Here is a 57,671-nt window from a genome sequence, read left to right as displayed (position 1 = left end):
GCACATCCGCGTCGTCATGCTTACGGTCTCCGACCATGTAGCTGATCTGTTCACTGCGATCCAGTTTGGAGCCCAGGGCTATTTGCTCAAAAATATGGACCCGGACGACTGGATGCAATATTTGCACGCGCTGCTGGACGATAACTCGGAAGTGTCCCGCCAGATGGCGGACAAGCTGTTCCAGCATTTCCGGGGAGGGGCGAATCCGGTCTCGTCCGAGCCGGATGCGGCGGTGCTGACCCCGCGCGAGCGGGAGCTGGTCGCTTGTGTGGCGGCCGGCGAGACGAACCGGCAAATCGCGGAGCGGCTGGTCATCGCTGAGAATACGGTCAAAAACCACATTAAAAATATACTGGATAAACTGAGTCTGGAAAACCGGGTGCAGCTGACTGCTTACGCCGTCAGACAAGGGCTGACACATATCGGTCATAAACGAGCCGAAAAATAGCCCGGTCGAGTCATTCTCACCCGTCCGCTTTTTGGGTACAGTAAGAAGTGCTGACAAACATGCGGAAGGGGTTGAAGCAAGATGAAGAAGACAGGGTCGCTGATCGCGGCGTGCCTGCTGGTGATGATGCTCTTTGCAGGCGTGGCCAGCGCGCACGTAACCGTGCTGCCGAACGAGACGGCGCAAAATAAATATGAAGTATTTACGGTGCGGGTACCAAACGAGAAAGAGATTGCGACGGTTAAGGTGGAAGTGAGATTTCCGGCAGGGGTGACCGTTTCGCGCTTCGAGCCGAAGGCGGGCTGGAAATACGACTTGACCAAGGACGCCTCCGGTAAGATTACGAGCGTCATCTGGTCGGCTACGGGCGAAGGGCTCGGGCCTACCGAGTTCGGCGATTTCAAAATGTCCGGCAAAGTGGAGAAGGACGCCAAAGATTTGTCCTGGAAAGCGTACCAAACTTACAAGGATAACAGCGTTGTCGAATGGGTGGGAGCCGAAGGCTCCGACAAGCCGGCTTCGGTGACGAAGGTGAAGGCCGCAGCGGCCGGGGCCGACTCGCACGGTCACGATACGGGAGCCGCTGCGGCGGAAGAGGCTGGAAGTGCTGGTTCCGAATCGAAGCTGCCGCTTTACTTGTCGATCGCGGCGGTCGTGCTGGGCGCCTTGTCGCTGCTCGTGTCGCTTACCAGGAAGGCGAAGTAAGAGGAGTTTGGTTTGAGGTGTAGAGTATAAAGTTGAGGCATAGAGCCCGTCTCAATAGCCCGTCCATCAAGCAGCGTCTGCTTGGGGACGGGTTTTTGGTCTGGTGCGGCGCCTATGGTGAGGTTGACGTGGAGGATGTGCCGGAAGTGTCGGAAGTGCAGAAGTGCCGGAAGTGCAGAAGTGCCGGAAGTGCCGGAAGTGCCGGAAGTGCCGGAAGTGCAGAAGTGCCGGAAGTGCTGGAAGTGCCGGAAGTGCCGGAAGTGCCGGAAGTGCTGGAAGTGCTGGAAGTGCTGGAAGTGCTGGATGAGTCGCCAACTGCAGTGTATATTCTTTTGGCGAAACAGCAGTTGTGACGCTTGAACAGATGGTAGCAATGAGTCATGTTCGGGATGCCTGGTCTTGGCATACGGTATTGTCGATGCCCATGAGGCGAATAACGCTGCTCATGTTCGTCGTCTGCATAAGAATCGCCCTTGCGAGGATACTAAAAAGGATCTTTTTGGAAAGATCATTTTTAGGTGACTTGCAGGAGGGATGATCTATGATCGATCGCAAACGGTTCGGGTCGGCTGTACGGCTGCTGATCGCGGCTGTTATGATGATCGTCGTGTCATTGCCGGGAACGATTCCGGCTTCGGCGGGCGAGGCGGCTGCGTTAACGGCGGGATACGCGGAGCTGCCCCGGGACGGGGAAGTTCCGCTGAAGGCGGCGTTTGTGCGGCAAGGCGATATATGGCTACAGTCTGGCGAGCAGGAACGTCGGCTGACGGAAGGCGAGCAGGCGCATCGGCCGCTTTGGTCGCCGGACGGGCAGTGGCTGGCGTATACGTCCGGGGAGCGGACGATCCGGCTGCTTCACGTGGCGTCCGGCCAGCGAATCGAAGTTGGAGGCGGTGTGAACTATCAGTGGTCGCCGGTCGCCAACCTGCTTGCTTTTCAGGATGGGGAAGTGCTGCAGGTGACGGATGTGAACAAAGCGGAGCAAGAGAAATTTCAAAATGCGGCGCTGGGCGTAGGCAATTACTCGTGGCTGCCGGAAGGCGGCGGATTTCTCGTCTCCACCGATGCTCAGCTGCTGCCGGACGGCTGGTCGGATATTGCCATCTATGAAGTGCCGTTCGTGTACGGCGGAGAGATGCAGAAGGCGATGCCGTTAGTCCGCATTCCGAGCCAATCGAAATCGTTTTTCGCAGTAGGAACAGGGGAGTTTCAATGGTCGGCCGACCGGAAATGGATCTCGTTTATTGCCCAACCAACCGCTTCGTTGTCGGCTGACAGCAACACGTTGTGTGTCATGTTCCGGAACGGCAAGAAGATCATTCCGGCGGGTGACATGTTAAGGTACAACGATTGGATCGCTTGGTCGCCAAGCGGGGATACGCTTGCTTTCATCGCCGGCAGCGGACGCGATGCGACGACAGGCAAGAAGCTCACTATCAAACGCCCGCCATTTCGCAAACAGTCGGTTTATACGCCGCAAGGGTTTGCGGACCGCGACCCGGTATGGGAGGACAACAAGTCCATCGTCGTCTCCCGGATTCAGGAGGGTGCGGGTGGAGGCTCGTCGCTTCAACCGGGTGCGCCGCAGCCGTTTCTGGCCCGAGTCGACGCGGAGAACGGTACGTCGGCTGTTCTTACATCCCCGCAAGGAACGAACGGCGATTACAATCCGGTCTATATCCCGTCTTCCCGGCATTTGTCGTGGATTCGGACGAACCGCGAGACGGCTTCGGTCTGGATCGGCGGGCCGGGCGGCTCCAGCGAGCGGGAATGGATCGGGCAGATGGACGTCGCGCCTGACTATTACGGCCATTTCGACTGGGCGGAGACGATCGATTGGTACGGGGATCGGTAGAGTGGTAAGTAGCGGCAAGTACGGCAAGTAACCAAAAAACGGTCGGTCCTTTTCTTGAAGGGACGGCCGTTTTTCTTGAGTAAGAGCGGTTTGCACTGCCGGAGACTCCTATTTTGTTAATAGCCCGCACGCATCTCGTTTTAGCGAAGCCCAACCGATCCGACTGTATGTAAACCCGCATGAACGCTGTTTACGGGCCGCGATTAAGTCGAGTTATTCCCCTAAAACCTCATCAACGAGCGGCTGGTACAAAAGAGGGCACCCCATTTCTCAACGCAAATAACTAATGATTTTTCTCGTCAAGGATCGCCAGACGATTTTCTTTGACCCAGGTGTTTTTCCCGGACGCCCTCCCTCACTTCCGATATCGTTCAGGCGTCGTGCCAACCGCGTTCATAAAGGCGCGGTACAGTTGGCTTGCACTCGAGAATCCGAGATACATCGCGATTTCGGTTACCGACATGGAGGTCGACCGCAGCTTGCGCTTCGCCTCTTCGATCCGGGTATGCATCACATATTGATAAGGAGACATGCCGGTCGCGGACTTGAACGAGCGGATAAAGTGGTAGCGACTCTGAAGCGCGAGAGCAGCCAGATCGTCGACACTGATCGATGTCCGGAAGTGATCGTGAATATAGTCGAGCACACGGGTCATATACGGGTCGGAGACAACGAGACGGCGGTCCGGTCTTTCGCTGAGCGAATCGGATCGATCCCCGAATACGCGGCTCAGGTAAGAAACGACGCTGCACTCGGTTTCCTGTACGGACAGCCGGTCTGAAGGATCTCGGGCCAGCAGCCGGCTCGTCCAATCGCGGAATTGGCCCAGTACGTCCCGTGGATCTACATAATGGCGCGGCATCAGTTCGACCGGCCGGTTATTGTATTCGAGACGGTTCGCCTGAAGCTGGATGATAATGACGCTGGAATCGCCGCCAATCTGAAAATGGTGGTTTTCCCGCGGATATTGGATCAGCGAGTTGCCCGAATCGAGCGAGTAGCTCCGCTGCTCGTGAGTAAAGTGGCAAGTGCCCTGAATCGGAATCGTAATCTGAACCTGCTCGTCGTGCGAGTGGGGGTGGTTCGTAAATTCGTTTTCTATTCTCCACAATTCGAGTTCGTCCGTAGAGATTCGCATATACATATCGATCACCTATGGACAGTATAGCAAAAGTTGCGGAATTACGGAGCACGAATCGCGGCGACAGCGGTGCCGTCCAGCCTCTACTCTATTAGTCATAGGAGAGGAGAGAACCAGATGAACCCGCAAACGCAAGTCCAGACACAAGTTCAAACGCAAGTCCAAGCGGCGGCAAAGCGGACCCGCACGTATTCGATGTACGCTTTAGTCGGGGTCAGTACGGCGCACTTGCTAAATGATGCGATGCAGACCGTCATTCCGGCCGGATTTCCGCTGTTCCAGCAGCAGATGAATTTGAGCTTCAGCCAGATCGGATGGGTAGCGTTCGCCCTTAATGTGACTGCCTCGATTTTGCAGCCGCTGATCGGGTATTACACGGATAAGAAACCGATGCCGATCTTGCTCCCGGCGGGGATGGCCTTTTCCCTGCTGGGGATGATCGTCCTCGCTTATTCTACCGGGATGACCGCATTGCTGCTGGCTGTGACCGCGATCGGAATCGGCTCGTCCGTCCTTCATCCGGAGTCGTCCCGTGTCGCGCACCTTGCGGCAGGTAAAGGCAGAGGGCTGGCGCAATCGGTGTTTCAGGTGGGGGGAAATACCGGGCAGGCGCTGGCGCCGCTGCTGGTTGCGCTCATTCTCGTCCCGGGCGGTCAACGTGGTTTCTTATGGCTCGCGTTGTTCGCCGTAGCCGGTATGGCGATTCAGGTGGGGGTCAGCCGCTGGTACAGGCCGAGGATAAGGGCGGAGCATCAAAACCGGGCGGATTCCGCTAAGTCCGGACAGAAGGAGCTTGCGGAGACCGGAAACGTGCCGGGCAAAGTAAAAAGTGCAGTCACGCATGCAGGCGCAGTTACGTACGCGGCGCCAAGCCGTAAGACGGTGGCATTTGTGATCGGAGTGCTGCTTGTGCTGCTATTCTCCAAATTTGTTTATTTGGCCGGAATGAACGGTTACTACTCGTTTTATTATATGGAGCGGTACCGATTGCCGCTCGAGCAGGCGCAAGTCTGTCTATTCATCCTGCAATTCGCCGGTATGCTCGGAACGCTGCTGGGCGGTCCTCTGGCCGATAAAATCGGCCGAAAAACCGTCATCTGGTTTTCGATCTTCGGAACGGCGCCGTTCGCGCTGCTGCTCCCTTACGCTAGTCCCGCAGTCGCCATGCTGCTGTGCGTGCCGATCGGGATGATCCTGATGTCCGGTTTCTCGGTTATTATCGTGTATGCGCAAGAGCTGCTGCCGGGTAAAGTCGGTACGGTAGCCGGGTTGTTCTTCGGTCTGTCCTTCGGCATGGCGGGAATTGGTTCCGTCGCTCTCGGGTGGATGGCCGACCTGACAAGCGTGACGCTCGTTACGAAGTTTTGCGCCTTCCTGCCGCTGCTGGGGGCCGTCGCCTACTTCCTGCCCAAGGACCGCAAGTTCCAGCCGGAGTAGGAAGCAGCGAGCCGGGGGCAGGAACCTGGAGCCGGAGTAAAGAGCCAAAGCAAGAGCCAAACCAAGAACCAAGAACCAAGAACCAAGAACCAAGAACCAGAACCAGAGCTAAGCCAAAAGCCAAAAGCCAAAAGCCAAAAGCCAAAAGCCAAAAGCCAAAAGCCAAAAGCCAAAAGCCAAAAGCCAAAAGCCCGGACTCAGAGCCCGGACTCAACTATCTCGCTGCCAGCCCTACGGAGTCCCCGTCCTCCTCCGTCCGCTTTCCTTTGAGGGGAAACAGCGGGCGAGACAGGAAAAAGCCCAGGCGCAGCGCGGCTATGAGCATAAAGCAGGCCCACAAAGGCATAGCAGCCAGCATCGCGCCTGCAATCAGAGGCCCGGCCGCCATGCCGAGCTGCATGACCAGCTGGAAGTCGGAGAAGTAGGCCATCTCGGCTTTATGCTTCCCGGCTTCTTCCATCATCATCGTCTGCGTCGACACTTCGCTTACCGCCAGCATAAAGCCCGTCCAAGCCTGCGCCGCGACAAGCAGCCAGTAACGGTCAATGAACCCGTACGGCAGCGCGCACACAATCATGCCGAGCAAGGCGGCGCGATAGATGCGCACGGTGCCGAACCGTTCCATCAGACGGCGGACGAAGGGAAGCGAAACCGCCGACAGGATGCCGGACGTGACGACGAAAAAAGCGATCTGCGAGTTGTTTAAATGCAAGATTTTAACGTGATAGATCGTGAACAGCGGAGGGGTCATAAAGATTCCCGCATTGTTAAGCGCCATCCACCAAATGTTGCGATCGCACTCCCGGAACAGTCGGATTGGCTGAAACTTGATTTTCGTTTTTTCTCTCGGCGCCAGACTGGCGATCAGCGACATCCCGGCAAAGGTGGACAAACAGCCGATCAGCATCGAGACGACGTAATTATATGGAAAGTAGGAATCGAAAGCATCCAGTGCAAAACCGATCAGCAAGCCTCCGGTCGTCGTAACGAACAGCGCGATCACCTTGATCCGGCTGAACAAGGCGGGAAACCGGTCCGGCTCGATGACGCGGCGCAGGATGGCCGGCTGCTGGGCGGAAGTGACGATGACGGATACGGCATTGATGCTCCAGAATACGAGCAGCACCGGGATCGGATTCGGCAGCAGGATGGAAAGCGCCATACAGATAAAGGCGAACTGACGGATGTAACCGCTCGATAAAAACACCCCGCGCGTAACCGGTAATTGGCGGGTCAGAAAAGCCAACGACAACGCGCAAAACAAAGCCGGCAGCGAATTGGACAGCGCGATTTCGAAGTCAGAGGCTCCCAGACGCGCGATCAGCACGCCGAGAAAGGTGAAAAACGCGACGCTTTTAATATTTTGCAGCATCGCATCCAAGTAAATGCGGGTGGTCGCCTTCATAGGAGTGTGTCCTTTCCGATTATGCTGGTTCTTTAAGGTGAGTGAGGACAAGGATAAGGATAAGGTAGCTTATACCCGTAAGTGTACTCCCGACGGAAGCGAAAACATATGGACATCCCCCGCAAAAAACATGGACGATCTGATCACCTGCTATATCGAAAATCGAGCCAGCCTAGAGGACGGTAGTAGCGAAATTCATAGGCCATGCGGTACAACGGGTAACGGGCAAGCAGCCTGCCTTTCATCGGAGAGAGACGGAGCTGCTTGCCCGTTCCTTGGTAAGCGTGGATGAACGAATCGGTCAATCGAGATTGGCCAGCAAACCCATCGGCGAGACGGGGAGCCCTGCCTTGTGCAGATGCGCAACGCAGCCGAGACCGGTGCAGCGGGGGACCGCCCACTGCCTGCTCCGCTCCTCGAATAAAATCGTCGTCACCGAGCTGGGAGGGAGCCAGAACGAGCTCCACACGAGCGGAAAAGGAAGCTCCAGCAGATGGGACAGCCACGTCAGTCCGAAACCGAGATGACAAAACACGGCGATCGCTTCCCGGTTCGGCTTCATGATCCGGTAACGGCCCTGTTCCCGTTCGTAGCCGTGGCGTTGCAGAAAAGTATCCGAATCGCGCCTCATCGCCTCATAGTATCCGGCATATTCCCGATAAGGAGCCAGCCCCGGCCACTTGTCGCCGTCGGGATAAGGGGGAGCGGCGCGCACCGTCTCGCCCGGAATGTTCCAAGCCGCCAACGGCCGGCCTTGCGAATCCGGAGCCTGCCAGCCCAGCTCGCTCGTCCACGTCTCGATAACCGGCTCCAATCCGAGCAGATCGGCGGTGTACCGCATCGTGTGAACAGCCCGGTTGACAGGCGAGCAATAGATGCGGTCGACGCCGGTCTCCTTCAGATGGTGCGCGAGCGCCTGCGCTTCGAGATGTCCTGCCGGGGTGATCGTCTTGTTGGGATAATCGGGTTCGGCGTGCCGGATCAAATGAATTTTCATGCTTCTCTCTCCCGTAGTATGAATTCTCTTTCTCTATACCTACCGGACGTGTTATAAGGAAAGGATATAACTCCCCAAGTCGTGCGTATCTCCGGAGCCCGCCGGACGAGCAGCTGGTCAGCCCAAGCACGACGAGAGAAAGCGCTATCGCAACCGTATGGAACGTTTTCACAAATGAACCCCTCCGATATAAGGATCGTACGTTTTCCCGCTTGGTTTCCATCTGTACACCGTGAATAAAAACAGATACGATAAAGCATGACATACGTGCTACGGCCGTTATCTGAAGCATAGCCCGCTGCGCCGATTTAGGGAATATCACGAGGTAGTTTCTTTTTGGCATTTCGTAGGGGGAGCGTTTTCATAAGGGGGCAGACCGATGCAGGAGACCGGTGGAGTTCGTCGATTTATGGTTTTACAAGCCGGACGGCTTCGAAGAGCTTGGCGGCGTCTGGCCGGTCCGGATCGGACATAACATTGCGAAGGACCATTACAGGAACGGCCCGCGGCAGACGCCGTACGGCAATATGCATTTTATCCGCGACGGCCGGGTGGAGCTTTTTTATGGAGGGAAGCAGGTCGTTCTCGGCAAGGGCGATATTTTCTGCAAATTCCCGGATACGATCTATTCGTATCAAATGGTGCCCGGCGACCGTCCGCTGCGGATGACCTGGGTGACCTTCGACGGCCATCAGGCCCGCGACATGCTGGTCATGACCGGGTTTTCGGAGGAGCAGCCGTACCGGAGAGGCGCTCTCGACCCCGATATGGAAATCGTCCTGCGCCAAATGTTCGAGTGGTGCAAAGGCAACAGCCGCAAACACCGGATGACGATGTACAGCCTCATGTATAGCATCTTCAGCAAGCTGCTGCCGGAGCGGGATTACGAGCCCCAGCCGACGCACAACGACTGGGTGCGCAAAAGCCTCGACTTTATACACGCCTATTATGCGGAACGAATTACGGTAGAGGATGTGGCGAAGTACGTCCGTCTTCACCGCACGCATCTGTCCAAAATTTTCACGAAAGAAGTGGGCAAGCCGCCCTCCGACTATATTATTCAAATCCGGCTGGACAAGGGCAGGCAGCTGCTGCTTGAGAGCCCGCTCTCCGTTACCGAGGTCGCCTTGTCGGTCGGGTATCCCGACATCTATTCCTTCACCCGGGCGTTCACCCGCAAATACGGCAGGTCGCCCAACGGCGTGCGCAAGCAGATAGCGGCGGGAATCGGCAAGGAACCGGACAACCGGCTGGAGGCGGAGCAGGAGAACTAACGGATCGAATGGCGCACTTCCAAGGTGTGTCAGCAGGTCCAGCCCCCGCCGGTTTGCTTTGCTTTCAGCGTTCCCGGGAGATCCTGCCTTGCAACTTTGCACGATATTGCATATAATACGAGTTAAATCTGTCTTTCCTTGTACAAGAGGCAAAGGCGGGCTATATGCAAATGCGACGACGGAGAAAAGTAAGCAGACGCCTTCTTACAGGGAGGGAGCGCCGGAGATTGAGAGTGCTCCTATGGAATCAGGCTGCCGAAGTTCGCTCCCGAGCAGTCCTTTGAAACCTTCCGCCAGACGGCGCGATTCGCGCACCGGATGCAGACGGACGGCAAGTAGAGGGAACCGGTCCCGGGCCGTTAACCCGGCAAAGCGAAGACGACTTCGCCTTACGGAATCCGGCTGCTTCACGCGGCGGATGCTGAAACCGAACGGCTCGTCTTAACAAGGGTGGTACCGCGGCACTTTCGCCCCTTACAGGGATGAAGGTGCTTTTTGTGTTTTTGCGAAAGTTTCCGATCGGCATCGTCCTCGTCCGGCTGACTATTGGCCAGTCCGAACCGAATTGCCGTACACGACCCTGAATCATGGATGACCGTGCGGGGGCTATAAGAAGGAGGAGCTACTATGAAAGAACGATTGCTCGCGCTGAAGACGGAGGCGCTGCAGGAGCTGGAGCGGGTGGAGAACGCCCAACAGCTGAACGACCTCAGAGTCAAATATTTGGGGAAAAAGGGCCCGCTTACGGAAATTTTGCGGGGCATGGGCGCGCTAAGCGCCGAGGAGCGTCCGGTTATCGGTCAAGTGGCCAACGAGGTGCGCGGCGCTATCGAGGAAGTAATCGAAGCGAAGCAAGCCGAATATTCGCAGGCCGAAACGGCCAACCGCCTGAAGGCGGAGATGGTTGACGTGACGCTGCCGGGCCGTCGTCCTGCCCACGGTGCGGTTCACCCGCTTAACAAGGTGATCCAGGAGATCGAGGACATTTTTATCGGCATGGGCTATTCGGTAGCCGAAGGTCCGCAGGTGGAGAAGGACTACTATAACTTCGAGGCTCTGAATCTGCCGAAGGATCATCCAGCGCGCGATATGCAGGATTCGTTTTATATTACCGACGAGATTTTGATGCGAACGCAGACGTCCCCGGTACAGATTCGTACAATGGAGAAACGCCAGGGCGCGGTGCCAATCAAGATCATCAGCCCGGGCCAGGTATACCGCCGCGACGACGACGATGCGACGCACTCGCATATGTTTACGCAGATCGAAGGACTTGTGATCGACCGCCATATCCGGATGAGCGACCTGAAGGGTACGCTGCTCCAGTTCGTTCAGGAAATGTTCGGTCCGCAGACGCGCATCCGGATGCGTCCGAGCTTCTTCCCGTTCACCGAGCCTAGCGCCGAGGTCGACGTTTCCTGTATGATGTGCGGCGGCCACGGCTGCCGGACGTGCAAGAAGACCGGCTGGCTGGAAATTCTCGGTTCCGGCATGGTGCACCCGCGGGTGCTCGAGATGTCCGGTTACGATCCGAACGAATACAGCGGATTTGCTTTCGGCATGGGCGTTGAACGCATTGCGATGCTGAAGTATGGCGTGGACGATATCCGCCATTTCTATACGAACGATATCCGGTTCCTGAAGCAGTTTGTGCACATTTAACGAGAAGCCGAGAAAGGGAGTGAACGGGACGTGAAAGTCTCTTATCAATGGTTGTCCGAATACGTCGATCTGAAAGGGTATACCGCCTCGGAGCTGGCGGAGAAACTGACCCGCAGCGGAATCGAAGTCGATATCGTGGAAAATCGGAACAAAGGCGTCACGAATGTGGTCGTCGGTTACGTCAAAGCGCGGGAGAAGCATCCCGACGCCGACAAGCTGAGCGTATGTACGGTCGACGCCGGACAGGGCGAAGATTTGCAAATCGTCTGCGGAGCGAAAAACGTGGCGGCCGGGCAAAAAGTTCCGGTAGCGCTCGTAGGCGCCGAGCTGCCTGGTGATCTGAAAATCAAAAGAGCCAAGCTGCGCGGCGTCGAATCGATGGGAATGATCTGTTCGGCCAAGGAGCTCGGCCTGAATGACAAGCTGCTGCCCAAGGAGCAGCAGGAAGGGATTCTCGTGCTGCCGGAAGATACGGCGGTCGGCAAGTCGATCCTGGAAGTGCTCGGACTCGATGACGAGGTGATGGAGCTGGATCTGACCCCGAACCGGTCCGACTGCCTGAGCATGATCGGCGCCGCTTACGAGATTGCGGCGATCCTCGGCCGCAACGTCGAGCTGCCGAAGGATGAGATCGGTCTCCACCCGTCCCAGACGAAGGCGGCGGACCATCTGAGCATCGGCATTACGGCGGCTGAGCTGTGCAGCCGGTATGCGGCTAGACGGATTACCCGGGTAAAGGTCGGGCCGTCCCCGCTATGGCTGCAAAACCGGCTGATGGCTACAGGCATTCGTCCGATCAACAATATCGTGGACGTCACCAACTACGTGATGCTGGAGTACGGTCAGCCGCTTCACGCGTTCGACGCGGATCTGCTGGAGGGCGGGCGCATCGATGTTCGTCTGGCCGGCGAAGGCGAGAAGCTCGTCACGCTGGATGACAACGAGCGGTCGCTGGAGCCGCACATGCTGCTGATTACGGACGGTGTGAAACCGATCGCGCTTGCCGGCGTTATGGGCGGCGCCAATTCGGAAGTGTCGCGGGATACGACGACGATCGTGCTGGAATCGGCCAAGTTCGCTGGCGCGACCGTCCGCAAGACGTCCCGCCAGCTCGGACTCCGTTCGGAAGCGTCGCTGCGCTTCGAGAAGGAATCGAATCCGGAGGCCGTCATTCCGGCGCTGAACCGTGCCGCGTCGCTGATCGCCGAGCTGACCGGAGGCGAAGTGAACGAAGGGATCGTCGAAGCTGTAACGAAGGAAGCTGAGCCCCTATCGGTGCGCATCACACTGGAGAAAATCAACCGTTACCTCGGCACGGAACTGGCGATGCTGGAAGTCAAAGTGATTTTGAACCGGCTTCATTTCAATTTCGAGGAGCCGGGAGCCGGAGAACTGAACGTCCGCATTCCGATGCGCCGCGGAGACATTACGAGAGATGTCGATCTGATCGAGGAAATCGCCCGTTTGTACGGGTATGACAACATTCCTTCGACTCCGATTATGGGCGCGACGACCCCGGGATCGCTAACCCGCGAGCAGTCGATCCGCCGCATCATTCGCCGCTTGCTGACCGAAAGCGGGCTGCACGAGGTTATTACGTATACGTTCACGCATCCGGAGCAGATCGCAAAGTATAGCGGCATGTATCCGGAAGCGAAGCCGATCGCGCTGTCGATGCCGATGAGCGAGGAGCGCAGCGTGCTCCGGACGAGTCTCGTGCCTCACCTGCTGGATACGGCGGTGTATAACCGGAACCGCAACGTGGACGATGTATCGATCTACGAGCTGGGCAACGTGTTCGTCACGTCCGAAGGACAACTGACGACGCTGCCGCAGGAGAAGCTGATGCTGGCGGCGATCTGGACCGGCCGGCGCGCTCCGGCGCACTGGGGGCATAAAGGCGACAAGGTTGATTTCTATGATATGAAGGGCGTATTCGAGAAGCTGACCGATTACCTCGGGTTGGAGTCGGTCGGTTACAAGAGTGCCGCTCCGGAAGGATTCCACCCTGGGCGGACGGCCGAGATCACGATTGGTGAAGGGGCGGGAGCCCGCGTCATCGGACGGATCGGACAGCTCCACCCGGAGCTGCAGCAGGCCAAAGATTTGGACGATACGTATGTGCTCGAGGTGGAAGTGGAGCCGCTGATGGAGCGTGCTGATTTCCGCATCGAATACAAGCCGTTGCCTAGAAATCCGGCGATCGGACGCGATATGGCGATCGTCGTAGATTCGGGCGTTGCAGTAGGCGATATCCGGCAAACCGTCGAAGCGGCGGCAGGCGCCTTGCTCGAATCGATCGACGTCTTCGATATTTATACGGGAGAGCGTCTCGGACAAGGGAAGAAAAGCGTGGCGTTCGCGCTTCTGTACCGTCATCCGGAGCGTACGCTGACCGATGAAGAGGTCGGAGAGCAGCACGGCAAAGTTGTAGCCGCTCTTGAACAAACATTCGGCGCAGAACTGCGCAAATAGAAGGAAATAAGACCGTTCACATCGAATGATATAAGCGATGGGGACGGTTTTTTCTTTTTCCGCCGCAACCCGTCAATTTTCGACATGATCCGTGAACCTGTATAGGTTGGAAAGGGTGTGCCTATTATGAGTACGGGCGATAAAATTAGAGTCACGGTCGATATATACGGAACAGAATATAAATTGATGGGCAGCTCCAGCAGCGGTTATGTCAAGAAGGTTGCGTCTTATGTAGACGAGCAGATGCACAATACGGCCAAAGTGTTTCCGCGATTGGATACACCCCGGCTTGCCGTGCTTGCGGCTGTTAATATGGCGGACGATTTTTTTAAGCTCGAGTCGTCGCTGGAGCAGGTTCAGCAGCAGATGGAAGGACTTCGGGGAGCCGATCAGCGGTGCGCGGAGTTGGAAGAAGAGCTTCGCCTGCTGGAGCAGTCGTTTGAGCAGGAGGCGAACAAGCTGCGGGAGCGCGAACGGGAGCTGGCGGCTGAAATCGGTCAGCTACGCGGGCGTGCCGAACGAAGCGAGCGCGAGCTCGAGTCGGAGCGGCAGAGCAAACAGGCGGCTGAGCAGAAAGCGGCCGGGCGGATTGCGCAGCTTCAGGAAGAGAAGCAGCAGCTGGAGGAAACGTTCCAGCTGAAGCAGACGTTGATGAAGGAGCAGGAAGAGCAGCTGCTGACCCAGATCGTAGCCGAACAGGAAGCGCACAAGCAGTCGGTTCAGGAGTTGAATGCGAAGGCGAAGCAGGCGCTCGATGCAGAGCGTCAGCAAAGCCGGGGCCAGCTCGAGGAGGAGCAGCGCAAAGCACGGAAGGCGCTGGAGGAAGAGCGCGCCAAGGCAGCGCAGAAGCTGGAGCAGACGCTTGCGGAAGAGCGGGGCAAGCGGGAGCAGGCGCTGGAGCAGCTGCGCCGTCAAGGCCAGCAGGCGATCGAACAGGAACGTCTTCAAGGTCAGCAGGCGCTTGAACAGGAGCGGCAAAAAGCAGCGCAGGCGCTCGAGGAGGAGCGCAAGAATTCGCAGCAAACGCTGGAGGAGCAGCGCGGCAAGTGGCAGCAGACGCTGAAGCAGGAGGGCGAGAAGGCGCAGCAGTTGCTCGAAGCGGAGCGCCGGAAGCTGGAGCAGGAGCGCAAGCAAGTGCTGGAGGCTATGGAGGCCGCACGCAAGCAGTTCGAGCAGGAGCGTCAACAGGTGCTGGAGGAACTGGAAGCGGAGCGGCTTAGCGCGGCGCAGTCGCTGGAGGAAGAACGGAGCAAGTGGCAGCAGCAGCTTGCGCAGGCGGACGAATTGTCGCTGCAAACGTTGGAAGCCGAACGTCAGAAGGCGGAGCAGGAGCGTCAAAAGGTGCTGGACGAGCTGGCGGCGGAAAGGGAGAAAGCCGAACGCGAGCGTCAGAAGGCGGAGCAGACGCTGCAGGAGGAACGCGCGAAGCGTGAGCAGCAGGTAGCGGAGGAAGTGCGCAAAGGCGAGCAGGCGCTCGTCGAGGAGATGCTGCGCGCCGAGGAAGCGCTGGAGCAGGAGCGTTACCAGGCGGCACAGTCGCTGGAGGAAGAGCGGAGCAAGTGGCAGCAGCAGCTTGCGCAGGCGGACGAATTGTCGTTGCAGGCGCTGGAAGCGGAACGTCAGAAGGCGGAGCAGGAGCGTCAGCAGTTGCTTGAAGCGCTGGAGAACGAGAAGCTTAAATCGAAAGACGAACGTCAGCAAGCGTTGCAGACGCTGGAAGCGGAGCGTCGGAAATTCGCGAAGGAGCGCCAACAGGCCGAGCAATTGCTGGAAGCCGAGCGCCAGAAGCGGGAGCAGCTGGTGTCGGAGGAAGTGCGCAAGGGCGAGCAAGCGTTAGTCGAAGAGATGGTTCGTGCCGAGGAGGCGCTGGAGCAGGAACGGGTGAAGGCGAAGCAGGCGCTGGAGGAAGAGCGGAGCAAGCGCCAGCAGGCTTTGCAGGCGCTGGAAATGGAGAGCTTGAAGGCGGAGCAGGAGCGTCAGAAGTTCGCACAGGAGCGCCAACAGGCCGAGCAATTGCTGGAAGCCGAGCGCCAGAAGCTGGAGCAGCAGCGTTTGCAGGCGGAGAAGGCGCTGAAGGAAGAGCTGGCGAAGCGGGAGCAACTGCTGGCGGAAGAAGCGCGCAAAGGCGAGCAGGCGTTAGTGGACGAAATGGTTCGCGCCGAAGAAGCACTGGAGCAGGAACGGCTGAAAGCGCAGCAGGCCCTTGTGGAAGAGCAGGGCAAGTGGCAGCAACTGCTGGAGCAGGAACGCCGCCAGGCCGAGCAAACGCTGGAAGCCGAGCGGCAGAAGTGGGAGCAGCAGCGTTTGCAGGCGGAGAAGGCGCTGCAGGAGGAGCTGGCGAAGCGGGAGCGTCAGAAGGCGGAGGAAGTGCGCAAGGTCGAAGAGGCGCTGGAGGACGAAATGGTTCGCGCCGAAGAAGCACTGGAGCAGGAACGGCTGAAAGCGCAGCAGGCCCTTGCGGAAGAGCAGGGCAAGTGGCAGCAGCTGCTAGCGAAGGAACGCCAGCAGGCCGAGCAAGCTCTACAGGAAGAACGGAGCAAGGGACAGCGGCTTCTAGAGGAAGAGCGTCGTAAAAGCGAGCAAATTCTTGTTGAAGAGATTATGAAAGCCGAACAGACGCTGGAAGAGGCGCTTCATAAAGGAAAACAGTCGCTGGAGCAGCAGTGGAGCGACAAGGAGCGGACGCTGCTGGAGCGCATTGGCCAACTCGAACAGTTATACGAGGAAGAGCGGCGCAAAGCAAGCCAGGAACTGGAGCAAGCGCGTCTTCAAGCACAACGGGCGGTTGAGCAGGAGCGCCTGAAGATCCACGAAGCGCTGGAGGAAGAGCGTCTTCAAGGCATGCTCGCTCTGGAGGAGGAGCAGTTGAAAGCCGCGAAGGCATTGGAGGAAGAACGTGCTAAAGCGGTTCAGGCTCTCGAAGCGGAGCGTCGTAAGGCGATGCAGGCCGAAGAAGAGCGCAAGAAGGCGGTACAGGCGCTGGAGGTAGAGCTGCGTAAAGCGAAGCAGGCACTTGCGGAAGAACGTTCGATTCTTGAAGAAATGCTGGCGGAGGAACGTTCCAGAGCGAAGCAGGCTTTGGATGACGAACAGGACAGAGTCGGGCGGATTGCCGAGCAAGCGCGCGCTGAATTCAAACAAACGCTGAAGGAACAGCAAAGGAAGTTCGAACAGGCGCTTGCGGAAGAGCGGGCGAGAAGCGAATCGCTGCTGGCGGATGAACTTGCGAAAGCCAAACAAGCTCTCGAGGAAGAGCGCAGCAAGGCTAGAATGGCTCTCGAAGAAGAGCGCAGCAAGGCCAAGCAAGCGCTGGAAGAGGAGCAACTGGTCGGGGAAATCGCCCTGGAGGAAGAGCGGGATGCCGCGCAGTGCAAGATCGCATCGTTGGAGGCAGAGCTGTCCGGACTGCGTTCCCAGCTTGAGGTTGCGGCGACTAGCGTGCGGGATGAGCTGACGGCGGAGCGTGAACGGGCTGCCAAGCTGGAACAGACGCTCCAGAATGAACGAGCGGAGTTCGAGGCGGAGCGGGACGATATGCGGCTTTCATTCGGCCGGGAGTGCGGCAGGCTGAAGCACGAGCTCGAGCAGCTGCAAGATGAACGACTGAAGGATAGCGAGCTGGTGGTGCAGCATCGCAAACTCCAGGAGGAATACGCGAAGCTGCAAAACGAATTCAACGAATGGATTCAACTCGTTGAGAAGGATTAGACGAGGGGCGCCGGGCGTATGAGCATGAATGAACTCAATACGCTAGACATTATCGCCGCCGTGCTGGTAGTCGGGGCTCTTGCTCTTGGCTACCACCGCGGCTTGATCGCCCAGCTCGTTTCCATCGTCGGCCTGTTCATCGCCTATTTGGCGGCTTACTGGCTGTACGATGACTTGGCCCCGATCGTAGGACGGTTTATTCCGCTTGACAAGCTTAAGGGTTATCAAGAGTACGCGTTTCTGCTCGACAGTATCAATTGGAACGTCTACTTCAACAATGCCGTTGCCTTTGCGGTCATTTTTATAGTTGTCAAAATCGGATTTACGGTCGTCGGGCGAGTGCTGCACTGGATCGCTTCGATCCCGGGCCTCAAGAAGGTGAACAAATGGAGCGGCGCCCTGCTGGCCTTGTTCGAGGTAGTGGTGCTGTTTACAATCGCGGTGCTCATCATGAGCATCATCCCTTCGGACTCGCTGCAAAAGACTTTGTCGGAGTCCAGCGCGGCCACTTTCGTTATGGACCGGCTGCCCGAGCTTGCAGACCGGCTGCGGGAGTTGTGGAATCAAATTCCGGTGGAAAGCGTCTAGTCGCGGCAGCGATGGTGGTGTTTATGGAGGATCGTGGTGACCGCATAAGAGCTTCCAGCATCCCTTATTTAGCCCCGAGGTGCGTATTTTGGGGAAATAGAGGCGGCTGGAAGCTCTTATTTGGCTTGAAAGGCCCGGAAATGGCCGGGTAACCACACAATAAGAGCTTCACAGCATCCCTTATTTAGCCCCGAGGTGCGGATTTCGGGGAAATAGAGGTGGCTGGAAGCTCTTATTTGCCTCCGTTGCTTGGCCTAAGCTGGCTTGGTTTCAGCCTCCAGCCGCGAGTGGTAAGCCACCGGCTTCGAACAGCTTGCCGTTCGGCCCATGTTTGGGCAACGAGGCCAGCGCTAGTATATCCGGCACCACGGCCGCCGGTTCTTGGCCGGTCGCGTGCATTTCCGTGCGGATTGTACCGGGGTTGTACGTATTGGTCAAGATGCCGTGCGTGATTTCTTCTTCCGCGATCGTGCGGGTCAGCGTTTCGAGTCCGGCCTTGCTAACGCTGTACGCGACGTAGCCGCCCGCTCCGTTCTCGGCCAGGCTGGAGGTGATATTTACGATCCGCCCGTATTTGCGTTCGCGCATAAGGGGGAGGCATGCTTTGGTCATCAGGAATGCACCGGTTAAGTTAACGGATATTTGGTAGTTCCACGAATCCAACGAAGTATCAGCTACCGAGCCGAGTTCGACTACAGCAGCGTTATTGATTAATAAGTCGATGCGGCTGTAAGCGGTCCGGACAAATTCCTGCATCCGAAGAACGTCGCTCTCCGAAGCGATGTCCAGGCGAAGCGCCTGAGACCGGCCTCCGGCGGATGCGATCAGACGGGCAGTCTCTTCAAGTCTGCCGAGCCTCCGCCCGCACAAGATGACGATAGCCCCTTCCTCCGCAAATCGTAAAGCGGTTGCCCTTCCCAATCCGGAACCTGCGCCAGTCACAACTGCAACTTTCTCAGACAGTATTCCCATAATACCCACCTCTTTACTTTGTCTTTATCAAAATCATCTTAACAGAAATTTCCGGGTCCAGATAGACGTTTACGGTATAAAAATTTTTGATGAAAATGGAAACAATTGTTTAATAAATGATCGTGGGATGAAGGCCGTCCACAAGGGATAAAACCAACTAAAAGTATGAGCAGCAACAGAGCGGGTGGTAGATGGGTTGCCCAAAAGCAAGCGGAGAGGAAGTAAAGAGAAAGGGGAGGAGTTTGAGGGACGAAGAAAAAGTCGAAGGAACACAATGAAGAGCCGCAGGAACACGATATAAGGTCGAGGGGCGAAATAAAGGTCGAAGGAACGACGAGCAATAAAGTCGAAAAAGAGAGATAAAAAATCGAGGGAACTAGATACAAGTCGAATGAAGTTAGTTAAATGTCGAAGGAATGGATAAGAACAACCGGAGTAAGTCAAAAGAACGAGACAGAAAAGACGACTGAATCAAAAGAACAAGACAAGAAATCGTATGAGTTAAAAGTTGTAAGAATCGAAATAAAAAGTCGAAGGAATGCGGTGAAAAGTCGAAGAAGGTGAGATAACAAGTCGGAGAGTGCGAGCTAGGAAAAGCCGAAGGGAAGAGATAAGAGTCGAAGAATCGCGATAAGAAAAGTCGAAGAAACGAGACAAGAAGTCGAAAAAGTGAGAGAGGAATTCGAAGAAAGGGAAATGAGAAAGTCAGATGAAAGAACTTACTTAATAAGAAACCCAGGGCAAGCAAAACTAAATTCCGAGAAGAAGGAAGATACCCATTAGACAAGTACAAGTTTACCTTACGCTTTGCTTTACTCACTTTCTCACTCTCTCGCTTTAACATTTTAATACTTTAACACGTAATACACATAACCGCCACAGCGTACGACAACAAAAACACCTCCAAAACCTGACGGAATTGGAGGTGTTGGTACCACAAGCACCACAAGCGGCAATGCATCGCTTGCAGCGGTTATAAATTACTCTACAATCAGCTTAGCTTTCATAGTGCTGTGGCCGGAGCCGCAAGGCAAGCTGCAGATGATGTCGTAAGTGCCTGCTTTGTCGAACGTAACGTCTTTCGATTTGTTGGTGCCAACGTCGATATTCAAGCCGTTGATTTTGATGGCATGTGCGCCTTCTTTGCTTTCCAGCGTCACTTTCAGTGTGTCGCCTTTTTTCACTTTGTATTCTTTTTGGTCGAAGTCCCAGTTGGTTGCTACTATTTTCAAGTCGCCGGTAGCTGGTCCGGAAGCGGTGTTTACAGGCGCTTCTTCTTTTTTGCCGCAGGCGGCTACCACTGCCAGCACAGCGATTAGCGCGAGCAGGTACAAGATCGTTTTCTTCATACGGAATCCCTCCATAAGTGTAGTCCATCGGACTGTTGATCTTACGGCTTCATTATATCGAAATGGCGGGATAAAGTCAGTGACAGTCTCGTGAACCCTTAATGAAAAAGTTATGAACCTTTTTGTAAGTTTGGCTAAACCGCTTGCAAAAAAGCGGGGATTCGTTCCCGCCTGCTTCCGGCATGAGCTGTTTGGAGTCCAATTAAGGGGGTCAACCGTCTGCGTAACGTCCATCGCCTGAAAACAAAAAGCAGCGGGCATGCCAAAAGCCTGCCCGGCGGGCAGGCCGTTAGCACAGCGAAGCAGGTTAACGGGCTTCTTCCCGGTTGCCCCGTCCTGCATCGAACGGTGTTGCGATGGGGATGAACAGGTCGATGATCCCGATAACCAGCGCCGCCAAAATAGCACCGACAATCGTGACAGATACGCCGCCTACGACGAACTGGGCTAGCCAGATGACGGCTGCGCTCGCCAGAAAACCGACGATACCCCGGCCGAACGGTGTAATCCGCTTGCCGAAAATTCCTTCCACGATCCAACCCAATACCGCGATGACTAAGGCGAGGAACAAAGCGCTCCAGAAGCCCCCTACGGCAAAATTCGGTACGATCCAGCCAACGAACATAAGCACGAAGGCCGCAACGATAAATCGGACAACATGGCCAAGAAATCGCATGTACGCTTCCTCCTTTGGAATGGTTCGCATAAACGGCTCGAAGGCAGCTTGTTTTGGCAGCTGCATCCGTCCGAATGGCGGCGATATCGGTGCACCCTTTATTTTTGCCTCATCTTGTCACGCTATGTAGTCCAATTATTGGCGGCGACCGATTGCGTCCGGTGGATAAAATAGGTCTAACCGTTCGTTCAATAGCTAATCCGGAACGCTTCGGATATAATAACTAACATACAGGTTTCGCGGATGGGAAGGAGTTTGAACGGTTTTGAACCCGAAAGTACTGCATATGCTTGAATATTATAAAATTCGTACGAAATTGGCGGATCACGCCGCTACCTCGCTTGGCAAATCGCGCGCCGAGTCGGTCGAACCGAGCTCGGACTTCGAAGAAGTCAAGAGGCTGCTGAAGGCGACGGACGAAGCCGTCAAAGTAGACCGGCTAAAAGGGGGCGCTCCGTTCGGCGGAATCCGGGACGTACGGGCGGCTCTGCACCGGGCCCGGATCGGCGGGACGTTAAATCCGGCCGAGCTGCTGGACATCGCGAACACGATCGCCGGAGGCCGGAAGCTGAAACGCTTTTTGCAAACGATGGACGAGCATGAGCCGATCCCTTCTCTCGTAGAGGCGGCGGAACCGGTTAGTGAGAACCGGGCCGTCGAGGAGAAAATCAAATCGTGCATCGACGATCAGGCGGATGTTCTGGACAGCGCCAGCCCGGAGCTGTCCCGAATCCGCAGCGAGCTGCGCACGAGCGAATCGCGCGCCAGAGAAAAGCTCGAGCAGATGATCCGGACGCCGTCCATTCAGAAGATGCTCCAGGACGCATTGATCACGATGCGCGGGGACCGTTACGTCATTCCGGTCAAGCAGGAATACCGCGGCAGCTTCAGCGGCGGGATGATCCACGATCAGTCCGCGTCGGGCGCTACGCTGTTTATCGAGCCTGAGGCAGTAGTGACTTTGAATAACAAGCTGCGCGAGCTAAAGCTGAAGGAAGAGCGCGAGATCGAGAAAATATTGATCATGCTGACCGGCTTCGTCGCCGAAGCGGCGGATGAGCTGACAGTATCGGTCGAGGCGCTGGGCGAGCTCGATTTCGTATTTGCCAAGGCGGGACTGGCCCGGGAATTAAAGGCGACGCTGCCGGTGATGAACGACCGGGGCTTTCTCAAGCTCAAAAAAGGGCGTCACCCGCTGTTATCCCCCGATCACGTCGTGCCGCTGGACGTGGAGCTCGGCAACCAGTTCGCCTCGATCATCGTCACCGGCCCCAACACAGGGGGCAAGACGGTTTCCTTGAAGACGATCGGTCTGCTCAGCCTGATGGCGATGACCGGCATGTTCATTCCGGCCCAGGACGGCAGCCAGATGTGCGTCTTCGACGCGATCTACGCCGATATCGGCGACGAGCAGAGCATCGAACAAAGCCTGAGTACGTTTTCCAGTCATATGACCAATATTATATCCATTCTGAAAGGAATGACGCCGAAAAGTCTCGTTCTGCTCGATGAGCTCGGAGCGGGAACCGACCCGTCGGAAGGTTCGGCGCTGGCGATCGCCCTTCTTGAATATATTCACCGGATCGGCTGCCGGGTCGTGGCGACGACACACTACAGCGAGCTGAAGGCGTACGCCTTCGAGCGCAAAGGCGTCATTAACGCGAGCATGGAGTTCGACGTGCAGACGCTCAGTCCGACGTACCGGCTGCTCGTGGGCGTTCCTGGCCGAAGCAACGCCTTCGCGATTGCGGAACGGCTCGGACTGCCCCGCCCGATTCTCGAGATGGCACGCGGACATGTCGACGAGGACGATCGACGGGTGGAGACGATGATCGCTTCGCTCGAAGCGAACCGGGCTACGACCGAAGCCGAACGAAGCAAGGCCGAGCAGATGCGCGCCGAGGTCGAGCGTCTGCGCAACCAGCTGGAGGACGAGCGGGAGAAGTTCCGCGAACAGCGCGACAAGCTGATGGCCAGAGCCGAGGAAGAAGCGCGAGGCGCGGTAGCCAAGGCGCGCAGCGAGGCCGAGGAAGTAATCCGCGAGCTGCGGCGGCTTGCGCTGGAGGAACGCGGCGCGATCAAGGAGCACAAGCTGATCGACGCCAAGCGGCGTCTCGATCAGGCGGTACCGGAGCTGAGGGACAAACGCGCTGCGCCGAAGAACGCCCAGAAACGTGCGGAAACGATCGGCGTCGGCGACGAAGTGCGGGTCGTATCGCTTGGCCAGAAAGGTCACGTCGTCGACATGCACGGCGAGACGGAAGCGACCGTACAGCTCGGCATTTTGAAGATGAAGGTGAACAAGTCGGATCTGGAGCTGATCAAGCCGGCGCAGGATGCAAAGCCGGTGCAGCAGGTAACGGCAAGCGTCAAGCGAAGCCGGGACGAGAATATCCGGACCGAGCTCGATTTGCGCGGCAGCAATCTGGAGGAAGCGATGATCGAGACCGACCGGTTTCTGGACGAAAGCTTCCTGAACGGATTCGGCCAAGTGTATATCATTCACGGCAAAGGCACCGGTGTTCTGCGCACCGGACTTCAGGAATATTTCCGCAGGCACAAACACGTCAAAAGCTACCGGCTGGGCAATTACGGCGAAGGCGGAGCAGGCGTTACAGTAGTCGAGTTGAAATAACCGACAATGAGCGCACAAAGACGCCTCCTGCTCCCTTCTTAGGTGAGTATGGAGGCGTCTTCTGCATAAGAACATAAGACAAGCTGGCGGACCATTCTGAGACTCTAGATCGACCGGAAGTTTTCGATCCGGTGGAACGTTATATAGTTGGCGTTATGGAAGTTGTGCGCTCCGTTAATCGCCGTTCTCGAAGCGACCAGTATATCGTCCCCGTTGAACAGCCAGTCCACGTACTGGAATCCGACCTTTTTGCAGTCTTCCGGCCACCCGTTATGCTCATAATCCAAAATATCGGCCGTGATGTGCCAATGCTCCAGATCTTCGGAATGAACCAGAGTCAGGATGTTGCGTTGCGAGATGCTCGGGTTTGTTACCCGGTTAACCAAGGACCAATATTTCGACGATTGTGCATCCCAATATACGGTGAATTTCGACAAATTGCCGTGAAAGTCGATCACTTTGCCGAAAGAAAGCGAACGCTCCGGATGATCCGTATCGGCGTACAACATAATGGCGCGGCCGTAATTAGGCGTGCCCCCGTTGGTCTGGTAGCGAAGCAGGTTGACGAGCGTCCCGTCCGGTTTCACGACCGCATTGCCTTCCAGCAGTCCGGCCAGGTTGCCTCCGCCCACGGAGCCGGGCCAGTTCACATCGTATTTGAGGAACGGCATCGTCGTCCAGCTCGCGGGATCGAGCAGATCCGCGTCCGCAGGCGCCGAGATGAGACCGGAAGCGTGCGAGCCTGTCGTCCACGAGCCGTAGTCGATTGCCGTCCACAGTCTTCCCTTGTACTCGATGACCGGCATCGGCGCCTTGTGCGGCCCGCCTGCTTCCCGGCTTCCGGCCGGAATGATCACGGTCGGCTCGCTCCAGGTCGCTCCCCTGTCGTCCGAACGGCCGATCAGCAATGCTCCGTACTCCGTGCTTGTCGCCAGCATATAGAGCCGGTTCCGGTGCAGGAACAATTTCCCCCAGAAGCACGGATACAGGAAGTTAACGAACGCCCACGTCTCCCCATCGTCCTCGCTGCGGCAAATAACCGACGTATTCTGCCCTTCATTCCCCCAATAAATGTCGTGCGAAGCAAGCAGCACTCCGTCCTCCAGCCGGACGATCGAAGGGCTGGCAGGCGACCGGCCGGAAAACCCGTACGTGTAGTCCTCGGGATGAATGTAATTAACAACAATCCCCGGCACAACACCCGGACGGAACAGGCGAACCGGGCTGGACAATGCCGCAGACTTGCTGTCGCCGGCGCTGTCCGTACGGGTAACCCATACTTCGTAATCCTGGTCATTCGCCAGATCTGTAATCGTGATGCGCTTGTCCGAGGCGGACAACGGAACATGCACCGCCTCATCCTGTCCCCGCAACCGGTATGTAAGCGAATACGCGCGTCCGGAAGTGGAGCCCGAGGACGGCTCGAAGTCTTTCCAATCCACCGTCAGACGGCGGTCCCCGGGAGCGAGTCGCATAATATGGACGCTGCCATACGCCTTAGCCGACGGGTCGGCCGTTCTGTATAAATCTCTGGGGTCGGAATAATTCCAGCCTGAGTTGGCCGCATTGGTTCGATCCATGAGTACACACTCCTAATTGTTGTTTTGTTCCTTAATACAGAACAATGTTCAAAAAACATTCTTCGGATCTAGCATAATGGAAGATGCTGCCGTTAGCAATACTTTTTTATCGACAGTTAAATGTGTGAGGTCATTTACAATTAACCCCGCAAAATTCCGCAAAACCACTTTGATAAACGGGACATCTTCCTATAAGATAGAAGTAGGAATGAAACCGGTCCCGTGCTGGATAAGGCACGAACAGCTTCCCTTCCCTACTATTAGCGGATAAGAGGTAACGACGATGGCAGAAGAAATCAAAGTGAAATCTTTATATAAAGCTCTTAGAATCCTCGAGTGCTTTAACGTCCATAATCCGGAGCTCGGCATAACGGAAATCAGCGAGCAGCTCGGCCTGTACAAAAGCAATGTGCACAATATCGTCGATACGTTCGTCAAAGCGGGTTATTTGGAGCAAAATCCGGAAAACGAGAAGTATCGGCTCGGGATGAAAATTTTGGAGCTCGGCAACGTGATTTCAAGCAATATGAATATTCGCAAGCTGATGCTGCCCTACATGCAGGAATTGGCGGATTACACGAACGAGACCGTTTATTTGGGAATGCCGAGCGAAGCGGAAGTCATTTACCTGGATTCGTCTTCTCCCAAAAATCAGCTGTCCACACGGTCGATGCTTGGCGTAAAGGCTCCGCTGTACTGCACGGGGATCGGCAAAGCGATGCTGGCTTTTTTGCCGGAGATCACGGATTCGCTATGCGCCAGAGGCCTTCGTAAATATACGGATCATACGATTACAGATCAGGCGGAGCTTCAGGCCGAATTGACGGCGATCCGAAGCCGCGGCTACTCGATCGACAACATGGAGCACGAGTACGGAATCAAATGCGTAGGGATGCCGATTCTGAACAAGAAGAGACAGCTCGTTGCAGGAATTAGCGTATCCGGTCCTTCGTTGCGATTTGACGATGACAAGATTCGGGACTACGCCTTGAAGCTGGGCGAAATTGTACGGGCGATCGAAGAGAAGGTCTGAGCGGACAGGGTATACAGTAACATAAATAGGGGCGATACGGTGCCGGAAGCGGACTTTTCCTGCCGTCGGCTGTTCCGTAGCGCTCCTCCTTCAAGCCAAAAACTAAATGTTGTATTAGCGAAATCGATGTGATAAAGTGAAGCTGACTACTACTTATACGGAACTTCGTTCTTCCACTGAGAACGAAATGGTGAAATAGCAATATTTTTTTAATTAATAAAATGAACGATGTTCTGTATTGGAGAACTATTAGGAGGTGAGAAAACGGTTAACCGGGTCTGGTATGGAAGCTGACGTGTATAGAAACTGATGCGTCTGGAAATTGTTCATTTGCAGCTTAAGTGTTGCCTATAGCGAAGTAGCTTTACCTGTCCTCCGATATGTAAGCGCTACCGTCACTGTGATTTCCGAAAACAGGCAGGATACAACCTGCCATCAGGATGATAAGGATTGAATCGCGTAAGAGATACGATATCGTTTGATTCTCCCTTCCGTTTTTTCTTATACCAAAATTAGGAGATAAAGGGGACGTGACGATGCGGAATTGTACAGCGAAACTTCTGCTTGCGGGGATGGTTGCGGCAACCGGCGTATTGAGCGGGTGCGGCGGAGGACAGAAGGAAGCGGCCGGGGATATTCCGGACCCGGTAAAGGCTCCCGATCCGGTTACGTTAAAGTTTTATACGAGGACGGTACTCGACGATTATGAGAAATACATCAACCAGTATGTGAAAAAGAAGTTTCCCCATGTGACTTTGCAGGTGGTGGAGAACAAAAAGGGCAGCACGATCGAAGAGCTGATCGCCATGAACGATATTCCCGATATTATATGGGAAGGGGTTACGAATCTGCAGTCGATCCTGCCGCTTGAGATTGTGCAGGACCTCCGGCCGCTGGCGCAGAAGCACGGGCTCGACTTCGGCGTATACGATTCGAAGCTGGTGGACAGCATCAAGTCCTATTCCAAAAACGGCGAAGTGTACTATTTGCCTTATAACGTGCTGGCGTTTGCGCTCCACTATAACAAAGACATTTTCGATAAATTCGGAGTTCCCTATCCGACGAACAATATGACCTGGGACGAAGTGATCGCGCTAGGCAACAAATTGACGCGCACCGACGGCACGGTTCAATACGTCGGACTTAAGTCGCCGATCAATCTGAACCGTCTGCAGATGCAGGCTTCCCTTCCCTATGTCGACCCGAAAACGGAGCAGGCCCTTGTGACGAGCGAAGGCTGGAAAGAGCTGTTCGAGACGGCGAAACGGATGTTCCCGAACCCGCTGCCGGCGCCGATCAAATCGCTGGGCGATTCAAGGAACGAGTTTACGACGGCCAAAACGCTGGCCATGCTGCCCGATATATTGCTACTGCACAATACGGACATGGCGAAGCTGGAGAGGGAAGGGTTCAAGTGGGATTTCGTCACGTACCCGACTTTCAAGGATAAGCCGAACGTAGGCCAGGGGCTGTTCTCGGACGGATTTATTTTGACCAAGAGCAGCAAGCATCAGGATGTGGCGTTTCAAGTCATTTCCTATCTCAGCACGGACCCCGAGGTTCAGCTGGGAGCGACGAAGGATGGCAGAATCACCGGTCTGAAAAAGGAAGAGATCCGCAAGCAGGCGTTCGCCAACAATGAGCTGGCCAAAGGCAGAAACACGGCGGCGCTGCTCGGCCAATCGTATCCGGTTCCGGCCCCGTCCAGCGTATACGACCGTGATGCCGCAACCCTCGTCAACGGAAAACTGCTTGCCTTTATCAACGGAACGCTGGATGTGAATACGGCTTTGAGAGAAGCACAGGATCTGGTGACCAAAAAAATCGCGGAGAAAAAGTCGCAATAAAAAATGCCGATCGAGTAAATGGAGGCTGCGGCATCATCCCATACGGTTCAAAGAAGCCTTTCGGGCTTCTTTTTTCTGTCTGTCTGCAACGGTTCCCGCCTGGCGGCCAGCCCTCGGATAGAGACAGTTTTACAAACGCGTAAAACGATTTGCGCCGGCTCGCAGGCCGGGTCTGTATTCGGCTTCTCCGTCTTATGTTAGAATGGGAGAAGATGGAGGTGGATCATGAGTAAATTTTTCTTGTTCGCGTTGTTGTGGTGGCTTGTAGGCAATCCGTTTTTAGCGCTGATCGTCCTGCTTGTCGTCTTGTACTTCATAGACCGGAGATTCATCGGACTCTCGCCCAGCCTGACCGCGCCCTTGCGCCGCAACCGGCGGTTGTCCCGTCTGAAGCGCGAGCTGCTGCTGTCGCCGCACAATGCGACCGGCAAGCTGGAAGCGGCCCGATTGTATATAGAGAAAGGGAAATATGCGGAAGCGCTGGAGCTCCTGGAGCAGGTCAGCTCTATCTACGATTCGGCCGACGTCGTGTATGAGATCGGACTGTGCAGGCTGAAGCTGGGACAGTTGGAAGAGGGCGAGAAGCTGATTTTGCAAAGTCTGGAGTCTAATCCAAAAGTGAAGTACGGAGAACCGTACCTAAGGCTCGGCGAGGCGTTCGCTCCGGTACAACCGGATAAAGCGATCGGCTACCTCGAGCAATTCCGCGGGATGAACTCCTCTTCCAGCGAAGGGAGCTACAAGCTCGGGCGGATCTACGAGCGGCTCGGACACCGGGAGGAAGCGAAGCGGGCTTACACGGAAGCGCTTCTCGTCTATAGGGGGCTGCCCCGGTACAAGAGGCGGGCGGAACGGCGGTGGGCGTTCTTATCCAAATGGCGACAAATTTTTTGAAGAAAAACCGGTCCGTTTTGAAACTTCTTCGCGCACGCCACGTATGAAATGGGTGTAAACAACGCGTTGATTTCCAATCAAATGTAAAGATGAACCTATAAACCCTTAGGAGGAACCAAGAGATGGGAATTTTCAAAAGATTGCGCGATTTAACGATGGCTTCGATCAATGACTTGCTGGATAAAGCGGAAGATCCGGTTAAAATGCTCAACCAATTTCTCCGTGATATGGAAGAAGATATTTTGGAAGCCGAGTCTGCGGTAGCGAAGCAGATCGCAATCGAGAAAAAATTCAAGCAGCAGGCCGATGAAGCGGAAGATATGGTCAACCGCCGCACGGAGCAAGCGATGAAAGCTCTCGAGCAAGGCAACGAGGAGCTGGCCCGCAAAGCGCTGCAGGATAAGAAAGAGCATCAGACCCGCTATGACGAGATGAAGCGCCAGTACGACATCGCCAAGACGAATGCCGACCAGCTTCGCAGTCAGCTTGCCGAGATGAAAGACGAATTCAACAAAATGAAAAACAAAAAAGACCTGCTGGTAGCCCGCGCCGAAGCGGCCAAGGCGCAAAAGCAGATCAATCAGGCAATGACGGGCTTCGGCACCGACAACGCGGCCAAAGGCTTCGACCGGATGACCGAGAAAGTGCTCCAGATGGAAGCCGAGGCGGAAGCGAGCAAAGATATTCGCAGCTCCAGCCGCACGCTCGACGACGAGCTGGCTCAGCTCGACAAAACCGGCGGGGTAGACGACGAACTGGCGGCTCTGAAAGCTCAAATGGAAGCGAAGAAGCGTCAATCCTAATCCCATGCCTAAAAGAGAAGGGTTCCTTCCCTCCGCAATGGGATACAATAGAACCTGACCGATACACAAATAAAAAAACTGCGGAACCAGCGCATGCGGAATCGGCCTTCAGGGCCGGTTTCGCGTTGTTCTGCGTCTTTTTCAAATATATCGGAAAGTATGTCTTAGAAGTGGCTCCAAATCTTGATAAATGCCAGCGTCAAAGACGCCTGTAGGCGTTTATTCTTGGCCATTTCGGGGAAGGCGGTTGATTCTGATGAACGAAGAGGTGGATGTTTTGTTGTCGAATCCGTTTTTGGAAACGCTCGCTTTTTTCTCCGTCGCCGTACTGGCCTTAGTCGTGTTTTTGGCGATATTCGAATTCGTTACAAAATATAACGACTGGGAAGAAATCAAAAACGGCAACGTGTCCGTAGCGATGGCGATCGGCGGTAAAATTTTCGGGATATGCAACATATTCCGGTTTGCGATCATGAACAACGACTCGATTTTGCACTCGCTGATCTGGGCCAGCATCGGTTTTGTGCTGCTGCTCGTAGCGTATTTTATTTTCGAGTTTCTGACCCCCGTGTTTAAAATTGACGCGGAAATCCAGAAGGATAACCGGGCCGTCGGCCTTCTAGCGATGATTATTTCCATCTCGATGTCTTACGTAATCGGCGCAAGCGTGGTGTGATTATGAAATATTTATGGGGAACGTTACTGGCGCTGTCGCTTGCGTTTCTGGCCGTAGGCGTTTATTATTTCGTTAAATACGCCTGATGGGGGAATGGTCATGAGCGACAATCCCGCCGCGGTATGTCCGTGGTGCCAGACGGAGATCGTCTGGGATGAAGAGATCGGTCCGGAGGAGACTTGTCCGCACTGTTTCAACGAGATAAACGATTACCGGAGTCTGCATGTCAAGCTGGACGGCGACGATCTCGAGCTTCTCTCGGATTCCGACGATGAGGAATTAACGGAGCTGAACGCCTATGAGCTGTCGGTCAAGAAACGTTTGGAGCAGCAGGACGACGGGATGGAATGCCTGCGTTGCCATGACGAGATGGTGGTGGCCGGCGAGATGAAAGTAGGCGAAGGGCAGTTTGTGCCAGTACAGCCATCCGGCGAAGCGCCCGCTTTTCTGAAGCCTCCGTTTAAGCTGAATATGTTCGTATGTCCGTCCTGCTTTCAAGTATCCTACTCGTTGTCCGATGAGGACCGGGTCCGGCTCGTTAATTCGTGGTCGAAAGGATCGTAAGGCCGCGAGGCGCCCGCTTCTTTGGAAGCGGGTTTTTTGTTTGGTCCGGTGCGGTTGCAGGCTTGCCGTCCATTCCTCACGGAGCGCGGATAGCGGCAACAGGCTAATTTTTTTCCCGCTTTGGGGAACGTTATAAGAAGCCGCAGACGCCTGGCGTTATATTCAAGCGGGACAAGCAGAGGCAGGAGACTGACGATGCTCGTTCCGCTTGCAGGTGGCAATTTGAGCATATAGGTGAGGCACATGCAGCTAGATCGACAGCGTACCGGGGAGATGGCCGTAACGGGCGGCGAAGCGGGAGGGGTCGGTCCCTTCGGGACAAAATCGAAGGAAAAGCAGAATAGGTACTTCCGGGACCGGGACCGGGATCGGGATCAAGGCCGGGATACGGATAACGATTTGAGCCGCCCCGCCGGCGGCAGTTCGAACCAATCGTCGCAGGCGTTCGATTCTCAAACGTGGCTGCTGCTAATCGTCAATACGTTGTTCGGAGCAGCCAATGCGTTGTCGGGCACGTTCGTTAACGTTTATTTATGGAAAGCCAAAAATGATTTTGCCCTGATCGGCTGGTTCGCTTTTTTTCACCAGGTATCGATGGCGCTGACGTTTTGGCTCGCAGGCAAATGGGTGAAGGAAGGAAATAAGATGAACAGTCTGCGGCTTGGCGTAGCCGTTGCCGCTCTTTTTTATATGATCGTGCTGCTGCTTCAGCAGCAGGCTGTCGAATACGTATGGCTGCTGGGTCTCGTGCAGGGGATGTCTTCGGGGTTTTTCTGGCTGGCGTTTAATGTTGTATACTTTGAGGTTACATCAGCCGACAACCGGGACCGGTTCAACGGGTGGGCGGGTCTGCTCGGCTCCTCGATCGGCATGGTCGCTCCCTGGATATCGGGCTGGCTCATTACGAGACTTCCCGGAACGAACGGCTACCGGCTCATCTTTGCGATATCGCTGGCCGTCTTCGTCATAGGTGTGGTCGTCAGCTTTTTTCTCAAAAAACGGAAGGTGGCCGGAACGTACGAATGGGCGCATGGGTATCACACGCTGAAAGACCCTGAGAGCCCGTGGAGAACGGTGTTTGCCGCTTTAATCGCTCAGGGGGTGCGAGAGGGCGTATTCGCCTTTTTGATCGGCTTAATGATCTACATCGCCACCAGCAACGAGATGCAGATTGGCAACTTCTCGCTGATTACGTCCGCGGTGGCGCTCGTCAGCTTTTACGTGGTCGGCAAATGGCTGAAGCCTCCGCACCGCAAAGGGGGAATGCTGATCGGGGTCGTGTTTATGATCGCCGTCATTTTGCCTTTTTTCTGGCAGGTGAGCTTTACGACGCTGCTGCTGTTCGGGATCGGAACGTCGCTGTTCATCCCGCTGTATACGATTCCGATGACTTCCTCCGTATTCGATATTATCGGCCGGGACCGCGACAGCTCCGAGCACCGGGTCGAATATGTCGTCTTGCGGGAGCTTGGGCTGAACGTGGGACGAATAGCCGGGACACTCGTCTTTATCCTGGTCGTCTCCTGGACGACGGCTCCTCAGGCGATCAATTGGCTGCTGCTCGGAATCGGCAGTTCGCCGTTGGTAGCATGGCTGCTCATGCGCAATAAGCTTGTCGTCCGTTCAAATCAGTAAATCCCGATAACGATACCATGAATTATATGATATAATAGACGTACATCAGAAATGGGAGGCACGTACGTCACATGAAACCGAAGATGGTGCAGAGCGTAACGGAGCTGATCGGCCAGACGCCGGCAGTCCGGATCAACCGGCTTGTAGGAGAAAACGACGCGGAAGTGTATGTCAAACTTGAGTACTTCAATCCGAGCGGCAGCGTCAAGGACCGGGCCGCGTATAATCTGATCGCGCAAGCGGAGAAGGACGGCAGGCTGAAGCCCGGCGCGACGATCATCGAGCCTACGAGCGGCAATACGGGGATCGGGCTGGCGATGAACGCCGCGGCCAAAGGGTACCGCGCCATCCTGATCATGCCTGACAATATGACGAAGGAACGGATCAACATCCTGAAGGCGTATGGGGCGGAGGTCGTCCTGACGCCGGCGGCCGAGCGGATGCCGGGTGCGATCCGCAAAGCGAAGGAGCTGCACGAGCAAATCCCGAACAGCTTTATCCCGCAGCAGTTCGAAAATCCGGCCAACCCGGATATTCACCGGGTAACGACGGCTTTGGAAATTATCGAGCAGACGGAAGGCAGGCTCGACGCATTCGTCGCTACATCGGGAACGGGCGGGACGATTACCGGAACCGGGGAAGTGCTTCGCGAGCATATTCCGGGCATCCGGATTTATGTGGTGGAGCCCAAAGGCTCGCCGGTGTTGTCCGGAGGGCAGCCGGGACCGCACAAGCTGGTCGGGACGAGCCCCGGATTTATTCCGCAAATCCTGAATACGGACGTCTACGACGAGATCGTGCAGGTAGCCGATGAAGACGCGCTCCGTACGACGAGGGAGCTGGCGGCGCGCGAAGGGATCCTGGTAGGGCCTTCGGCCGGAGCTTCGGTATGGACCGCGCTTCAGGTGGCCCGGAAGCTGGGTAAAGGCAAGCGGGTGTTGTGTATTGCTCCGGATACCGGAGAGCGGTATTTGAGTATGGATATTTTTTGATGTGGTCGAACGACTGCCGTCATGCGACGGATAAGAGTGGTTTGCACCCTTTATTTTGTCCGAAACTGGCTTGGACGGGGAAATAAGAGCGGTTTGGGACTACTAAAATCGGCAATCCGCGTGAGCCGAACCGGAAAGCTGTTTATGGGCCGCATCGGAAGTTATGTTGCGGACACGAATAAGGGCGGGCGGCTGGAGCGAAGGTACCCATTCCCCCCTCGCGCACCCTAGAAGAACGAAGCGAAGACCGGTAGGACTCGGGTGTCCGTAACTGCCGGTCTTTTTTGTGGTTCAGGGATCGTTTACGGTTAAAAAGGAGAGGGACACATGCCGCTCGAGTGACATATTCGCACCGCGAGCGCGCTGCCGACCTCTCCAAATCCCCGAAAGTAAAGACGAAGTGGAGCCGGACAGCTTCACCCAAATTCATTTTGGTCCGGTCTGCTGACGTCTATCTGTGGTATGATGGAGAAAATCGATCCTATCACAGCGAAACGAAGGTGTCTAGAAATGAGCACGGAAACCGAGCGTCAGCGGCAAGGGCAGCCAGCGGCGGCGCACGGGGCGGAGGCTGAATCGGCCGTAGCTGCGGATACGGATTCGGCAAGCCGGCCCGATGCGCCGGAGACGCCCGGCGGCTTGCCGGATGCGGATGCGGGAGCGGAAGCGGAGAAGGCGACGGACGCCAGTCCGCGCAAGGCGGACGGATTTCTCGTCGACCCGGACGATCCGAAGGCAGTGCGTCAGTCGATCTTCCGGCTGGCCGGTCCGTCGCTGGTCGAGATGCTGCTGACGAACTTTACCCAGATGCTGAGTATGATTATGGTCGGGAGGTTAAGTCCCGAAGCGGTGGCTACGGTTGGCTTGACCAACCAGCCCTTTTTTCTTTTGCTGGCGTTATTTATGACATTAAACGTAGGGACGACGGTCATCGTAGCCCGCTCGATCGGGGCGGGCAAGGTGGAGGAGGCGAACCGGGCGGCGGGTCAGGCGTTTTTGCTGAATATCGTCCTGTCGGTGATCACAATCGCCTTCAGTTATATGTTCGCGGGGGAACTGCTCCGGATGATGGGGGGCTCCGAGGAAGTGGTCGAGCATGGCTTGACCTATGCGAAGATCGTATTTCTCTCCATCGGCTTTACGACGATCTCGATGTCGCTGACCGCTACGCTGCGCGGGGCGGGGGATACGCGGACACCTATGAAAATCAACGTGTTTGCGAACATACTGGTCGTTCTGATCGGGTTTCCGCTAATTTACGGGCTGGGGAGCTTTGCCGGTCTGGGCATTACCGGAGCGGGGATCGCCACGATCACCTCGCAGTTCGTCTCGATGGTCTGGGTGACGGGCGTTATGTTCAGCGGCAAGTATAAGGTGCGGCTGTCGCTTCGCCATCTGTTCCGGCTCGATAAGGAGATGATTGTCCGCATATGCAAAATCGGCCTGCCTTCCGCGCTGGAACAGATCATTATGCGGCTGGGCATGCTGATTTTCGTCAAGGTGGCGGCGAGTCTCGGGACGATGGCGGTGGCGGCGACCCAGATCGCCTTCAGCATATTCGGCCTGACGTTCATGCCGGGCATGGCGTTCTCGATCGCAGCTTCCACCTTGGTCGGCCAGGCGCTCGGCGCGAGCCTTCCGGATCTGGCGGAGCGGTACGGCTGGCAGGTGCGCAAGATCGGCATGTACGTCGCCGGAGGGATCGGAGTCGGGTTTATCCTCTTCGCTCCGCAAATTATGCTGCTGTATACGACGGAGCCGGAGATTATCGAGAAGGGCGCGCTGGCGATCCGGATCATGGGCTTTATGCAGGTGTCCCAGGCGACGCAGTTCATCCTCGGCGGCGCCCTTCGCGGGGCGGGAGATACGAGGTACCCGCTGTATTCGACGTTTATCGGCGTCTGGGGCTTCCGGGTGGCGCTCAGCCTGCTGTTCGTGTACGGCTTCAAGATGGATCTGTACGGCATCTGGCTTGCCGCGGCAGCGGACCAGTTCGTGCGTTCCGTGCTGATCTTCCGGCGCTTCAAGAAGGGAGCCTGGAAGACGGTTCGGGTGTGACGGGGATTGGTGCGGGAGCTGGCGATACAGGAGAAGAAGCAAGGCTAAGCAAAGCATAGCTAGGCTAAGCTAGGCTAGGCAAAGCAAGACTAAGAAAAGCAAGGCTAAGCTAAGGCAGTCCAAGAGCGTGGTGGCTCTCGGCTGCCTTTTGTGTTGGGAAGTGCGTTTCCGCGTCGTATCGTGCTAGGCGCACCTAACACACGGTAATTCTGGTGCACGGCGAGTGCGGCGTTGCAAGAAGCCGGCTTCCGGTTGCCCGTTCGGATTATTCCTTTGTCTTGTCTCTCGACTTCCATGGGCTTAGCGGAAGAGTTACTTCCTTTATTTGTCTCGTACACCGGTTTAGGCAGGCAAACCGGAAGAAATACTTCCGTTATTTTCAAGAAACTAGACGAATGAAGCTTCATTTGTAACAATAACGGAAACCATCCTTCCGCTAAAGCTCGTTTTAGCGTCCACAGTTCCAATAACGGAAATAAAACTTCCTTTATTCGCGCGATCCGCAGTAACCACGGTAACAAATGGATATTGGGAGGGACTTCCTTCATGATTTTCTAAACGATATAAACCGTTTACGCAATGAAATAGTTAGTTTCACTAAGGGACAAGCTTGAACGCGCGATAATTTGTTCTGATGTAGTTGTAGCCCGAATACACAGTTAGGATTAACGCGGCGTACAAAAGAAGCTGATCGACCGGAATGTCCGTGATAAAGCCGAACGGATAATTATTCAGTAAAATGGCGGTAATGGCTGCGACCTGAAGCACCATCTTGATCTTTCCGTAGCGGTCGGCTTGCAGAATCAGCTTGTTAGCCGAAGCGGCAATCCGGACAGCAGTTATAGCCATTTCCCGCGCAAGGATAGCTAGGGCGATCCAGGGTTCTACCAGCCCTTGGCTGACCATCAGGATCAGCGCGGCAGAGATGAGCAGTTTGTCGGCCAGAGGGTCCAGCAGCTTCCCGAGCTTCGTAGTCTGGTTGTACGTTCTGGCTACATAGCCGTCTATTTTATCCGTTGCCGCTGCCAATAAGAAGATCGCGGCCGCATAGTACAGACCGTAAGAGTCGATATGCTGCAAGAGGGCGGATTTGTTGACAAGCCAGGCCGGGTATGCAGGGAAAAGCAAGCAGAAGACCGGGATTAGTCCGATTCTGGCTAATGTGATTTTATTGGCTGCATTCATAAACGGTCTAGGGCCTCCTTCCAGATATACCAACTTTCTTAATACAAACGCTGCGCATAACCTTCCCGCAGCCGCTCCTCGATTTGTTCGGCGGTAACTCCCGGAAGCTTGGCGTGGTCGGCGAGGATTTTGGAGGCGGACGGCAGCAGCCCGGACCAGGATTCCGGTTCCCACAGCCGGGACCGCTTCATCGCTTTGGCACAATGCAGGAAGCATTCCTCCGCTTCTACCGCGATACCTAACAGCGGCCGTTTTCCGTTTACGGCCATCGGCTCGAGCAGGTCCTCGTCCCGTATGATGCAGGCGCGTCCGTTAATCCGCAGCGTTTCTCCCATTCCGGGAATAAAAAAGATCAACCCTACCCGGGGATTCGACAGCAAGTTGCGCATGGAGTCGATTCGGCGGTTGCCCGGCCTCTCCGGTATGATCAGCCGTTGATCGTCAACCACTTGAACGAAGCCGGGGGCGTCGCCGCGCGGTGATACGTCGCAGCAGCCGGAGGCGTCTGAGGTCGAGAGGACCAGAAAGGGAGAGCGGCTAATAAAATCCCGGCAATGGGAGTCGATGCTGGCGATCACTTTGCGGTCGACGAGCTCGCTGGGGAAGCCGATGATCGAGCGAAGCTCCTCTTCGCTGGATACGATACGGGTATAGTTCACGGGATGCACCTCTTTCTTTTTTAAGGCAAAGCTTATAGTTTTAAGCGAAGCCGCACCTCTCTGCTCCTAAAAACCTGCCACTTACGCCAACCTTTACTGAATCTGACCAGCTAACGCAGGGAGATCCAAAACCGTTTGACCATATTCCCGTTTTCCTCGACATGTTCGGATTCGAATACTCCGCCGTTTTTGAGAATCGTCCTTTCCGAACCGGCGTTATCCCGATCGCACACGACGAGGGCTTGGTCCACTCCGAGCTCTTTCGTTTTTGAGCAGAGCCAGCGATAGGAGAGCCGTGGCGTACCCTTTTCTCCTCTGGGAAGGGCGTATGCCATACCCGATGTGACCTCCACTCCGCAGAAGCTTCGGGTTCAGCCGATGCCGGATATTGACCGCTCCGACGAGCTCCTGCGCCTCATTCAGCAGCCAGTAGGTCGAATGGGGAACCCAGCCCTCCTCGGTCAGCTTCTCCTCGGAATCTTGGGAGTACAGAAATTCGAGCATCGCTGCAAAATCCGATGGATCTTTCTCGACCACCCACGGGACGATGTCTTCTCCGCTCCGGACCCAATCCTCGTAAAACTCGATATAACGCTTCTCGTATTCGGCAGCTGGCTTTACCAGCGTAACGGTTGGCTGCATGGAATCACCTCTTCTTGAAATTTGATCCATACTAGCACCCCAGAGCCGATTATTCAATAGTTGTTTGCTTTGAACGCCGCAACCAGACCCACCTTCCCCACGAAAAATCCACCTTTTCCCAGTATGAACCGACACATACAAGTTTGCAACAGCCGCGTCCGTCATCAATGCTTGTTTATTGCGCTCGAATGTTTATCTGAAAGGGATCGGAGGCCGTCCGCGCCGACTGTCATCTGTTACGATTTCGTGCAATCGTTACGATGATCCCGGCATCTGCACGGAATCATGAAAGGTGTGAATAGCCGGTTCCCCCCGGCCCGATTACGATGAGAGCGTAACTTCCAATTCATCGCAAATGAAGGAGGGGCTCACATGGAGAACGACAGAAAGGAAGGAATTCCGTCTTCGCCGGCATACACCGGTTCTGGAGATAAGGAGCGATCGGTAAGCCGGAGGGCCGTACTCGCCGCGCTCGGCGCAGCCGGCGTATCGCTGACCGCTCATGCGGTGCTGGGGGGGAACCGCACCTACGCAGAGAACGCGCAGGTTAGCGGCCACGTCTACGGCGGAGGCGGGCATGGCCCCGGCGGCAACGGGCACGCCGGACATAAGGGACATGTGGACTGGCACAACGTTTGCGAATACGGGGCGAAAGGCGACGGGCTGACGGACGATGCCGATGCGTTCCAGCAGCTCTTGAACCGGGCTGTGGCGGATGGCGCCGCTGTACTGTACATCCCGCGCGGCACGTACAAGCTGGGCCGGATGCTCCGCATTTACCGCAATACGAGCCTGATCGTTCATCCGGGCGCCGTTCTGCTGCGCTGCCACAACGACAGCTTCTTGCTGAACGGCGACGGCGGAGCCCAGTATGACGGGTACGAAGGGCACGGGAACATCTCGATTGAAGGCGGGATATGGGACGGCAACATTTTGCAGTATCCCGACGCCTACAACGGGTTCAACTTCGGACATGCCCGCGGTATAACGGTCCGGGACGTGACGATCAAGGACGTCGTATGGGCTCATGCGATCGAAATCAATGCGAGCCGCGACGTGCTGATCGAGCATTGCCGGTTCCTCGGCTTCAGAAACGCCGAAGACGGATCGCGTTATTTCTCCGAAGCGATTCAGATCGACGTGCCAACCCCGCTCAGCTTTGGAGGCTTCGGCAAGCATGACGGCACGCCGTGTCGGAACATTACGGTGCGGGGCTGTTATTTCGGAGCGAGCGGCACCCCTGGAACGACCGCCTGGGCGGGGGGAGTAGGGACGCATGGAGCGATTCATGATGTATGGTCCGGCAATATCAAAATTCTGGAGAATACGTTCGAAGGCTTGTCCTACTGGGCGATCCGGCTGTTCAAGTGGAACGATTGCCTGGTTGACGGCAACACGATTCTGAACTGCGGAGGCGGGATTACGGTCAGTACGCCTTCCCCGAACAGTGAATCGACCAAGGACAAGAACGGCGTTCAACGGGGCACCCCTCAAGCCGGGCGGGGCATCCGGATCGTGAACAACACGGTTTCCGGCGCGGAGGCGTACGGCGGGATCGTATGCTACGGGCACGAGCAGGCCCGGGTCGAGGAAGTTTCCATCGTTCATAACACGGTGCGCGACGCAGGGGTGAACAAGCACGGGATCGCGACTTCGTGGTGCCGCTTTGTCCGCATCGAGGGGAATATCGTGAATAACGCACGCCGGGGCATCCATCTCGAGAATACGGCGGATGCCCAGGTGGAAGGCAACCGGGTCGGGAACATCACGGTGAACGGCATCGAATCGGCGAAGTGCCGGAACGTAACGATAGTCGGCAACGACGTGTCCGTCTGCGGGTATTACGGGATATCGCTAAGCGAGACGTCCCGGTTCGGCATCCGCCGCAATACGATCGAAGCGGCCGGCCGACTCGAGCATAACCGATACGACGGGATTATCGTCAGCACAGCGAATTCCGACGGGGCGGTCGTGGAGAACCGGGTCCGGCAGGCCGATAGCGGCAATCAGACTCGGTACGGGCTGCAAATCGTCGCGACCAGCCAGCACATCGAGACGTCCGGCAACCGTCTGGAAGGCGTATCGGGAGCGTATCGGAACAGCTCGCCGACTTCAGGCGACATGCTTCTACTGTATTCGCCGACAGGCGACAGCTACAAAGTGACGGTCGACGCTTCGGGCGTCTTAACGGCAACTTTACAATAACTAACGGGGGAATGGATGTAATGTTGAAAAAACCGGTATCTTTACTTAGCTTGGGATTGTGTACGGCGCTGCTGCTGAGTTCTTGCGGCGGTGCGGGAGGAGGCGGCTCGGAAGCGGGCGGCCAGACGAAGGACGGAGACAGCGCGGCTCAGCAAGCCGCGAAGAAAGCCGAGCCGGTCACGGTAACGATCGGCGTGCGGGCGACAGGGTATTTGACCGAAGCCGAAATCCAGCGCTATATCGTAGAGCCGGTAAGCAAAAAGTATCCGCACATCACGGTGAAACGGATCGTGCTGGACGATAAGACGAATTCGTTTGAAAACCTGCTGGCCGCAGGAGACCTGCCGGATATTATTTTCCACACCTCGCTGCTGCTGCCCGATCTGAAGCGGCTGAAGATGGATCAGGATTTGTCCGGCTTGATCAAGTCCGAGAAGATCGAGCTCGGCAAGTTTAACCCGTCTGCGATCGAGGCGGTTAAAATTACGAGCGAAAACGATTATTTGATGGGCATCCCTTACACGATGCATTTTAACGCGCTTTATTACAACAAGGACATCTTCGATAAATACGGAGTCGCTTATCCGAAGGACGGCTTGACGTGGCAGGACGCGACCGAGCTGGCCAAAAAGCTGACCCGCAAAGAGGACGACATCCAATACCGCGGCTTCGAGCCGGATTCGGTGTATCGCGCAGGCTCCCAGCGCGGGCTGCCGCTTGTCGATCCGAAAACGTTCAAATCGCTCGGCCAGACGGACGAATGGAAAAAAGTCATCGAGATGGCCAAAGACGTGTACGAGATTCCCGGCAATTCGACGATCCAGACGTTCAGCTCCGGCATAAATGCTTTCGTCAAAGACCGCAAGCTCGCGATGCTCGCCGGCCTCAACTGGCTTCCGAATCTGGCCGAAGTCAAGGATCAGTTCCCGAACTGGGATATCGCGACATACCCCGTCTGGCCGGATAAGCCGGGCGTCGGAACACAGATCGACCTGCACGTCATGATCGTACCGAGTACGAGCAAGAACAAGGAAGCGGCGATGCAGGTAGTGGGCACCGTCGTCTCCGACGAAGTTCAGCTGGATATGGCGCATAACGGCCGGGTGTCGGTGCTTGGGAATAAGAAGTACCAGGACGAATTCGGCAAAAACCTCGATATTTTGAAAGGGAAAAACGTTCAGGCGATCTTCAAAACGGCTCCGGCCAAACCATTCCCTTCGACGCTGTATGCGAACAAAGCGTTTAACGAGATTACGAAGGTGGCGACCCAAGTCGTCAAAAACAAAGTGGACATCAATACGGCGCTGCGCAGCTACGACGAGCTGATGGACAAACATATTCAGGACCAGCTGCAGCAGGCGAAGTAACGGGTTAACGCCGGCGAAACGTCACGAACCAAGATTGCTGCGGATACGCTTCGCCGGGAAATCGCTTTCCCGCTTGCTGTTAAACTTTCGTAACGGCTGCCCGGAGCGCTCCCGTTTTGGTATAATGCAAGAGCGGTTAAGGGGACGGAAATAGTCGAAAACAAAGTGGGAGGGAGGGGATGCCGGTGGAGATTCTGAAACGGTTGGGTGCGGTGAAGCGAAGCGGCGGCTTAAAGGTGACGGCGGCGATCGCTGCGGCGTTGCTGCTGGCCGTCTGTTGGGTCGTATGGATGAACCGGGAGTCGACAGGACCTGCCGCTACAGCCGGGGAACCGCCCCTCCTGCTTCCGGAAGGAATGCCGATCGTAAGCAGGCCGGTGGAGCTTACGTTTTTGGCCGGCAAGGCAGCTACGAGCGCATCCGATTGGAACGAAGTGATGCTCTGGAAGCATTACGCCGAGAAAACGAACCTGCACGTCCGGTTCCGGCTCGCCCCGTTCGAAAGCATCGGGGAGGAACGGCGGCTGGCGCTGGCTACCGGAACTTATCCGGATGCGTTTTACGCGGCGAGGTTAACCCAACCCGAGCTGATGCGATACGGCAAGGAGGGCGTGATCGTCGCGTTGGACGATCTGATCGAACAGTATGCCCCGAATATTAAAAGCTTGCTGGAGCGGTACCCGGAATTACGCCGGTCGCTCACGATGCCGGACGGGCATATCTATTCGATCCCTTCCTTCTACGATCCGGACTTTTTGTCGATGCTGATCGGCACGCCGCTGTGGCTGAACCGCAACTGGTTGGAGCAGCTCGGCCTGCCGGAGCCGGAGACGACCGAGGAGCTGTACGCGTATTTAAAAGCGGTCAAACAGACGGACCTGAACGGCAACGGGGCGGCCGACGAGATTCCGTACGGAGGTCTCGGGATCAATGTGCTCATTCATCATGTAAAGGGAGCCTGGGGACTCGGCAACCGGGGGCTGGCCAATCCGTTCGTCGATTTGGACGAGGCGACCGGGCGGCTGAGGTTCATCCCGGCAGACCCGAAGTATAAGGAAGTGCTGGAGTATGTGCACAGGCTGTACGCCGAAGGGCTGATCGAAAAAGACATATTCACGATCGGCAGCAGCGAGTTTTATGCCAAAGGCACGCAGGGACTCTACGGCTCCATGGTGATGCCGAGCCCGTACACCCTGATGAATCAGAGCGGTTACGTCGGTTCTCCGGCTTTGACCGGCCCGCACGGGGACAGGCTGTACTCTCATGTGAAAGCGCCGCTTGTCCACGTCGGGGCGTTTGCGATCACGAACAAAAATCAGTACCCGGAAGCGACCGTGCGCTGGATCGATTATTTGTTCGGCGAGGAGGGCAGCAAGTTGTTTTATATGGGAATTCCGGGCGAGAGCTACGAGGAGACGGCAGACGGCGAGCTGCGCTACTTGCCGGGCATAATCGACAATAAGGACGGTCTTACGATCGAGCAGGCGCTCACGCCATATGTGACCTGGCTGGGGGGAAGCTACCCCGGCTTCGTCCGGCAGCCGTTGTTCAAAGGGTCCGAGAGCTTGCCGGAATCGGTCGAGGCGGCCCGCAAAGTAAAGCCTTACGCCGTTAAGGAAATATGGAATCCGTTCAACTTCTCCCCGGGAACGCTCGGAACGGAGATCAACTCCTACGTCAACAGCACGCAGGCGAAGTTCATTACCGGGGACCTCCCTTTCTCCGACTGGGACAAATACATCTCGCATCTAAAGATGATCGGTCTGGATTCGTATATGTTGCTGTATAACGAGGCGTATCAGGCTTATGTGAACGCTCCGGCATCTCCAGAGGGCCTGCAACAGCGCTGATCCATCTGCGGGTCTTGCTTGCCCTTCCGGGCCGGCTACACCTGCCACTGCGCTGCGGCTTCGGTGAAGGGCCGGAAGCGGTCTGCAATCTTCCGCAACGAGAATGGCGCCGGCACGGGCAACAATAAGTACGGGCATGCCGCATGCGGCATACGGTTATAACTGCAATCCGGCATTGCCCTCGAGCGCCGCTCTTTTCCGGTAGTCGCCGGGGGTGAGGCCGGAGCTTTTTTTGAACATCCGGATAAACGAGGTGTCGTTGCGGTAACCGATCTTCTCGCCGATGTCGCGGATGCTCATATTCGTGCCGGCCAGCATTTCCTTGGCCTGGCGGATGCGCACGTTGTTCAGATGATCGCTGAAGTTCGTCCCCGTCTTCTCTTTAATATAAGCGGACAAGTACGTGCTCGACATGTTCATCCGGTCCGCGACGGAATCCAGCGACAGATCCTCGGAGTAATGCTCCTCCAAATAAGCGAAGAAAAACTCGACCACCGGGTCTTTCTCGTCCCGTCTCCTCTTGACCGCTTCGGCGGCGACCACAATGAACGTCTCCAGGAAACGCTTGTAGTCGTCAAGCGTAAAGCAATCCTCCAAGTCCGCCACCATATCGCTTAACTGACCGGCCGGTTCCGGCTCGATTTTCGCCTTGTCCGTCACTTTCAGCACTTTGGCCGCCACGCCTTGGGCGAAGGTCCGGTATTGGACGCGAAACGCTTCTTTCCTCGCCATATGCTCCAGCGTCCGAACGACGAGCTGCACGCATGCGGCTCCTCCGCCTTCCTGCAAATGGCTGTAAAGCTCTTGTTCCTCCTGGGCTGTGAAGACGAAATGATGGACCTCCCGCACATCGTCCCAGATCAGCTGCATGCCGTCCTGAAGCCTGGCTTGCCGGGCTCGCTCCAGCGTCTCCCGATAAGCCAGATTGAAGTCCGACCCTTCGGGATAAAACGAGCTGACGGCCGCGGTAACCGCATAATGGCCGCTGTCCTGATCGAATATCGCCTTCAACGCCGACAGCGTCCGCTCCAGCAGTTCGCGCCGATCGTCGCCGAATACGACCGATACGAGCTGGTTGCTCTCCATCTGCAGCGTCCGCGAGTTCGGGAACGGCTCGGCGAACATCAGATCGATGCATTCCCGGGCGGCGTATGTAAGACGATCCGGCTTCGCCGGCATGGCTTGGTGCCTGCTGGTGCGGATATGCAGCTGGAACAGGACAATCCGGAACGGCCGGTTCTGCACGATCGTATCTTTCCATTCGTTGGAGCCGGAGGCGAGCTTTTTTAATTTGCTGATGTAGCCGAAGTCGGTGAGCAGCGACGTTTTGCTTTGCAGATCTTCATGAATTTCGTTGCGCTCGCGAATCAGCTCCCGGGATATTTCGTTAATCAGCTTAAATTCGTAAATGCTGCTGCTAACCACCTCGGGACTGCGAAGGCGCAGCGATGCAATGATTTGCTTCACCGGTGCGTTGATTTTGCGGCTGAATACGACCGAGGCGGCGACCGCGATCGCAACCGACACGGCAAACAGGACAAGCAGCGTCACTTCCAGCTTGCGGATTTGCGAAGCGATGCTCGAATACGGCACGGACGTCATGTAGGTCAGATTCGTTTCTTCGCTGTCGTATGTAAAGTAGTACGTATTATCCTGCAGCGTGTAATCTTGATCTGCCGCCAGCGGTATCGGCTTGCTTGCAGTGTCCGGGCCTGAGGAATCGAATATGACCGATCCGTTCGAATGCACGATCGTAAACGCCGGGCCGTCGTTGCCGTAGAACGACTCGTACAGCTGTCCGGCGTCCAGCATGCCGATAATCATATGCGGGTAACCCGGCAGCTTGACCGTCATCGGAATCAGCTGCTTGTTCTGCTTATCCGACGAGACGATCGAGAACAGCCGGTTCGGAAGCAGCTGGGTCGTAGCGGCCTGCGAAAATTGCCGGTTCCAGAACTCGAGCGTATACGGCTCGCTTACATAAAATTGCGAGAACGTCCGGGCCGCGTCGCCGGTGCCGTTTTTGTCGACGGTGAACGAGGCGGCGGCGTAATACACGAACACATTGTCCATGTAGAGAAACGGGTTGTTGATATCCCGCCGGATGCTCTCCACGATGTCGGCAGGTTTCAGGTAATTGACCGCTCCCGGGTCCTTGGCGGCAAGCTGCCGGCCGAAGGATACGACCTGCTCGTTCTGGTACAGCTTGAACAGCATCGTTTTGATGATGGCGATATGTTTCTCGTACCGGTCCGCGGCGGTTTTAAGAGCCACCCGGTTATTTTGTATAATTTCGCGCTCGATATTGGTTTTGAAGAAGGCGAACGAGAGGAAATTAAAGGAGGCCAGCAGCGCGATAATCGCCAGGAAGCTGATTAAGCTTTTGACCAGCAGAGAGTTGACTTTGAGCGGTAATTTCAACAAGATTCGCCAGACCCCTTTACTTCGGATGCATCATCTTTTGCGAAAGCGCTTCACAACGTAACGTAATTGTACCGTACAATCGGAGCGGTTGCATGCAAAAAAAGGTGAAGAAACTGTAAAGTGAGACGGGGACGGCAAAGCGTATGACCATGATGTGTCGTGCCGGGAGGTATTGAGGTGTGCTCAAGCGTGCCTAAGGTGTATCGAGGTGTGTCAAGATGTGCCGGGGTGTGAAAAGCTAAAAATGTTCCAAGACGTTCCAAGACGTTCCAAGTCTGACTTCGGCGGATAAGAGATAATAGCAGCTCTTAATTGGGAGGATTCCTCCTCTAAGTTCCAAATAAGAGCGATTATCACCGAATATCCCACTGTGACAAGGCGCGGTTGGACGTACTCGAGAGCATCCCAAATTGACAAAATAACGATTGGACTACTGCTAGTTTATCTCCAGGCGCGCGGGTTTGTCTGCGCTGCCCCTTCGCCATGTCCGCAAACTTGTGTACAAACGTTGGTCACAACTGTAGGCATAAAATTGAAAAACGTATCGTATTGTAAAAAGTATCCAAGTTGAAAGGGGGAGCCGTTTGAACGAAAGCAGGATGGAAAGCGAAGAAAGCTGGGAGACGCCTCGTGCGCTCCGGGCAAGCACTTTAAGGCTGATGGCGCGGGACGCCCATACGCTGTATGCGTATTGGGAGATAACCGACCGGAAAAAATGGCTCGCCTCGCAGCATTTCGGCTGCGACTGGAGCGAATTGCCCAAGGTGCTGCGCCTGTATGATGTCACCCATAAATGGTTTGACGGGCACAATGCGAACGAGGTCCGCGATATCGGACTGACTCCGGAAGCCGACAACTGGTACGTGCCCGGTCTGAATGCCAACACGGTATACGTAGCCGATTATGGCGTGTATACATGGGAACGCCAGTTCGTCCCGTTTATCCGGTCGAACGCCGTCCGAACCGCCCGGGACTGTCCGGCCGGCTGGGGCGAGCCGATCGTTAGCGTCGTCCCCGAAGCGTCAAATCCTCACCCCCCGGCGTACATTCCGCCACACAGCCTAGAAACCTTTGAACGCTGCCAGTCTTGTTGAGCGTTTCGGAACCGGCAAGTTCGCCAAGCACGAAAGCGAACCGCGAATTTCCGGCCAGGAACAAGCCGCCGCCTGCGCTCTGGAATGAACTTCACCGAACAGCTGCGATGCAGAAGCTTGTCTAGCGGTGACCCCGTGTACGTTTTCGTTTGTACAGACCGTTCCGCCTTCGCGCGGAAAACTAGTAATGTCCGGAAACAAGAGAGAGAAGCAGATTCATAGACGGGGGTTCCGATGTATAAACGATGGAAAACGAAGCCGGAATGCACAGGCTATCTGGCGCTAATATTACATGCCCATCTGCCCTATATCCGTCATGCCGACCGGGAGGACGTCATGGAGGAGCGGTGGTTTTACGAGGCGATGACAGAAACGTACTTGCCGCTGCTTGAGGTGTTCGAAGGACTTGTCCAGGACGGGATTGATTTCCGTCTGACGATATCGATGACCCCCACTCTGCTCGCGTTATGCGATGATCCGCTTATGCAGCAGCGATACGACCGGCATCTGGGCCGGCTGATTGAGCTTGCGGACAAAGAGAAGTGCCGGCTTCAAGACGATAAAGCGCTGTATCCGCTGGCGGCACAGTATGCGGATAAGTTCCGGAAGCTTCAGGCCAGGTTTCACAGCTGCGGCCATAACATCATTGGAGCGTTCCGGCAGCTGCAGGATATGGGAAAGCTGGAGATTTTGACATCGGCGGCGACCCACGGCTTTTTGCCGCTTATGAAAACGGAGGAAGCGATCCGCGCCCAGCTCCGTACGGGAATCCGCGAATACGAGCGGCATTTCGGCCGTAAGCCCGCGGGCATATGGCTTCCCGAATGCGGGTATGCCGAAGGAATTGACCGGCTGCTCAAGATGGAGGGCATCCGCTACTTTATTTGCGATTCTACGGCGGTCCGGTATGCGTCGCCTGCGCCGAACCGCGGATTGGCGGCTCCGCTCATGACGCCGTACGGCGTGACGGCTTTCCCGCGAGACCCGGAGTCGTCCGAGCAAGTATGGAGCGCGGCGAACGGGTACCCGGGGCATTACGATTACCGGGAATACTACCGCGACATCGGCTGGGATCTGGGCTGGAACGATGCGGACGAGTGGGAATACATACGTCCGTACGTGCTGCCTACGCACGAGCGCATCCATACGGGGCTGAAATATTACCGGATTACGGGAAGCGGCCATCACCGCGAGCCCTATAATCCCGAATGGGCGCGCAAAGCCGCCGCAGAGCACGCCGATCACTTCATCCGGAGCCGCGTGCTACAGGCGGGGGAGTGGAACAGCTGGCTTGACCGGCTGCCAGTGATCGTATCTCCTTATGACGCCGAACTGTTTGGACATTGGTGGTACGAAGGGCCGATATGGATCGATATGCTGTGCCGCAAAATGTACCACGATCAGTGTCAGCTCAAAATGACTACGCCCGGCGACTATTTGCGGCAATATCCGGTTGCCGACACGGGCACGGTTAACGCCTCGAGCTGGGGCCGGAATCATTCGTCCGAAGTATGGCTTCAGCCGGATAACGACTGGATTTACCGCCGGCTGCATGCGGCAGAACGGCGGATGGTCCGGCTTGCGACGAAACGTCTGCTCGAAGAACCTGCCGGTCAGGAGCAGGGCGGGGGCCCTTCTGCGGGGATACGAAGCGTCAGACTGCCCGAACCGACGCGGGAGCGGGCGCTGAATCAGGCGGCCAAGGAGCTGATGTTGGCCCAGAGCAGCGATTGGGCGTTTATTATGGACAGCCGGACCGTCGTCGATTATGCAGTCCGGCGGACGAAAGAGCATCTGGGCTGCTTCCACAAGCTGTGCGCCATGCTGGAGGAGGGGCGGATCGACGAGCCTTACGTGGCCGCACTGGAGCGAAGGCATCCTTGCTTCCCGGAAACGGACTACAAAGATTATGCCGCGGTAAGCCGGATCTCGCCGATCCCGCTCATCCCGGATGCAGATGTGTGGGAGGCGGTGCTCCAGGATACGAGGAATAAGCGGAATACGTTTATGCTCGCCTGGGAATACCCGCCTAAACATGTAGGGGGTCTGTCGCGGGCGGTAGCCGACTTGGCGGAGGCGCTGGCGGCGCGCGGCGAAGCCGTCCATGTCGTTACGACGTCCTTTGAGGGCGCCGCGCCGTTCGAGAAGCGAAACGGCGTCTACGTGCACCGGCTGCCGGTATTATGCTCCGGAGACACCGACTTTTATCATTGGACGTTCGAAATGAACCTGGCGATGACCGATCATCTGGTCGCGTGGAAAGAAAACGGCGGCCGCATCGATTTGCTGCATGCGCACGATTGGATGGTATTTCATGCGGCGCGCGAGATGAAGACCAGCTTCGGGCTGCCGCTGGTGGCGACGATTCATGCCACGGAATGGGGAAGGCAGCAGGGCAAGCTGCATTCGGCGCTGTCCGGCAGCATCCATGAGCTGGAGTGGAGGCTGACTTACGAGGCGGCCCGCGTCTTCGTATGCAGCCGGTATATGAAGGAAGAGGTCGTCCGGCTGTTTCAGCTGCCCGGGGACAAGGTCGATATCGTGCCGAACGGGATTCGAACCGCGGGACGGACGACGGGCCGTTCGGAGGAACAGTCGCCGGGCGAGCGGGAGCTGCTTGAAGAGGAGTGCGAACGCTGTGTGACGGAGGCGAAACACAGCTGGTTTCAGCCGGGAGACCGGGTCGTCCTATTCATTGGGCGCCTGGTGTACGAGAAGGGGGTGCAGGTGCTTCTGGAGGCGATGCCGTCGGTACTGGCCCAAGTGCCGGGAGCGAAGCTGGTCGTAGCCGGAGCCGGACCGATGCGTCAGACGCTGGAGCAGCGCGCCGCCGAGATGGGGCTCGGGGACCGTGTCGCGTTCTGGGGATTTATCGATGACGGGACGAAGGCGGGCTTGTACGCGGCAGCCGATCTGTGCGTGTTTCCAAGCTTGTACGAACCGTTCGGGATCGTAGCGCTCGAGGCGATGGCGTCGCGGACGCCGCTCGTCGTCTCCGATGTCGGGGGGCTCGCCGAGATTGTCGAGCATGGAACGACGGGGTTCAAGGCGCTGCCCGGGCATACCGAATCGCTGGCCTGGCATGTGACAGAGCAACTGCTGAACGGCGAGGCGGGGAGACGGATGGCGGACCGCGCTTACGAACAGGTACGCACCTGCTACAGTTCGTCTGCCATCGCAGGGGAGGTGCAGAAGCTGTACGACGGGCTCGCGCCGCATGCCAGTTTGCGAAAGATTACGGTTCCCGGCGCACAGCGGGGCGGCAGCCCGAACCGGACCGGCGATACCGCGAAAGTGATTTCATTTTCCGCTAACAGTCGTTTGAAATCGTAATTCAATATATAAGACCCAGGGGGGAAACGCTTGAAGGCAGTCATCATGGCAGGCGGCAAAGGAACGCGGCTGCGGCCGCTCACTTGCCAGCTTCCGAAACCGATGGTTCCGCTGTTGAACCGGCCTTGCATGGAATACATTATCGAGCTGCTCAAGAAGCATGGCATTACGCAAATCGGAGTGACGATGCAGTTCATGCCCGAAGTGATCCGAAGTTATTTCGGAGACGGCCGGGAGTACGGAGTCGAGCTGTTTTACTTCGAGGAAGAGTCGCCGCTCGGTACGGCCGGAAGCGTAAAAAACGCGTCGGCATTTCTCGACGAACGGTTCATCGTCATCAGCGGAGACGCGTTGACCGACTTTGACCTCAGCCGCGCGATCGAATACCACCGGAGGAAAGAAGCGCTTGCGACGATCGTGCTGACACGGGTCGACCATCCGCTCGAATACGGCGTAGTGATGACGGACGAAGACGATAAGGTCATCCGTTTCCTGGAGAAGCCGGATTGGAGCGAAGTGTTCAGTGATACGGTCAACACCGGCATTTACGTGATGGAGCCCGAAGTGCTTCAGTGGGTCGAGGAAGGCAAGGAACAGGATTTCAGCAACGATCTGTTTCCCCTCCTGATGAGACGTGGCGAGCCGCTGTTCGGCTATGCGGCGGAAGGGTATTGGTCGGATATCGGCAATCTGACGCAGTACCGGCAAGCCCAGTTCGATATGCTGGACCGCAAAGTGGATGTGCGCATTCAAGCTAACGAATGGAAGCCCGGCATCTTCGTCGGGGAACAAGTGGCGATTCCGCCCGGGAGCGAGAAGTGGGAAGGTCCCTTATACATCGGCGACGGGACGGTGATCGAGCCGGATGCGGCGATCGGTCCGTACTGCGTTTTCGGAACGGGCAACCGGATCGCGCGGGGCTGTGCGCTTCGCCAGGCGATTCTGTGGGACAGCAACTATCTGTCCGAAAATAACGAGCTCAGCGGCGCTACGCTGTGCAGCCGCATCCGCAGCTATCCGGAGACGGTCATCGCGGACGGCGCCGTGATCGGCAGCCACTGTACGCTCGGTCCCAAGGCGCAAGTGCTCTCCCGTGTCAAAATATGGCCGCGCAAACGGGTACGCGAACATGCGATGCTGAACAGCTCCGTCATCTGCGGAGACGATGCGGTGAAGCCGATGTTTGCGGACGGCACGGTGAGCGGGTACGCCAACGAAGAGATCACGCCGGATTTTGCGGTCAAGTTCGCCGGCGCTTACGGAGCCTCGCTGGCTAAAGGCAAACGGCTCGCGGTCAGCTCGTCGCCGGACGGCTTCGCCCGGCTCATCCGCTCGGTTCTCGTACCGGCGCTGCAGGCGGTCGGCGTCGATGTCATCGATGCGGGCGACAGCTGCTCTTCAGTCGCGCGCTTCGGCGTCCATACGCTGGACGTGAACGGAGGCATCCATGTACAGTGCGACAATGCGGGCGGCCGCGTCGTCTGCCGCTTGGAGTGCTTGGATGCGGCGGGTCTTCCGATCGGCAAAAGCGCCGAACGGAAAGTCGACAACGCGTTTGCTCAGGAAGATTACTCGCGCACGGAAGCGGCGAGCATCGCCGAAGTGACCGCTGCCCTCAGCATCGTCGAACGGTACGGGAAACGGATCGTCGCCGAGCTCGGCTACGCCAGCCAGATGGGACTCAAGCTGGTTGTCTCGGTATCCGATCCACTCGTGCGCAAGCTTGTCGGCAAGATTTCGGATGCTTTTCGCTGGGAGATTGCCTTTGTCGATCCGGGGCCCGGCGATGCCGGACTCAAAGCCGCGATAACGGAGCGGGCGGCCGATGCCGGAGTGATCTTCGAGGCAGGCGGCCAAAGCTTCAAGCTGTATGACGAAACCGGCCATCCGGTATCCCGCGAGCACGTCAACGTGCTGTTATATATGTCCTATTTTCGCTGCTTCCGGGGACGCACGATCGGGGTGCCGCTCAGCGCTCCGTCGTTCCTCGATTCGGCGGCGTCCGGGTTCGGCAACCGCATCGTTCGTACGAAGCGGAGTTCTCGAGCCGTCATGGAGCCGTCAGACGGGCATCCGTTCCATCCGGTGTACGATGCGCTGTTCGGTCTCGGACTGCTGGCGCGTAATGTGCTGCACAGCCGGATGAGCGTGTCGAAGCTGCTTCAGTTTTTGCCGGCTTTCTCGCTGCATCACACTTCGATCGAAGTGCCCTGGGACGAGAAGGGGAGGCTGATGAGGCTCTTGACCGAGCAGGCCAAAAACCGGCGGGCCGATTTGCTGGACGGCATTAAAGTATATGACGAGACCGGCTGGGTGCTGCTGCTGCCGGAATCCGACGAGCCGAAGTTTACGCTGATCGCTCACGGCGAGCGGGAAGACAAGGCGATGGAACTGGCCGAGCGGTATCGTCAGGAATTAATCCGACATATTCAATAGCGGGAACAGGCCGATCCGGGCGATATATGTTCCTAGAACAGAGACGAGGTGTGCGGCGAATGAATGAAATCCCGATCGAATCGAAGCAAATCGGGTTCGTCGAATACGACCGTGAGCGGTCCTGCATGATCGCACATTTTACGACCGGGGAAGTGCGTGTATACTCCGTATCCTGGGAGGAATACTCGGTTCTCGGCTCATCGGCCAATAAGTACGATTGTTTCGTACGGATGACCAGCAGCCGTTCGCAGCGGCAGCCGGCCGAACAGCCGGCTGGTGCGGAACGAAAGCAGATGCCGATCCGGCAAAGACGGTGAAGCGAGAGAGTGCCTGAGCTTGCACGAGGCAGGGCGGAACTGCCGACGTTCGTTGGGCCGTGTCCGGAAGGACACGGCTCCACGTTTCCAGGGGGGATGCAGCCGGTGAATACTTCTTAGAGAGGGTGAGCGGACGATGCCTCGCCATTTTGCCGTCGGTAACGGCAGCATGTTGATTAATTTGGACCGGTATACCCGTATCCGGGATCTCTACTATCCGTATGTCGGGCAATTGAATCATGTGGGGGGGTATCCTTGCCGAATCGGCTTGTGGGTGGACGGAACGTTCGTATGGCTGGGCGAGGAAGGCTGGAACTGGAGCTCCGGCTATGTGCCCGACTCTCTCGTAACCCGGGTGACGGCTTATCATCCGGAGCTGGAGCTGTCGCTGGAGATCAATGACGGCGTTCATCAGCGCGACAATATTTACTTGAAGCGGATTCGCATCGACAACCGGAGCGGGGGGGAACGGGAGATCCGGCTGTTCTTCACCCAGGATATGGCCATTAATGAAACCGAGGTGGGCGATACAGCCGCCTATTACCCGCATAACCGGACGGTGTTTCACTATAAGAAGAACCGGTATTTTATGGCTAACGGCCATGCCGGCGGTACGGGCATCGACCAATTCTCGATGGGCGTCAAACGGTTTCATCACGCGGAAGGGACGTGGAGGGACGCCGAAGACGGCCACCTGATGGGCAACTCAATCGCCCAAGGCTCGGTGGACAGCACGATCGGCTTCCGGCTGAAGCTGGAGGCCGGCGGCTCGGACTACTGCTATTACTGGCTGTCGGTCGGAGAGTCGCTGGCCGAGGTCAAAAGGCTTGATCAATACGTTCGCGACAACGACCCGGGCAAGCTGCTCGACCGTGTGCAAATTTATTGGCAGCGGTGGTCGAACAAACTGGAGCGCCGGTTTGCCGATTTGCCGGAAGCGGTCGTCTCGCTGTATAAGCAAAGCCTGCTGATCGTCCGCACCCAAACGGACGTACACGGGGCGATCGTGGCTGCCAACGACACCGACATTATGAATTATAATCGCGATCACTACAGTTACATGTGGCCGCGTGACGGCGCGCTGGTCGCTTATGCGATGTCGATGGCGGGGTATCACGAGACGGTGGTGCCGTTTTACCAGTTTTGTGCGGACGTCATCGCGCCGGAAGGATACTTGCACCATAAATACAACCCGGACGGGACGGTCGGATCGAGCTGGCATCCGTTCATTGCAGGCGGTCAGCCGCGGCTGCCGATTCAGGAGGACGAAACCGCGCTGGTGCTGTTCTCCTTGTGGCACATGTACCGGCAATCCGGCAATATCGAGCTGTGCCAGTCTTTGTACGGTACTTTGATCCGCCAGGCGGCCAAATTTATGCGCAGTTACATCGATACCGAGCTGCGGCTTCCGAAGCCGAGCTACGATTTGTGGGAGGAACGGTACGGCATCTACACGTTCACCGCTTCGGCCGTCTACGGCGGGTTGAAGGCTGCCGCCGACTTCTGCGAATTGTTCGGCGATACGGAGCGGAGCGACCGGTATCGGCAGACCGCCGAGTATATTAAGTCCGGCATTTTGCGGCATTTGTGGGATGAGGAAAGCGGCCGGTTCGCGCGCGGGTTGTACCGGCAGGACGGCACCTGGGTGAAGGATATGACGCCCGAAAGCAGCGTGTACGGCATATTCGAGTTCGGCGTGCTGCCGGCGGACGACGAGCGGGTACGAAGCACGATGAATTTCCTGAAGGAGCAGTTGACGATTCAAACCGGCGTGGGAGGCATCGCCAGGTATAAAAACGATTACTACTTCCAGCGATCCTCAGATATCGAGCGGATTCCGGGCAACCCTTGGATCATCTGCACGTTGTGGATGGCCGAGTGGGAGATTGAGTGCGCGAAGTCGATGGAGGACCTGGCATCGCCGAAGGCTACGCTGGAGTGGGTGACCCGTCAGACGCTCGAGACCGGCGTACTTCCGGAGCAGCTCGACCCGTTCGACGGCAGCCCGCTGTCCGTCGCCCCGCTCACCTGGTCGCACGCCACATTCGTTCTGGCCGTTGTGAAGTATACAAACAAGGTCAAGGAGCTGGCGGAGCGCGGCAGCGTTGGCGGGAGCGATGGTGGAAGCAGGGGCCCATAGGTCGGTTCGCCGCTCAGCCGACCGGAGCTGTTTATGTGATTTTTCATAGAAAATCGTCGAATCGGTTGCGGAATTGTCTAATCTGTATGATTTTTCATACAGATTCATCGACTGCACCTTATGGAACGAACCATGAATGTGATTTTTCATACACAATCGTCGAATCGGTCGTGAAATGATCCATTCTGTATGATTTTTCATATACATTTATCGACTGTACCTTGCGGAACGGATTATGAATGTGATTTTTCATACTCAATCGTTCTATCGTTCGAATCAACAAATTAGCTCGGCTACCGGTTGTCAACGCCGATCCGGTTTCGTGCTTTAAAAGCTGACCGGTAACCTTATGAATTCTGGTGGGATCTGCTAGATATCGCGGATTTAGCCGTGTATCGTGTTTAGGGGTATTGTGTAGAAGCAAGGTAAAAGAGGTGTACTGAAACAGGTCCGGTGCGAGCCGGGCCTTTTGGAGCGTCCAATTGCAAATCAAGTGTCAGATTTTTGAAGCATTCTTCGTTTACTAGTCGAGATCATTCTTATTTTCTGAGAGGACGTGCCTGATATGAGCAAACTGAGTTTGGTAGTGAAAGATATGACGCTGGAAATCCCGGTCCAGGATATAAACCAATCCGTGGACTGGTACGTGAACCATCTCGGGTTCGAGTTGATCCCGCCCGCCAAAGGGGTGGCGGAACTAAAGCTGGCCTCGGGGATGCGAATATGTCTCTTTCGTCCGGATACGCAAAACGAAGACAGCTACTGGTATGTCAAGGATGCGGACAACTACAGGGTTCGCGCCTGTTTGCGGGTTGCGGATCTGGAGCGCCTCCATAAGGATCTGACAGCGTCCGGCATTCGGACGAGCGAGATCGAGGGCGGCCCCGGCTGCGGCTGGACGTTCCATTTCCACGATATAAACGGGAATAAGTTGATTGCGTGGAGCGGTTACACGGAGCATCATGATTGGTATTATGAGTGAGAGAAATGAACGGGAATGGGTAACGGAGGAGGAAAGGCCTCTATTTACAGCGAAAAGGCCATTATGATAGAGTGGTAACATATTACATATCCTAGTAAGTTTTGACGAAGGAATGTTCGGCCTATTTCACCTTCCCTTCCCCTTAGAAAAAGGAAAGTCTAACACTTCGAGGTGATAGACTTTTCTTATCATTTAAGGGAGTTTAGTCGATAACTCTTATGAGCGCTGACCTGTATGCTCCTAAATGCCAACCGCAAGCTGTACAACAATGTGTACGACATGTTGCCAAATCGGACGGAAATTGTGGTAAACGCGATGGAACGGGTACGCTGACGGCCGATCACGATTTCAGCTACGACATTCGGCTGGAGTGGAACGGCCGGTATTATTTTGGAGCGATCGTAGCCTTGGATGCATCCGGGCTTCTTCACACCTCTTGCTCTGTGATGAGCTCCGACCGTTTCGAGAAAGTATGGCTCCAACTTAACGAGATCAATCAAAGATACAGCCTAACAGGATACGTCTCCGGTCCGGCCGGCAATTTGAAGGAAGGCAACGAGGTTGCCAGGCAGATTTTGGGCGAGGGCCAACACGAAAACCAACGCTGCAGGAGGAACGCAAATGATCAAAACCGGGCTTTTATCAGTTACGTTTCGCAAATTGTCTTGGGAACAGGTGCTGCATCTTGCCGCAGAAACCGGTCTGGATGCAATTGAATGGGGAGGAGACATCCATGTTCCCCATGGCGATATCGAGAGGGCGGCGGAAGTAGGACGACGCACCCAGGAGGCCGGGCTGGAGGTCGCTTCGTACGGCTCCTATTATTGTGCAGGCAATACCGAGAAGGGCGGGCCATTTGAAGCGGTGCTCGGTGCGGCTGTGGCGCTGCAGGCTCCTGCAATCCGGGTTTGGGCGGGGGACCGCGGTTCGGACGTGTCGGATGTGTTATGGCGGACGGGCGTGGCCGAGGATACGAGGCGGATCGCAGAGCTGGCCGCGCGGGAAGGGATTTCGATCGATTTCGAATATCACCGGAATACGCTGACCGATACGGCAGAGTCAGCGGTCGCGCTGCTCCGGGACATCGACCATCCGAACGTCCGCTGCAACTGGCAGCCCCCGTATCCGGGAGATTTCGAAGCGTCCCGCCGTACCTTGGACGCCGTGCTTCCGTGGCTGGCAAATATTCATGTGTTCCACTGGCTGCCCGGACAGCGGCTGCCGTTGTCCGAAGGCCGGGCCGACTGGCGGCAGTACGTCTCCGTCATCGCGGCACAGGCCGGGAAGCATTACATGATGCTGGAATTTGTGAAGGACGACAGTCCGGAGCAGTTCCGCAGCGATGCGGAAGCGTTGCTGGCTTTGCTTTGAGAGAAGCCGTCCGGGAATTGGGCCTGGACGGCTTCTTTTCTGGCTTCCCTCTACGTAAGCGTTCTGGAGGGAAGCTATCCATTCGCGGCTTACCTTATTGGCAGCCTGATCCAATAAGAGCGATTAGGACCACTAGCGTTGCATAAAAGCTAACATCATAAAACATCTTCTTTTATTTACTAATAATGTTAATAAATGATGCATTTTCATGGTAAACAAATAAAAAATCTCCTATTGTAAGAGTAAGGCATGTTATC

40 protein-coding genes and 1 pseudogene (1 of these 41 running past the window's edge) are annotated in these 57,671 nt (G+C 56.2%); 30 read left to right on the top strand and 11 right to left on the bottom strand.

Annotated elements, in window-relative coordinates; translation table 11 throughout:
* From AC3Y2E_RS28360 to AC3Y2E_RS28345, 4 genes are all read left to right on the top strand, one after another.
* Nucleotides 1–448: the 3' portion of a response regulator gene (locus tag AC3Y2E_RS28360; protein ID WP_379216517.1), read on the top strand. The gene continues 227 nt to the left of window position 1, outside the view; the window shows 448 of its 675 coding nt (coding positions 228–675); its start codon lies off the left edge, out of view; the stop codon is at nt 446–448.
* 81 nt (nt 449–529) lie between these two features.
* Nucleotides 530–1,153, top strand: a complete 624-nt coding sequence (locus tag AC3Y2E_RS28355; protein ID WP_379216504.1) for a YcnI family copper-binding membrane protein — start codon at nt 530–532, stop codon at nt 1,151–1,153.
* A gap of 32 nt (nt 1,154–1,185) precedes the next feature.
* Nucleotides 1,186–1,506 carry a hypothetical protein gene (locus AC3Y2E_RS28350; protein ID WP_379216502.1) on the top strand — a complete coding sequence of 107 codons (321 nt, stop codon included), beginning with the start codon at nt 1,186–1,188 and terminating at the stop codon, nt 1,504–1,506.
* 188 nt (nt 1,507–1,694) lie between these two features.
* Nucleotides 1,695–3,008, top strand: coding sequence for a TolB-like translocation protein (locus AC3Y2E_RS28345; protein ID WP_379216500.1), 1,314 nt, complete (start codon nt 1,695–1,697; stop codon nt 3,006–3,008).
* A gap of 355 nt (nt 3,009–3,363) precedes the next feature.
* Here AC3Y2E_RS28345 and AC3Y2E_RS28340 read toward each other — a convergent pair whose 3' ends face one another.
* A complete protein-coding gene (locus AC3Y2E_RS28340; RefSeq protein ID WP_379216497.1) occupies nt 3,364–4,146 on the bottom strand; it encodes a helix-turn-helix domain-containing protein in 783 nt (260 codons plus the stop codon).
* Nucleotides 4,147–4,266: 120 nt separating this feature from the next.
* Between AC3Y2E_RS28340 and AC3Y2E_RS28335 the strand changes: the two genes are divergently transcribed.
* Nucleotides 4,267–5,586: an MFS transporter gene (locus tag AC3Y2E_RS28335; protein ID WP_379216495.1), complete on the top strand. Its 1,320-nt coding sequence runs from the start codon at nt 4,267–4,269 to the stop codon at nt 5,584–5,586.
* A gap of 214 nt (nt 5,587–5,800) precedes the next feature.
* Here the strand turns inward: AC3Y2E_RS28335 and AC3Y2E_RS28330 are convergent, their stop codons facing one another.
* Both AC3Y2E_RS28330 and AC3Y2E_RS28325 read right to left on the bottom strand, forming a co-directional pair.
* Nucleotides 5,801–6,991, bottom strand: a complete 1,191-nt coding sequence (locus tag AC3Y2E_RS28330; RefSeq protein WP_379216493.1) for an MFS transporter — start codon at nt 6,989–6,991, stop codon at nt 5,801–5,803.
* A gap of 301 nt (nt 6,992–7,292) precedes the next feature.
* Nucleotides 7,293–7,988 (bottom strand): histidine phosphatase family protein, encoded by a 696-nt coding sequence (locus tag AC3Y2E_RS28325; RefSeq protein ID WP_379216491.1) that lies wholly within the window; start codon nt 7,986–7,988, stop codon nt 7,293–7,295.
* A 392-nt stretch (nt 7,989–8,380) separates the two neighbouring features.
* Between AC3Y2E_RS28325 and AC3Y2E_RS28320 the strand changes: the two genes are divergently transcribed.
* From AC3Y2E_RS28320 to AC3Y2E_RS28300, 5 genes are all read left to right on the top strand, one after another.
* A complete protein-coding gene (locus AC3Y2E_RS28320) occupies nt 8,381–9,262 on the top strand; it encodes an AraC family transcriptional regulator (protein WP_379216489.1) in 882 nt (293 codons plus the stop codon).
* 627 nt (nt 9,263–9,889) lie between these two features.
* Nucleotides 9,890–10,924 carry a phenylalanine--tRNA ligase subunit alpha gene (pheS, locus tag AC3Y2E_RS28315; RefSeq protein WP_379216487.1) on the top strand — a complete coding sequence of 345 codons (1,035 nt, stop codon included), beginning with the start codon at nt 9,890–9,892 and terminating at the stop codon, nt 10,922–10,924.
* Nucleotides 10,925–10,954: 30 nt separating this feature from the next.
* Nucleotides 10,955–13,399, top strand: coding sequence for a phenylalanine--tRNA ligase subunit beta (gene pheT, locus AC3Y2E_RS28310; protein ID WP_379216485.1), 2,445 nt, complete (start codon nt 10,955–10,957; stop codon nt 13,397–13,399).
* A 126-nt stretch (nt 13,400–13,525) separates the two neighbouring features.
* Nucleotides 13,526–17,107, top strand: a complete 3,582-nt coding sequence (locus AC3Y2E_RS28305; protein WP_379216483.1) for a hypothetical protein — start codon at nt 13,526–13,528, stop codon at nt 17,105–17,107.
* An 18-nt stretch (nt 17,108–17,125) separates the two neighbouring features.
* A complete protein-coding gene (locus AC3Y2E_RS28300; RefSeq protein ID WP_379216481.1) occupies nt 17,126–17,695 on the top strand; it encodes a CvpA family protein in 570 nt (189 codons plus the stop codon).
* A 270-nt stretch (nt 17,696–17,965) separates the two neighbouring features.
* Here the strand turns inward: AC3Y2E_RS28300 and AC3Y2E_RS28295 are convergent, their stop codons facing one another.
* From AC3Y2E_RS28295 to AC3Y2E_RS28285, 3 genes are all read right to left on the bottom strand, one after another.
* Nucleotides 17,966–18,667 (bottom strand): SDR family NAD(P)-dependent oxidoreductase, encoded by a 702-nt coding sequence (locus AC3Y2E_RS28295; RefSeq protein ID WP_379216479.1) that lies wholly within the window; start codon nt 18,665–18,667, stop codon nt 17,966–17,968.
* 980 nt (nt 18,668–19,647) lie between these two features.
* Nucleotides 19,648–20,016: a cupredoxin domain-containing protein gene (locus AC3Y2E_RS28290; protein WP_332071202.1), complete on the bottom strand. Its 369-nt coding sequence runs from the start codon at nt 20,014–20,016 to the stop codon at nt 19,648–19,650.
* A 307-nt stretch (nt 20,017–20,323) separates the two neighbouring features.
* Nucleotides 20,324–20,692 (bottom strand): phage holin family protein, encoded by a 369-nt coding sequence (locus AC3Y2E_RS28285; RefSeq protein WP_379216476.1) that lies wholly within the window; start codon nt 20,690–20,692, stop codon nt 20,324–20,326.
* Between the two features lie 265 nt (nt 20,693–20,957).
* Between AC3Y2E_RS28285 and AC3Y2E_RS28280 the strand changes: the two genes are divergently transcribed.
* Nucleotides 20,958–23,327 (top strand): endonuclease MutS2, encoded by a 2,370-nt coding sequence (locus AC3Y2E_RS28280; protein ID WP_379216474.1) that lies wholly within the window; start codon nt 20,958–20,960, stop codon nt 23,325–23,327.
* Nucleotides 23,328–23,431: 104 nt separating this feature from the next.
* Here AC3Y2E_RS28280 and AC3Y2E_RS28275 read toward each other — a convergent pair whose 3' ends face one another.
* Complete coding sequence (locus tag AC3Y2E_RS28275; protein WP_379216472.1) at nt 23,432–24,907, bottom strand: hypothetical protein; 1,476 nt, start codon at nt 24,905–24,907, stop codon at nt 23,432–23,434.
* A 283-nt stretch (nt 24,908–25,190) separates the two neighbouring features.
* Here AC3Y2E_RS28275 and AC3Y2E_RS28270 point away from each other — a divergent pair, with 283 nt between their 5' ends.
* The 9 genes from AC3Y2E_RS28270 (at nt 25,191) to AC3Y2E_RS28230 (ending at nt 35,409) form a co-directional block, all read left to right on the top strand.
* Nucleotides 25,191–25,940 (top strand): IclR family transcriptional regulator, encoded by a 750-nt coding sequence (locus AC3Y2E_RS28270; RefSeq protein ID WP_379216470.1) that lies wholly within the window; start codon nt 25,191–25,193, stop codon nt 25,938–25,940.
* A 536-nt stretch (nt 25,941–26,476) separates the two neighbouring features.
* The gene (locus tag AC3Y2E_RS28265; protein WP_379216468.1) at nt 26,477–27,787 is read left to right on the top strand and encodes an ABC transporter substrate-binding protein; all 1,311 of its coding nucleotides are present in this window, start codon (nt 26,477–26,479) and stop codon (nt 27,785–27,787) included.
* 225 nt (nt 27,788–28,012) lie between these two features.
* Complete coding sequence (locus tag AC3Y2E_RS28260) at nt 28,013–28,681, top strand: tetratricopeptide repeat protein (RefSeq protein ID WP_379216465.1); 669 nt, start codon at nt 28,013–28,015, stop codon at nt 28,679–28,681.
* A gap of 122 nt (nt 28,682–28,803) precedes the next feature.
* Entirely contained in the window at nt 28,804–29,484 is a 681-nt protein-coding gene (locus AC3Y2E_RS28255; protein ID WP_332071209.1) for a PspA/IM30 family protein, read from the top strand.
* Nucleotides 29,485–29,740: 256 nt separating this feature from the next.
* Entirely contained in the window at nt 29,741–30,160 is a 420-nt protein-coding gene (locus AC3Y2E_RS28250) for a DUF350 domain-containing protein (RefSeq protein WP_379216463.1), read from the top strand.
* A 99-nt stretch (nt 30,161–30,259) separates the two neighbouring features.
* Nucleotides 30,260–30,724, top strand: coding sequence for a hypothetical protein (locus tag AC3Y2E_RS28245; RefSeq protein ID WP_332071211.1), 465 nt, complete (start codon nt 30,260–30,262; stop codon nt 30,722–30,724).
* A 243-nt stretch (nt 30,725–30,967) separates the two neighbouring features.
* Nucleotides 30,968–32,359 (top strand): MFS transporter, encoded by a 1,392-nt coding sequence (locus tag AC3Y2E_RS28240; RefSeq protein ID WP_379216460.1) that lies wholly within the window; start codon nt 30,968–30,970, stop codon nt 32,357–32,359.
* A 71-nt stretch (nt 32,360–32,430) separates the two neighbouring features.
* Nucleotides 32,431–33,351 (top strand): cysteine synthase A, encoded by a 921-nt coding sequence (gene cysK, locus AC3Y2E_RS28235; protein ID WP_379216458.1) that lies wholly within the window; start codon nt 32,431–32,433, stop codon nt 33,349–33,351.
* Nucleotides 33,352–33,861: 510 nt separating this feature from the next.
* Entirely contained in the window at nt 33,862–35,409 is a 1,548-nt protein-coding gene (locus tag AC3Y2E_RS28230) for an MATE family efflux transporter (protein ID WP_379216456.1), read from the top strand.
* A gap of 597 nt (nt 35,410–36,006) precedes the next feature.
* Here the strand turns inward: AC3Y2E_RS28230 and pgsA are convergent.
* The 3 genes and pseudogenes from pgsA to AC3Y2E_RS28215 form a co-directional block, all read right to left on the bottom strand.
* Nucleotides 36,007–36,594: a CDP-diacylglycerol--glycerol-3-phosphate 3-phosphatidyltransferase gene (gene pgsA / locus AC3Y2E_RS28225; protein WP_190929155.1), complete on the bottom strand. Its 588-nt coding sequence runs from the start codon at nt 36,592–36,594 to the stop codon at nt 36,007–36,009.
* A 38-nt stretch (nt 36,595–36,632) separates the two neighbouring features.
* Nucleotides 36,633–37,253, bottom strand: a complete 621-nt coding sequence (locus AC3Y2E_RS28220; protein WP_379216454.1) for a pyridoxamine 5'-phosphate oxidase family protein — start codon at nt 37,251–37,253, stop codon at nt 36,633–36,635.
* Nucleotides 37,254–37,363: 110 nt separating this feature from the next.
* Nucleotides 37,364–37,895 (bottom strand): annotated as a pseudogene (locus tag AC3Y2E_RS28215) (GNAT family N-acetyltransferase).
* Between the two features lie 372 nt (nt 37,896–38,267).
* Between AC3Y2E_RS28215 and AC3Y2E_RS28210 the strand changes: the two are divergent.
* The 3 genes from AC3Y2E_RS28210 to AC3Y2E_RS28200 all read left to right on the top strand — a co-directional run bounded on the left by AC3Y2E_RS28210 (nt 38,268) and on the right by AC3Y2E_RS28200 (nt 43,317).
* Nucleotides 38,268–40,100, top strand: a complete 1,833-nt coding sequence (locus AC3Y2E_RS28210) for a NosD domain-containing protein (protein ID WP_379216451.1) — start codon at nt 38,268–38,270, stop codon at nt 40,098–40,100.
* Between the two features lie 20 nt (nt 40,101–40,120).
* A complete protein-coding gene (locus AC3Y2E_RS28205; RefSeq protein ID WP_379216449.1) occupies nt 40,121–41,467 on the top strand; it encodes an ABC transporter substrate-binding protein in 1,347 nt (448 codons plus the stop codon).
* Nucleotides 41,468–41,646: 179 nt separating this feature from the next.
* Nucleotides 41,647–43,317 (top strand): extracellular solute-binding protein, encoded by a 1,671-nt coding sequence (locus AC3Y2E_RS28200; RefSeq protein WP_379216447.1) that lies wholly within the window; start codon nt 41,647–41,649, stop codon nt 43,315–43,317.
* A gap of 156 nt (nt 43,318–43,473) precedes the next feature.
* On the opposite strand, the gene AC3Y2E_RS28195 is transcribed toward AC3Y2E_RS28200, so the two are convergent.
* Nucleotides 43,474–45,741 (bottom strand): helix-turn-helix domain-containing protein, encoded by a 2,268-nt coding sequence (locus AC3Y2E_RS28195; protein WP_379216445.1) that lies wholly within the window; start codon nt 45,739–45,741, stop codon nt 43,474–43,476.
* Nucleotides 45,742–46,325: 584 nt separating this feature from the next.
* On the opposite strand from AC3Y2E_RS28195, the gene AC3Y2E_RS28190 reads away from it, so the two are divergent.
* From AC3Y2E_RS28190 to AC3Y2E_RS28160, 7 genes are all read left to right on the top strand, one after another.
* Nucleotides 46,326–46,835 (top strand): DUF4912 domain-containing protein, encoded by a 510-nt coding sequence (locus AC3Y2E_RS28190; RefSeq protein ID WP_379216443.1) that lies wholly within the window; start codon nt 46,326–46,328, stop codon nt 46,833–46,835.
* A 234-nt stretch (nt 46,836–47,069) separates the two neighbouring features.
* Entirely contained in the window at nt 47,070–50,168 is a 3,099-nt protein-coding gene (locus tag AC3Y2E_RS28185; RefSeq protein ID WP_379216441.1) for a 1,4-alpha-glucan branching protein domain-containing protein, read from the top strand.
* Nucleotides 50,169–50,198: 30 nt separating this feature from the next.
* Nucleotides 50,199–52,604, top strand: a complete 2,406-nt coding sequence (locus tag AC3Y2E_RS28180; RefSeq protein WP_379216439.1) for a sugar phosphate nucleotidyltransferase — start codon at nt 50,199–50,201, stop codon at nt 52,602–52,604.
* Nucleotides 52,605–52,663: 59 nt separating this feature from the next.
* Nucleotides 52,664–52,921, top strand: a complete 258-nt coding sequence (locus tag AC3Y2E_RS28175; protein WP_379216436.1) for a hypothetical protein — start codon at nt 52,664–52,666, stop codon at nt 52,919–52,921.
* A 136-nt stretch (nt 52,922–53,057) separates the two neighbouring features.
* The gene (locus tag AC3Y2E_RS28170) at nt 53,058–55,061 is read left to right on the top strand and encodes a glycoside hydrolase family 15 protein (protein ID WP_379216434.1); all 2,004 of its coding nucleotides are present in this window, start codon (nt 53,058–53,060) and stop codon (nt 55,059–55,061) included.
* Nucleotides 55,062–55,626: 565 nt separating this feature from the next.
* Nucleotides 55,627–56,043 carry a VOC family protein gene (locus AC3Y2E_RS28165; protein WP_379216432.1) on the top strand — a complete coding sequence of 139 codons (417 nt, stop codon included), beginning with the start codon at nt 55,627–55,629 and terminating at the stop codon, nt 56,041–56,043.
* A gap of 621 nt (nt 56,044–56,664) precedes the next feature.
* The gene (locus AC3Y2E_RS28160; RefSeq protein WP_379216430.1) at nt 56,665–57,414 is read left to right on the top strand and encodes a sugar phosphate isomerase/epimerase family protein; all 750 of its coding nucleotides are present in this window, start codon (nt 56,665–56,667) and stop codon (nt 57,412–57,414) included.
* Nucleotides 57,415–57,671 lie beyond the last annotated feature (257 nt).

It is taken from the genome of Paenibacillus sp. MAH-35, assembly GCF_058135425.1.
The sequence above is the reverse complement of the archived record's forward strand: the minus strand, read 5'-3'. Positions and strand labels throughout refer to the sequence as shown.

Bases quoted from the DNA above. Each gene is read 5' to 3' on its own strand.
- AC3Y2E_RS28300 (WP_379216481.1), top strand. From the start codon at position 17,126: ATGAGCATGAATGAACTCAATACGCTAGACATTATCGCCGCCGTGCTG.
- AC3Y2E_RS28355 (WP_379216504.1), top strand. From the start codon at position 530: ATGAAGAAGACAGGGTCGCTGATCGCGGCGTGCCTGCTGGTGATGATG.
- AC3Y2E_RS28200 (WP_379216447.1), top strand. From the start codon at position 41,647: ATGCCGGTGGAGATTCTGAAACGGTTGGGTGCGGTGAAGCGAAGCGGC.
- pheS (WP_379216487.1), top strand. From the start codon at position 9,890: ATGAAAGAACGATTGCTCGCGCTGAAGACGGAGGCGCTGCAGGAGCTG.
- AC3Y2E_RS28290 (WP_332071202.1), bottom strand. From the start codon at position 20,016: ATGAAGAAAACGATCTTGTACCTGCTCGCGCTAATCGCTGTGCTGGCA.
- AC3Y2E_RS28160 (WP_379216430.1), top strand. From the start codon at position 56,665: ATGATCAAAACCGGGCTTTTATCAGTTACGTTTCGCAAATTGTCTTGG.
- AC3Y2E_RS28325 (WP_379216491.1), bottom strand. From the start codon at position 7,988: ATGAAAATTCATTTGATCCGGCACGCCGAACCCGATTATCCCAACAAG.
- AC3Y2E_RS28345 (WP_379216500.1), top strand. From the start codon at position 1,695: ATGATCGATCGCAAACGGTTCGGGTCGGCTGTACGGCTGCTGATCGCG.
- AC3Y2E_RS28175 (WP_379216436.1), top strand. From the start codon at position 52,664: ATGAATGAAATCCCGATCGAATCGAAGCAAATCGGGTTCGTCGAATAC.
- AC3Y2E_RS28230 (WP_379216456.1), top strand. From the start codon at position 33,862: ATGAGCACGGAAACCGAGCGTCAGCGGCAAGGGCAGCCAGCGGCGGCG.
- AC3Y2E_RS28165 (WP_379216432.1), top strand. From the start codon at position 55,627: ATGAGCAAACTGAGTTTGGTAGTGAAAGATATGACGCTGGAAATCCCG.
- AC3Y2E_RS28340 (WP_379216497.1), bottom strand. From the start codon at position 4,146: ATGCGAATCTCTACGGACGAACTCGAATTGTGGAGAATAGAAAACGAA.
- AC3Y2E_RS28240 (WP_379216460.1), top strand. From the start codon at position 30,968: ATGCAGCTAGATCGACAGCGTACCGGGGAGATGGCCGTAACGGGCGGC.
- AC3Y2E_RS28210 (WP_379216451.1), top strand. From the start codon at position 38,268: ATGGAGAACGACAGAAAGGAAGGAATTCCGTCTTCGCCGGCATACACC.
- AC3Y2E_RS28295 (WP_379216479.1), bottom strand. From the start codon at position 18,667: ATGGGAATACTGTCTGAGAAAGTTGCAGTTGTGACTGGCGCAGGTTCC.
- cysK (WP_379216458.1), top strand. From the start codon at position 32,431: ATGAAACCGAAGATGGTGCAGAGCGTAACGGAGCTGATCGGCCAGACG.
- AC3Y2E_RS28260 (WP_379216465.1), top strand. From the start codon at position 28,013: ATGAGTAAATTTTTCTTGTTCGCGTTGTTGTGGTGGCTTGTAGGCAAT.
- AC3Y2E_RS28275 (WP_379216472.1), bottom strand. From the start codon at position 24,907: ATGGATCGAACCAATGCGGCCAACTCAGGCTGGAATTATTCCGACCCC.
- AC3Y2E_RS28335 (WP_379216495.1), top strand. From the start codon at position 4,267: ATGAACCCGCAAACGCAAGTCCAGACACAAGTTCAAACGCAAGTCCAA.
- AC3Y2E_RS28255 (WP_332071209.1), top strand. From the start codon at position 28,804: ATGGGAATTTTCAAAAGATTGCGCGATTTAACGATGGCTTCGATCAAT.
- AC3Y2E_RS28330 (WP_379216493.1), bottom strand. From the start codon at position 6,991: ATGAAGGCGACCACCCGCATTTACTTGGATGCGATGCTGCAAAATATT.
- pgsA (WP_190929155.1), bottom strand. From the start codon at position 36,594: ATGAATGCAGCCAATAAAATCACATTAGCCAGAATCGGACTAATCCCG.
- AC3Y2E_RS28170 (WP_379216434.1), top strand. From the start codon at position 53,058: ATGCCTCGCCATTTTGCCGTCGGTAACGGCAGCATGTTGATTAATTTG.
- AC3Y2E_RS28245 (WP_332071211.1), top strand. From the start codon at position 30,260: ATGAGCGACAATCCCGCCGCGGTATGTCCGTGGTGCCAGACGGAGATC.
- AC3Y2E_RS28265 (WP_379216468.1), top strand. From the start codon at position 26,477: ATGCGGAATTGTACAGCGAAACTTCTGCTTGCGGGGATGGTTGCGGCA.
- AC3Y2E_RS28205 (WP_379216449.1), top strand. From the start codon at position 40,121: ATGTTGAAAAAACCGGTATCTTTACTTAGCTTGGGATTGTGTACGGCG.
- AC3Y2E_RS28250 (WP_379216463.1), top strand. From the start codon at position 29,741: ATGAACGAAGAGGTGGATGTTTTGTTGTCGAATCCGTTTTTGGAAACG.
- AC3Y2E_RS28305 (WP_379216483.1), top strand. From the start codon at position 13,526: ATGAGTACGGGCGATAAAATTAGAGTCACGGTCGATATATACGGAACA.
- AC3Y2E_RS28185 (WP_379216441.1), top strand. From the start codon at position 47,070: ATGTATAAACGATGGAAAACGAAGCCGGAATGCACAGGCTATCTGGCG.
- AC3Y2E_RS28270 (WP_379216470.1), top strand. From the start codon at position 25,191: ATGGCAGAAGAAATCAAAGTGAAATCTTTATATAAAGCTCTTAGAATC.
- AC3Y2E_RS28285 (WP_379216476.1), bottom strand. From the start codon at position 20,692: ATGCGATTTCTTGGCCATGTTGTCCGATTTATCGTTGCGGCCTTCGTG.